Source organism: Shewanella sp. 4t3-1-2LB, assembly GCF_017368415.1.
Classification (GTDB): domain Bacteria; phylum Pseudomonadota; class Gammaproteobacteria; order Enterobacterales; family Shewanellaceae; genus Shewanella; species Shewanella fodinae.
The window spans coordinates 1-52,080 of sequence record NZ_JAFNJD010000034.1 but is presented as its reverse complement, the minus strand read 5'-3'; the positions used below and the strand labels follow the sequence as shown (position 1 = coordinate 52,080).

40 protein-coding genes are annotated in these 52,080 nt (G+C 49.4%); 13 read left to right on the top strand and 27 right to left on the bottom strand.

Going from position 1 to position 52,080, the window contains the following annotated elements; all coding sequences use genetic code 11:
- Window positions 1-105: 105 nt before the first annotated feature.
- The 8 genes from J3L11_RS13035 to J3L11_RS13000 all read right to left on the bottom strand — a co-directional run bounded on the left by J3L11_RS13035 (window position 106) and on the right by J3L11_RS13000 (window position 14,089).
- Window positions 106-5,157 (bottom strand): hypothetical protein, encoded by a 5,052-nt coding sequence (locus J3L11_RS13035; RefSeq protein WP_207571276.1) that lies wholly within the window; start codon window positions 5,155-5,157, stop codon window positions 106-108.
- 1 nt (window position 5,158) lies between these two features.
- Window positions 5,159-5,614 carry a hypothetical protein gene (locus tag J3L11_RS13030; protein ID WP_207571275.1) on the bottom strand — a complete coding sequence of 152 codons (456 nt, stop codon included), beginning with the start codon at window positions 5,612-5,614 and terminating at the stop codon, window positions 5,159-5,161.
- Window positions 5,615-5,627: 13 nt separating this feature from the next.
- A complete protein-coding gene (locus J3L11_RS13025) occupies window positions 5,628-7,637 on the bottom strand; it encodes an integrase (protein ID WP_142577665.1) in 2,010 nt (669 codons plus the stop codon).
- Window positions 7,630-9,213, bottom strand: coding sequence for a tyrosine-type recombinase/integrase (locus tag J3L11_RS13020; protein ID WP_002024923.1), 1,584 nt, complete (start codon window positions 9,211-9,213; stop codon window positions 7,630-7,632). Before J3L11_RS13020 ends, J3L11_RS13025 begins: the two co-directional genes overlap by 8 nt.
- A 5-nt stretch (window positions 9,214-9,218) precedes the next feature.
- Window positions 9,219-10,391, bottom strand: a complete 1,173-nt coding sequence (locus J3L11_RS13015; protein ID WP_207571274.1) for a site-specific integrase — start codon at window positions 10,389-10,391, stop codon at window positions 9,219-9,221.
- 219 nt (window positions 10,392-10,610) lie between these two features.
- Complete coding sequence (ssb, locus tag J3L11_RS13010; protein ID WP_207571273.1) at window positions 10,611-11,282, bottom strand: single-stranded DNA-binding protein; 672 nt, start codon at window positions 11,280-11,282, stop codon at window positions 10,611-10,613.
- A 37-nt stretch (window positions 11,283-11,319) separates the two neighbouring features.
- A complete protein-coding gene (locus J3L11_RS13005; RefSeq protein ID WP_207571272.1) occupies window positions 11,320-12,687 on the bottom strand; it encodes an MFS transporter in 1,368 nt (455 codons plus the stop codon).
- Between the two features lie 286 nt (window positions 12,688-12,973).
- On the bottom strand, window positions 12,974-14,089 hold the full coding sequence (locus J3L11_RS13000) for an NADH:flavin oxidoreductase/NADH oxidase (RefSeq protein ID WP_133040167.1): 1,116 nt from the start codon (window positions 14,087-14,089) through the stop codon (window positions 12,974-12,976).
- Window positions 14,090-14,196: 107 nt separating this feature from the next.
- Between J3L11_RS13000 and J3L11_RS12995 the strand changes: the two genes are divergently transcribed.
- Window positions 14,197-15,087, top strand: coding sequence for a LysR family transcriptional regulator (locus J3L11_RS12995; protein WP_207571271.1), 891 nt, complete (start codon window positions 14,197-14,199; stop codon window positions 15,085-15,087).
- Window positions 15,088-15,236: 149 nt separating this feature from the next.
- On the top strand, window positions 15,237-18,059 hold the full coding sequence (gene uvrA, locus J3L11_RS12990) for an excinuclease ABC subunit UvrA (protein WP_207571279.1): 2,823 nt from the start codon (window positions 15,237-15,239) through the stop codon (window positions 18,057-18,059).
- A gap of 48 nt (window positions 18,060-18,107) precedes the next feature.
- Here the strand turns inward: uvrA and J3L11_RS12985 are convergent, their stop codons facing one another.
- The 9 genes from J3L11_RS12985 to J3L11_RS12945 form a co-directional block, all read right to left on the bottom strand.
- Entirely contained in the window at window positions 18,108-19,388 is a 1,281-nt protein-coding gene (locus J3L11_RS12985; protein WP_207571278.1) for a winged helix-turn-helix domain-containing protein, read from the bottom strand.
- A gap of 147 nt (window positions 19,389-19,535) precedes the next feature.
- Window positions 19,536-20,318 carry an ABC transporter permease gene (locus tag J3L11_RS12980; protein WP_207571270.1) on the bottom strand — a complete coding sequence of 261 codons (783 nt, stop codon included), beginning with the start codon at window positions 20,316-20,318 and terminating at the stop codon, window positions 19,536-19,538.
- Entirely contained in the window at window positions 20,315-21,211 is an 897-nt protein-coding gene (locus J3L11_RS12975) for an ABC transporter ATP-binding protein (RefSeq protein WP_207571269.1), read from the bottom strand. The genes J3L11_RS12980 and J3L11_RS12975 overlap by 4 nt, the downstream gene beginning before the upstream one ends.
- The gene (nosD, locus tag J3L11_RS12970) at window positions 21,195-22,481 is read right to left on the bottom strand and encodes a nitrous oxide reductase family maturation protein NosD (protein ID WP_207571268.1); all 1,287 of its coding nucleotides are present in this window, start codon (window positions 22,479-22,481) and stop codon (window positions 21,195-21,197) included. The genes J3L11_RS12975 and nosD overlap by 17 nt, the downstream gene beginning before the upstream one ends.
- A 13-nt stretch (window positions 22,482-22,494) precedes the next feature.
- Window positions 22,495-22,974 carry a nitrous oxide reductase accessory protein NosL gene (locus tag J3L11_RS12965; RefSeq protein ID WP_189616892.1) on the bottom strand — a complete coding sequence of 160 codons (480 nt, stop codon included), beginning with the start codon at window positions 22,972-22,974 and terminating at the stop codon, window positions 22,495-22,497.
- 13 nt (window positions 22,975-22,987) lie between these two features.
- Complete coding sequence (locus J3L11_RS12960) at window positions 22,988-23,665, bottom strand: hypothetical protein (protein WP_207571267.1); 678 nt, start codon at window positions 23,663-23,665, stop codon at window positions 22,988-22,990.
- Window positions 23,666-23,677: 12 nt separating this feature from the next.
- On the bottom strand, window positions 23,678-24,412 hold the full coding sequence (locus tag J3L11_RS12955) for an FKBP-type peptidyl-prolyl cis-trans isomerase (RefSeq protein ID WP_207571266.1): 735 nt from the start codon (window positions 24,410-24,412) through the stop codon (window positions 23,678-23,680).
- Window positions 24,413-24,460: 48 nt separating this feature from the next.
- Entirely contained in the window at window positions 24,461-24,880 is a 420-nt protein-coding gene (locus tag J3L11_RS12950) for a rhodanese-like domain-containing protein (protein ID WP_133040161.1), read from the bottom strand.
- Window positions 24,881-24,932: 52 nt separating this feature from the next.
- A complete protein-coding gene (locus tag J3L11_RS12945; RefSeq protein WP_189616703.1) occupies window positions 24,933-26,966 on the bottom strand; it encodes a multiheme c-type cytochrome in 2,034 nt (677 codons plus the stop codon).
- A gap of 410 nt (window positions 26,967-27,376) precedes the next feature.
- On the opposite strand from J3L11_RS12945, the gene J3L11_RS12940 reads away from it, so the two are divergent.
- The 4 genes from J3L11_RS12940 (at window position 27,377) to J3L11_RS12925 (ending at window position 32,351) form a co-directional block, all read left to right on the top strand.
- Entirely contained in the window at window positions 27,377-29,275 is a 1,899-nt protein-coding gene (locus J3L11_RS12940) for a cytochrome c-type biogenesis CcmF C-terminal domain-containing protein (protein ID WP_207571265.1), read from the top strand.
- The gene (locus tag J3L11_RS12935) at window positions 29,268-29,651 is read left to right on the top strand and encodes a cytochrome c-type biogenesis protein (protein ID WP_207571264.1); all 384 of its coding nucleotides are present in this window, start codon (window positions 29,268-29,270) and stop codon (window positions 29,649-29,651) included. Before J3L11_RS12940 ends, J3L11_RS12935 begins: the two co-directional genes overlap by 8 nt.
- Window positions 29,648-30,214 (top strand): TlpA disulfide reductase family protein, encoded by a 567-nt coding sequence (locus J3L11_RS12930; RefSeq protein ID WP_207571263.1) that lies wholly within the window; start codon window positions 29,648-29,650, stop codon window positions 30,212-30,214. Before J3L11_RS12935 ends, J3L11_RS12930 begins: the two co-directional genes overlap by 4 nt.
- 286 nt (window positions 30,215-30,500) lie before the next feature.
- Entirely contained in the window at window positions 30,501-32,351 is a 1,851-nt protein-coding gene (locus J3L11_RS12925) for a DEAD/DEAH box helicase (RefSeq protein WP_207571262.1), read from the top strand.
- A gap of 51 nt (window positions 32,352-32,402) precedes the next feature.
- Here J3L11_RS12925 and J3L11_RS12920 read toward each other — a convergent pair whose 3' ends face one another.
- Genes J3L11_RS12920 through slyA form a run of 3 tightly spaced genes read right to left on the bottom strand, consistent with a single transcriptional unit; the run spans window position 32,403 to window position 34,985 of the window.
- Window positions 32,403-33,431 (bottom strand): DUF2955 domain-containing protein, encoded by a 1,029-nt coding sequence (locus J3L11_RS12920; protein WP_207571261.1) that lies wholly within the window; start codon window positions 33,429-33,431, stop codon window positions 32,403-32,405.
- Between the two features lie 8 nt (window positions 33,432-33,439).
- Window positions 33,440-34,498, bottom strand: a complete 1,059-nt coding sequence (locus J3L11_RS12915) for an HlyD family secretion protein (RefSeq protein WP_207571260.1) — start codon at window positions 34,496-34,498, stop codon at window positions 33,440-33,442.
- Between the two features lie 25 nt (window positions 34,499-34,523).
- Window positions 34,524-34,985: a transcriptional regulator SlyA gene (gene slyA / locus J3L11_RS12910; protein WP_133040180.1), complete on the bottom strand. Its 462-nt coding sequence runs from the start codon at window positions 34,983-34,985 to the stop codon at window positions 34,524-34,526.
- A gap of 267 nt (window positions 34,986-35,252) precedes the next feature.
- Between slyA and J3L11_RS12905 the strand changes: the two genes are divergently transcribed.
- Window positions 35,253-37,112, top strand: coding sequence for a methyl-accepting chemotaxis protein (locus tag J3L11_RS12905; RefSeq protein WP_242695237.1), 1,860 nt, complete (start codon window positions 35,253-35,255; stop codon window positions 37,110-37,112).
- Window positions 37,113-37,172: 60 nt separating this feature from the next.
- On the opposite strand, the gene metF is transcribed toward J3L11_RS12905, so the two are convergent.
- Entirely contained in the window at window positions 37,173-38,069 is an 897-nt protein-coding gene (gene metF / locus J3L11_RS12900; protein WP_207571259.1) for a methylenetetrahydrofolate reductase, read from the bottom strand.
- Between the two features lie 314 nt (window positions 38,070-38,383).
- Between metF and J3L11_RS12895 the strand changes: the two genes are divergently transcribed.
- From J3L11_RS12895 to J3L11_RS12880, 4 genes are all read left to right on the top strand, one after another.
- Complete coding sequence (locus J3L11_RS12895) at window positions 38,384-39,112, top strand: DUF2726 domain-containing protein (RefSeq protein ID WP_207571258.1); 729 nt, start codon at window positions 38,384-38,386, stop codon at window positions 39,110-39,112.
- A gap of 149 nt (window positions 39,113-39,261) precedes the next feature.
- On the top strand, window positions 39,262-40,035 hold the full coding sequence (locus J3L11_RS12890; protein WP_207571257.1) for a hypothetical protein: 774 nt from the start codon (window positions 39,262-39,264) through the stop codon (window positions 40,033-40,035).
- A 187-nt stretch (window positions 40,036-40,222) separates the two neighbouring features.
- Window positions 40,223-40,723 (top strand): hypothetical protein, encoded by a 501-nt coding sequence (locus tag J3L11_RS12885; protein ID WP_207571256.1) that lies wholly within the window; start codon window positions 40,223-40,225, stop codon window positions 40,721-40,723.
- A 91-nt stretch (window positions 40,724-40,814) separates the two neighbouring features.
- The gene (locus J3L11_RS12880; protein WP_207571255.1) at window positions 40,815-41,477 is read left to right on the top strand and encodes a hypothetical protein; all 663 of its coding nucleotides are present in this window, start codon (window positions 40,815-40,817) and stop codon (window positions 41,475-41,477) included.
- A 254-nt stretch (window positions 41,478-41,731) separates the two neighbouring features.
- On the opposite strand, the gene J3L11_RS12875 is transcribed toward J3L11_RS12880, so the two are convergent.
- Both J3L11_RS12875 and metB read right to left on the bottom strand, forming a co-directional pair.
- Window positions 41,732-44,125 carry a bifunctional aspartate kinase/homoserine dehydrogenase II gene (locus J3L11_RS12875; RefSeq protein WP_207571254.1) on the bottom strand — a complete coding sequence of 798 codons (2,394 nt, stop codon included), beginning with the start codon at window positions 44,123-44,125 and terminating at the stop codon, window positions 41,732-41,734.
- A gap of 18 nt (window positions 44,126-44,143) precedes the next feature.
- Window positions 44,144-45,304, bottom strand: a complete 1,161-nt coding sequence (metB, locus tag J3L11_RS12870) for a cystathionine gamma-synthase (RefSeq protein ID WP_207571253.1) — start codon at window positions 45,302-45,304, stop codon at window positions 44,144-44,146.
- 215 nt (window positions 45,305-45,519) lie between these two features.
- Here metB and metJ point away from each other — a divergent pair, with 215 nt between their 5' ends.
- Both metJ and J3L11_RS12860 read left to right on the top strand, forming a co-directional pair.
- A complete protein-coding gene (gene metJ / locus J3L11_RS12865) occupies window positions 45,520-45,834 on the top strand; it encodes a met regulon transcriptional regulator MetJ (RefSeq protein WP_133038511.1) in 315 nt (104 codons plus the stop codon).
- 68 nt (window positions 45,835-45,902) lie between these two features.
- Window positions 45,903-46,640 (top strand): sulfite exporter TauE/SafE family protein, encoded by a 738-nt coding sequence (locus J3L11_RS12860; RefSeq protein WP_207571252.1) that lies wholly within the window; start codon window positions 45,903-45,905, stop codon window positions 46,638-46,640.
- 20 nt (window positions 46,641-46,660) lie between these two features.
- Here J3L11_RS12860 and J3L11_RS12855 read toward each other — a convergent pair whose 3' ends face one another.
- The 4 genes from J3L11_RS12855 to phsA form a co-directional block, all read right to left on the bottom strand.
- Window positions 46,661-47,860 (bottom strand): conjugal transfer protein TraF, encoded by a 1,200-nt coding sequence (locus J3L11_RS12855; protein WP_207571251.1) that lies wholly within the window; start codon window positions 47,858-47,860, stop codon window positions 46,661-46,663.
- A gap of 124 nt (window positions 47,861-47,984) precedes the next feature.
- Window positions 47,985-48,923, bottom strand: a complete 939-nt coding sequence (nrfD, locus tag J3L11_RS12850) for an NrfD/PsrC family molybdoenzyme membrane anchor subunit (protein ID WP_207571250.1) — start codon at window positions 48,921-48,923, stop codon at window positions 47,985-47,987.
- The gene (locus J3L11_RS12845) at window positions 48,920-49,492 is read right to left on the bottom strand and encodes a 4Fe-4S dicluster domain-containing protein (RefSeq protein ID WP_207571249.1); all 573 of its coding nucleotides are present in this window, start codon (window positions 49,490-49,492) and stop codon (window positions 48,920-48,922) included. The genes nrfD and J3L11_RS12845 overlap by 4 nt, the downstream gene beginning before the upstream one ends.
- Window positions 49,493-49,505: 13 nt before the next feature.
- The gene (gene phsA / locus J3L11_RS12840) at window positions 49,506-51,785 is read right to left on the bottom strand and encodes a thiosulfate reductase PhsA (protein WP_207571248.1); all 2,280 of its coding nucleotides are present in this window, start codon (window positions 51,783-51,785) and stop codon (window positions 49,506-49,508) included.
- Window positions 51,786-52,080: the final 295 nt, after the last annotated feature.

The window sequence follows — 52,080 nt, the reverse complement described above, 5'->3', positions numbered from 1 at the left end:
ATGAACACCGATTCTGGAAATGATGGTCAAAGTGTTCAGATTGAAATCAGTATGGGTGTTCACGTTCAATCAGTAGAGGTGTTCACGTTCCGTCAGAATGAGTGTTCATGATCGGCCGGAATACGCAAAGAGAAGCTGACATATATCGTACATTCTTCTACTAAGAGTTCCGCGATTTTCTATCTGCAAAAATCTTCCAACCACCATTTCTATATAGAATGCTGTATTCACTTGCTTCCCGATAATATTTCGATTGGCACCGTAATGTTCAGCTAAAATCTGAATGCCTTCTTCGAAGAAAACATTGTAGAAGTTATAAATCAATGAGGACAAGGCTTCAAACACATGGCTATTATGTGCAGATTGCATTGCAAAACCGAGCAAATATTTAGCACCTCGCTTCATATCTTTCTCTTCATTCTCATGTCCTTGCCAAGGGCAATCCGCATACATCATTCCACGCAGTAGCTGATTTAGGTCATGCTGTAAACCGATATAACGGTCATTAACATCATTCAAAGCTATTTTATGTGCTTCTGGTGCTAGCAGGCACCAAAGTGCCCATATAGCATCATAATCACCTTCTTTTTCTACAGCGACATGATAGGCAAGTGTTAACGAATAAATGAAGCTGGGAGCTTTTGAGCACCCTAATACCAATAGATCTTTAAAGGGCATGAAGTTATTGTTTCTTGAAGAAACAACATGTTCAGAGAGACAGTCTTGAATCTGCTTCTTAATTTCATGATTTATTTTTTCATCACCACTCGAACGATGGTTTTGATACTCCGTATCAAATACAAAACCTATTAACCTATTGACCAACTGAATCTGTATCTCGTCCTTAGTACAGTAAGGAACCATTAGCATTGGTAAATGAATAAACCACGAACAGTGGCTTTCCAAAGATATATCGTTAACTGAAAGCTTAAACTTTCCCTCAACCAAGTCGTTACGAAAAGCTGTTAATAGATCATTCCATTTTTCGAGTGCGGCTTGCAATTCAGCACCTTGCAAATGATAAAACCTACGTACCTCACTATCTTCCCTTCGTAATCTGGCATACTCAACTATTCCACCTATACAACGGGATGCTAATTCAGCGTCTCTAGACCAAAGAAACTCTCTTACTCCCTTAGCTGCACAAGCACTAACGTTCAGGTTCTCATGCGTTAATGCTGTAGCTAACGCAAATTTCAAATGTTCTATTTCTTCTGAATCTAGATCTAAATCAAGTAACTTAGGTAAGACAAATGCACATGCTCCAGAGCCATAATAATCAGTCTTATCATGTGCAGCTATCCCATTCATATTGTCTGCGTGCATGAATATTGACTCTAGGATAATTCCTAAGCACCATTTTTTATCTTCATCGCTCAATTCTAAAAGAACATCACGGACACAAACTGCTGCAACAGTTGTTATTGTGCCAACAGCCATATCGGCAAAGTTGTGAATTTCACCTTTTTGGAGGGCGCTGAGCAATCCCTTAGTAGCTATTAACGCATCCTGATATGAAGAGAAGTATTTTTCTTCTAGTAATTTCTCATCAAATAGTTTTCTACCCCATAAGTTTAAACTAGTTACGGTGTTATCCATTGCATGCTTTTCATTAAACTCTTGTTGATCCAGCTTTAAATCTTCCGGAAGCTCTGATGAGCTTTGAAACAATACTCGGTCATTTTCCTTGTCTTCAACTACTTCCCAAGTCCTTGTATCGACTCTGTGCACCATATACCGAAGGCTTTTTTCATTCCTTACAGTAGCTTCATTTTTCAATTCATCAACAATTTTTAAAACATCATCCCTTAGCTCATTTACGAACTGAAGTCTTGTTAATAAGGTTTCTAATGACTCTTTTCTCCATGGTCTAAGTGCTGCTGCTCTTCTCTCTTCTATGTATATTTTCGACAATCCATCCCTATCAAGGCCAAAGAAATGCATCTCATTCCTACCCATTTCTTGTGTCATTCGAATCAAATCTAAATGGTATAATTCTGCAGTTTTAAGTAAAGGTAAGGCGGCTTTACCTACTTTATAAGGGAAACCTGTGGCCACAGAAGATAAAACAGATGTAGGCATTACTGAATTACTAGAGCGAAGAACATAATCAAAAATCCAATCTATTTCATTATTCTCACCACAATTGTCAACGTACTCAACTAACCAGTTCTCCAACGCCATAAGAGCACTCTGTAATAAGTAGGGCAACGTAGACTGTCCTCTATATCCCTTCCAGAGGTGAGGAGATGCATACTGTTTAACTACTGAACCATCGTTCAGGGTTATATCGACTTGTTTAGCAACTGTTTCGAAGGCGTAAATAGTGTCTTCTTCATTGTCTTGAGGTTTGGAAAATTCCGATTCTGAATACTTTTGTGCCGTCACATTGCACAATCTAATAATGAAATCTAAGCCTAGCCTTGGCTTAAATTGAAGAAGATATTTGAAAGGGCCTTTGGCACCGCTTGCAGGAAAAAAATCTCGCTCTGTATCTAGCCCAAATGATTCCTCTACGTCTACTCGATATGAACCGTAGCCATACTCATTCTCTTCGGCTTTTTCCAACAGCCACTCATGCATTGAAAGTTTAACTACGAAGTCAGGATAAAACTTGCACAACATAGGAACATTGAGGCCTATAAGCGCTAAACTACTCAGTTCATCAACATAACTTAATCGCCTAGGCCTTATCTTGGAGATGAAAACGTCCTGTTTCATCAATTCATCAAAATCATCTTTAATGGCTGTTGAAACTTTTAATAAAGCATTTAATATTTTTTTTCTTTCCCCCTCGCCACGATATGAATCTTTGACCTTTTCAAGGAGCCATAAACTTAAAAGACCAACCTTTTCAGACGCTTTTGGCAACTCATCATGTATATTAATAAGGCTAGACCATTCATCTATCAATTCAATAACTTGAGTACGCACAGAGCTACTCAAATTAGCTTTTTCCTCATAAATAAAATGGAATAGTGCTCCCCAACCTTCTCCATATGGTTTTAGGAACAGGGATTTTAGCAACCCCGACTTTTTATCTTTTATCAGTAGTCCGTTGTATAGAGATATTGGTCTTTGGCACGTTATTCTGAGAATAAAACAAAACCGTGTCAAAAGAGCACAATCATCTTTAAGAAGCTGGCGCTTAAGTAAATTAATAAATCTTCCAGGAGAGTCATGCTGCATAATTGCAGAAATTGCCTCGTCCTTCCAATAACTCTCTATCTCGTCCGAAGATAATAAACCTTCTACAAATTCATTAGTCGTATCATCAAATTTTAGTTTCCTATACAGCCATAACCTAAATGCCCTACTTATCGCCGGTTCACTTCCAATTTTTAACAAAAAGCTCGCAATATTATGGTAATTATCAGAATACTCTCTATCTATGAACTCCTCTAAAGCCCAATCTTCTAAAACATCATGCATAGGACTTACAGTAGATGATTTTTGATCCCTGTAGATCAAATGGTCTTCTTCCAACTTTGCGATTACTTCTGGGTCAAAACCGCTTGCTCTGACACCAAAGAGCATTTTTTTAGCTCTCTCTATTGCTATGTTAATAAAGGTTGCTCTTCTTCTATCTGGCATCCCTGATTTTCTATCAGCTTCTTTTGCAATGACAGTCCTCCACACTGTATCCTTAAAGTCTTCCTCAGTATCTCCAGTCCCAAATTGAGCGCCATTTTTTATGGCTCTTACAGCAATCTCAATAAAAAATGGTATTCTTAGTAGTTCTACTAATGAGTTATTAGATACTAAAGATTTTAGCTCTGGAATATGCTCGCAAACTTGCTCGACTTGACTATCTTCAAGCCCTTCAATATTCACGCTACTAAATTTTATAGAGCAAGGCTGTAGGAAATTAAATGAGAGCTGTTGATAAGCATAATCCCGACCAGTAGCAATGATAGTCCAACCTGGCTGTTTTTTAATGTATTGCAATAGCTCAACAAAAGTATTTGGATAATTTAGTTCTAAAACTTTTTCTAGGGACTCTATCACCAGCACCTTTTCTTGAAGCAATGAGAAATGACTTTCAATTTCTCCCAGGGAAGAGGTGATTCCCATAGAGGTAAAAACTTCATTTAAATGATTTTTATCTAAATCTTCGGCTCTTAAGTAAAAAACTGGGACATCTATATTTTTTGTTGCGACAAAGTCTTTAACAACGCCTGATTTTCCAGCCCCTCTCTCGCCGGTAACAAATACAAACTCACTATCCATGTAACAGTTAGATATTTCTAATAATTGTTCCGATCTATCCACATGAAATGAATTTATAGTTGTCGATATACCGTCAAAAATATGCTGACTTCGTTCGTAAAACTTTATTAAGTCATTATCAAACGGTATGCTAATTGATTTATTAAATAAAATCTTGACATCTTCTGGTATATTATTTTTAGTTAAAACACCTGCATTCTGATTGAAACTTTGAACACAGGTGACAAGTCTAGCTAAAACTAGAGAGGGCAACTCGTCTGAGTAACACTGAATCAATGAACATAGTAAGTTTGCTACGATTGAATGTTCTGCGTCTAAGTCGAAAGGCAATATCTGAAAAGATTTTAAAAATGACCATAATTCATCTTCTGAGATAGCCACTCCATTGTTAGCAGAAGTAAGTTGATTCCTAAAGATTTCTAACCTTTCTAGCTTCGCTTTACTGGTAAATCCTTCGGTCCTAGATTTCCTTAAAAAGTCCTCTGAACTCGATGAAAACTTAGCCCATTCAAGTAACGGCAAAGTATTTTTAACATCATTCTTGGCTAAATTTCCTGTTATTAACGCGATAGAATCTCTTTCCGCATCGAAACCTAATCCTTTAAAGTCAGACCAAGCACTATTTATCACTTCTGCAAACATCGAATCTGTTGAGCCACTAATAGTTATTTCATGCTTAATCTGAGCGAAAATCTTACTATCATTACCTGATTTATCAGTAGCAACCAATACGAAATCATCAGTATTTACACCATCATATTTGTTCTGAAACTTTAACTCTTTAGCCCTCATATAGTTACTCAAACAAGGAACACAAGATTTAGTTAATAAGGATAGCGCGAAAGCTGCTTGAACTCTTGTTTCGAAATTAACGCCTCCACCACCAGTAGAAAATGGGTTACTTTGTTTTTTTATTTCTAAACTCATTTTATATTCTCCCTGAAGGTGGAATCTCTTTGTCAAACGGCCGGAGGATTTTCGCAGTTTCAGTATTAGAAGGCAGCTCAGCTCCCTCTAAAGGGGCTTTATCAACGCCGACCATCTGTATACCTTTCTGCCGCACGTGGAAGGCGATTTGTTGCCAGCGGCGTAACCATTGAGCTTCTTTTCTCTTGTAAGCTTCTAGTTCCGCTTTGAGGCGATCCACCTCTACCTGAAGCTCTTCCGCCTCTTTCGTTGCCTGCGCTTTGGTTTTCACGAGGCCACCCGACAATGCTTGTTTGGCATTGTCATAAGCGGCTTTAATTTCAGATTTGGCTTGGAGTGACTGACGACTAAAGCCAAAACGTTCTTCGAGAACAGCCCAGGTGAGTTTTGCTCCAAGCTCGCCGAGTGCCCAGCGATCCAAATCAGCTACGATTGTATTGATGTCACTATCGGACATGCGCCTAAAGCGCTTAACCATGCTCTACCTCGTTCAAATATTGTTCGGGATCAAAGTGTTCTACCCCGTTATCAGCCAGTTGCACAGCTAGCGTTTTGAGTTTTTTATCGTTATGAGCTATCCAATCAGCGCTCTTTTTGGGCTTGTTACTACTTAACTGTTTCTCAGCATTTTTTCGGGCCAATACGGTAAGGGTATATTGGCGCTTCTGCTCGTCCAGCCTACCCTTATCATCCTTGACCCACACGTAGTCTTTACAATCTGCCGAACATTGTAAATGGCGCTCGCAGGGTGTTTGAGAAAAGTTGTGAACGCAGATACCTGTACCGACATCATGCACGGCCTGAATTCGTGCTTTAAGAATAGCATCCTGCACTTCTACCGGAACTACTTTGAGTTGCTCAGCCAATAGACCACCGACCAAGCCTTTTTTGATATCTTCGCGGAGCATCAGTGCACGTTTTTCTCGGGATGTATGCTGATAGGCTTTGGTGTCCCTGGGATTGGTTCGCCCAAACCATTCGGTTTGCATAAGATCACTTAACCCACCTTCATCAAGTAAAGTATTGAGCGTGTGGCGGAAGTGGTGACTGGTAAAATCTACCTCGATACTATTGGAAGCGTATTCAGCAGCAAGGGCAGGGAAATAACGGAGAAATGTGGTGAACATAGACTGGCTACAGCTTGTAGCTAACCAGTGAGCATAGCTTCCAGTAGAAAGTCCCAATGAGCGAATAAATAAAAGATCTTTCAGATAGTATTCTTTACCAAATTGATCAATATGGAATGCTCGTAGTAGTTTTTCAGAAAAGTCTCTAAAACAATACGCTTTGACAGCGTCCTTATTTGTGTAGCAAATAGGGTTATTTGGCTTTTTCCCTTGCTTGGTCACTCGCTCATGGTCCTGCCAAACAAGACCAATCTTTCGAATCCATCCAGTAGAACAAATGGTATTGCTGCTTATCCCCATTTTTAACAGGTCATCAATGTATAACTTTCTTTTCTCTGGAATTTTATTCAAAAAACGAATATCGGGGCCGCGAGAACGATGCATTTCCTCTGCGGTAATTCTCACCGAATCTGTTGCCGCGCGTACCTCATCAAGTACATCTTTAACTATTGTTACGACCTCTGACGGCAAGTAGAGTTTTCTTTTAGGTGTAAATAGATCACCGAGACTAGCCTTTCGAGGGAAATATTCTATGAAGGCTTTTTGGTCTTGGTCTAACGTAACTTCTTGAAGCGGAAGTAATGAAATCTCACTAAAGCGGCGGCCAGTACAAGCAAGCAGAGTCAATATCAGGACATACAATCTGTATTTATGTTCTTTTGGAACCGTCAAATAGAGCTCACCGATAACCCGAAACACGGCAGGAGCAACAAGCTTCTCGGATTTGGTCTCCAGAACTTCAGGATCATCCAGCCTTTTATGATTCAGACCTCCTGTATTCACTGGGCGTACCATCTTCGAATATTTATACTGCAACAGCACCCTGCACAAACCATTAGCATCACAGTGTGCAGCGAACTCTGCAACATGCTTGTGAAGGTTGTAGGCAGTGGTGTCACTGTAGTGTTTTGAAATTAATCCACACGCATCGTCTAGCGCTTCTGGCGTGAGTTTGGTCAGTTCCTGCCCCAGTTGGTTAGCTGCAAATGAGATATACCCAACAGCGGTAATGAAGTTACGCTGATTGGGTGTTGATTGATGTTTTCTGTGGAATCGAAGAATCAGTAATGCCTTGGCAACCTCCTCCCAGTCATGACGTAGAGGTTCTGAGCCAAGTTTAGGGGGAAGCGTAAAAGCAAACGACGCAGTTTTGGCGTTTTTACCCGTAAGCTTGACTAGGCGGCCAGCATTCACTTGCCACACAGGATTACCCCAAAAAACCGACTCAAACCCTTCCAGCTTCATTAGCTTAGCTTTATCGACCAAAGCCTGGGTATTTGCCTTTCTATCGCGCTCAAGACGATCAATGAAGGGAATAACCTTGGCCTTACGATTTGAGCGACCATCAGACATTGCTACCTCCTTCTTCACAAAGCTGTGCCACCTGTGCAACCGCAGCTATCACCTCATCAAGCTGTATGCCCAATCGTGCATTCTCGTACTTTTTTAAACGCTCTTCACGATCGACCAGAAGACACTCCAAAACATGCTCATGATCAGCATGACGATAAGGCTGAAATTTAGGGCACAAATAACATGAATAAGGAGGATCAAGGTGGCAGACACTAGACTCTCCACACACACCAATATCAGACTGATCATCTGGATTTTGCTCATCGACAAACGTCAGGTGCTTGTCATCTCGCTCACCATTGATAGCGTCTTCATCATTATCAATAAGCTTACCTTTGAAGAAATTGAGGTACTTCGAGAATCCTTTTGCCATCGACTTGTCGAGATGCTCAACAACTGCTCCCGCAACATCAAAATATACCCCTACATGCTGGGTATCCGTATGGTCTAATATCCTGGCTAGCTCACGCTTGCTGATTCCCTCTGTCGCCAGGCCTGTTGCCAAGGTGTATCGTAACCTCCTTGGTGTGACATACATTAATTCACCAGTAAGAGGGGAAATTATGTTATGACGTTTTGTAAAGGCTGTAATTAAACGAGATATATCCCCGCTCGTCATATTGAAAATATGCTCTAAATCTAGAGAATGCATGGCAACGCGGTTACCGCTTGTTTTTATTAGAAGAGGTCGATTCTCTGGGGTAGAGAAGTCTTTACCTTTAAAGCTAAGAGGCACTAAGTTATTTTTCTCGACAAGATTTTCTAGAATTCTTCCGAAATGGGGATCTAAATATTCATCCATCAGGTCATCGCGAGGATTAACAAATCTCTTCTTAATACGCGGCATCCGAATGATATAACAGGGGTCTTCGTTCGATGGATCAAGCTTAACGAGATCACCTTCCCTTAGGTATGTCAGGTTTGCGGGGTTTCGGCCGAAAGCTAGTGACAAAGCCATAACAGCCTTTTGCTGGAGATGCTCAAACTCTAGGCTCTTGTCCTCTTTTAGCGCAGCAATCAAAAGAGGGAGCTCTAAGGATTTATGTAATGGCCCCATATCGGGGTCGGACATCCTAACTGCCTCTCCTTTAGGACCTCCGGGTATAACCATTGCTTCAAGTTCAGCTGCATAGGCATCTGAAAATGTACTATCTGAAATGTTGTCAGAACACCAGATATACCACCGAATTGGCATATACATTGTCCAAAGCTTGTGCCGAGTGCGCTGAATGTTGATAGAGTTTTCAAATAAATCAATAAGATGATCTTTAGCACTTTCCGGTTGATTATCTTTCCCCCAATCCCTAAGAACGAGCCTCCATACATCACGAAAAACTTTGTATCCAGCGGATGTTGAAGTACGCCTAACTTGGTCAGACACATAGTGCTTCAACGCATTTCTCAGCTGTAAATTTGAGACTTTGCCAAAATCGAGTGTTGAGTGGCCACGAATCACTATGGGGAGCAACCATTGATCGCCTGATATATCAATTGTTTTCCCCTCTCGAGTAACCAAGATCTGCATCTCAGACCAAGACTGATCTACAGATTGTGTTTTCGATAAGTTCGTACTCACTTTGGCTACCTCTCGGACATCATATCTGCCTGATAACGCCTCAATGACTTAACCGCCTGCTCCTCCACTTCTTGGGCAATATAAATATCTTGTGAATCTAAACTACTATCGCCACGCAGAAAGGCCAGCGCTTCTCGTCTGCGCTGCTCATCCATTCCTGAAGCTCTAAGAACCCTCTCAAGCCGGGATGAGAATGTGTGCCTAAGAGACTTGGCCGTTAAGTTTTCGGGAAGACGATCAACATATTGCGTTCGCAATAACTGAAAAAACTGTGTAATTGAGGATTGTGACAGGGGGACTCCCTCATCACTCAAGATTAAATAGTCTGATTCATGGTTACTTTTGCTTTCAAGCACTTCACGCCAAGTAATAATGTACTCATTTAATGTAAAAGCAAACTGCCGACTCTCAATCGGAATAAGTCTACCATTACGCTTTATTTGAGGCCTCGGCCGCCTCACATCCAGTGGGTCTGCTGGTCTACGCTCAATCTTTATCGCCGAAATCGCACCAACTTGAACATCTTCTACCCTAAGGCTAAGCAGTTCACCTGGCCTTAGACCACAAAACAACATTAACCCTACAGACACATAGTTTCTAAACTTTACAGCAGGATCTCGTCCAAATCCTTGCTTAGCATCGGGATGCAACACGGCAAGCAGGAAGTCAACCTCTACCTCATTTAGCCCCTTACGAAGGCTTTTCTTCATTGGTGTGGCAGACATAAAGCTGCCTTCCAACATTTTTAGAAAGAATGACTTTCGCTCTCTCAAACGTTCATAGTCTAGGGAAGACAAAGGCAACTGGCTTATCAATACGTCCATACACCAACTGATAAATTGTCTAATAGTCGTTAACCGTTGATTAAAGGTATTAGGCGCTACTAAATTTATACGTCCATTGGCCTGATCAATTCTTAACGCTTCGACCAAGCCACCTTTTAATTCTGCTTCGTTGAATGAGTTCTGAGCCAGCAATTTCGCAGATAGGTCATAATTCGATTTATCCAGCCAGCGATAGAGCACTGATAGCTCTCTCAAATTCCGAACCAATGTATTTGTACTGAGGGAGCGTCTGGCAAGAATAAACTCATTAGGTAAGACAACTGGCATACCAGAATCATCCAGCATCATTGGTATCTGTTCGCCCGTTTCGTGTGTGACTAGCTCTATTTTCATTGCACCACCCTTATTGACAAAATAAGAGTAGCTACAAAATTTTATCTTTACAACTTTTAAAGTTATACGATTTTATAAAAACACAAAGTCACATAAAACGAAAAAGCCCTTCAAATGTTTACACACTTAAAGGGCTTAATTTTTCATTTTTATTCTTTAAAACCAATTAGTTAATTAGACTAATTTAAGAAATATTTAACAGTAATTACTTTATGTCATTCAGAACGGGATATCGTCATCCCAGCCATCATCCAGATCTGGTGTGTAGTTCTGCTGTGGCTGCTGTTGTGGATTTTGTTGTGGCTGCGGTGCCGGGCGCTGCTGTGACTGTGGTTTAGGTGCATAACCACTGCTTTGCTGCGGTTGATAAGCAGGAGCAGATTGCTGTGGCGCATTATATTGCGATGCTGGCTGCGCGGCGGGTTGAGACTCAGAATACTGTGGCTGAGATTGTTGTGGCGCCGCATACTGGCTGCCACCTTGTGGGGCACCATAACCACCGCCCATATTGCCACCCTGAGCTGGCGCACCACCCTGATTCTGCGGACGGCCCCCCAGCATCTGCATGCTGCCCTGCATATCAACAACGATCTCGGTGGTGTAGCGATCCTGACCGCTCTGATCTTTCCATTTACGAGTTTGCAGACGGCCTTCGAGATATACTTGCGAACCTTTACGTAGATATTCCCCGGCGACTTCTGCCAGTTTGCCGAAAATTACCACACGATGCCACTCGGTCCGTTCCTGCTGCTGTCCCTGCTGATCCTTCCAAGTATCACTGGTCGCTACGGTGATATTTGCCACAGCATTGCCGTTTGGCATATAGCGCACCTCTGGGTCCTGTCCCAGATTGCCCACCAGAATTACCTTGTTAACACCACGACTGGCCATGAAAATCTCCTGCGATTCTTAATCTTTTATGTTGAGCTTAATTGGCAGAGCCTAGCACAGCTCGCGCCGCCGTTAAATCGAATTGATCGTTGACCTTGAGGTAAGCAACCTTTTCTTCAAGCACGACAATAGCTTCGGCTACACCATCCAATTGCGACAATTTGGCGGCCATCTGCTTTGCTTGCTCGCGGCCTTGAACGGCCGCTTCCAAGGTATAGCTTTTGAGTAGTGTGGGGTTACGCATACCAAAGGTTAACCCAATCCAGATCAGCATCAGCACCACGGCAACCACAAACACACCGACTGAACCCAACAGCTGGTAGGCACCACCGCCAAACAAACCGCCACAGAATGCGCCGAGAAACTGACTGGTGGAGTAAACGCCCATTGCGGAGCCTTTAGCACCTACCGGACAGAACTTGGAGATTAAGCTCGGCAGAGAGGCTTCCAGATAGTTAAAGCCGGTAAAAAAGGCGATAACGGCGATACTTAGCGCCACCAAGCTGTGGGGCAAGGAGGCCATCAGGCTGAGTGCCAGCACCATAATTACCAGTGCAATCTGGAACATCTGTTTGGTATTTTGCCGTTTCACGCCAATGATGATCATCGGCACCATCAACATAAAGGAGCCGACAAACGCCGGGAAATACAGCATCCAGTGTTTTTCTTTAACAAGCCCAGCATCCACCAGATCCAGCGGTAACGCGACAAACACGGCCGTCAACACCAGATGCAACAGGAAGATCCCGGCGTCTAGGCGGAACAGTTGCGGATCTTTCAGCATTTGCAGCAGCTTGCCGGTCTGCGCCAGCGTATCGCCAGCGGGCGCATGATGCACCGGATTGGGCACTAACAGCTGCATGATAATCATGCCAACAATGGCCAGCACACCGGTGAGACCAAATAAACCGCTGAGGCCAAGATGTTGCGCCACTACCGGCCCCACCAACAACGCCACGGCAAACGAGCCACCAATGCACATGCCAATAATAGCCATCACTTTGGTACGCTGTTCATCACGCGTTAGGTCCGCCGCTAAGGCCAGCACTGCTGCAGCAATAGCCCCCATGCCCTGTATGGCGCGGCCTGCCACAACGCCGTAGATACTGGTGGACATGGCGGCCACAACGCTACCGATAGCAAATAAGACGAGACCGCCGAGGATCACTGGTTTGCGGCCGATTTTATCTGACAAAATTCCCATGGGAATTTGTAATAGCGCCTGCGTCAGACCATAGGCGCCGATAGCAATTCCCACCCACAACGGTGAGAATCCCTGCAGATGTTGTCCATACAGTGCGAACACCGGCATGATCATAAACAAGCCCAGCATGCGTAATCCAAACACGCCGGCTAAGGAGAAGGCGACTCTTTTCTCTGTTCCGGAAAGTCCAGCATTGGCCATGTTGTTTTTGCCCTGAGTTCAGTTTTATTTAAGGAAAGGAGATGCAGTTTAACACGAAGCTTTTTTCCCGCCCAAAGGGAAATCCCACCGTTGCGATCACGATTTGGTAGTAAAAGATAAATTAGCGAGTTATCAAAAAGATAGTCTGATTAAATTACGTTAATGTTATGATCCTCACGAAGCAATGTGCGAAACGACAGCGAAAGCAACAATCACCAGAAACGGTGGTTTGGCGAAGACAACAAAACACCCGCATTACGCGGGTGTTTGCAGCAGAGTTACGCAATTACAGGGATGAACCTGTCCCCGAACCATGATAGCGGGATAACCAGTAGGCATACTGTTCTGGCAGCACCGAGGCCGGTTTTTCAACGCCGAGAGCTTGGGCTATCTGCATCGGATAATGAGGGTTAACAAGATGAGCGCGGCCAATCATCACCAACTCAATCTGCTTGTCTGCTACTGCCTTTTCTGCCATTAACGGATTATCAAGACACCAACCAGTGGCTACAGCCAGTTCGGCTTCGCGTCCGACTTTGGCCGCAATTGGTACCATAAAACCAGGCCCCCACGGAACATTAGCATTCTGGGTGGAGAAGCCCATGCTGACATTGAGCATATCCAAACCAGCATGTTTAAACTGCCGAGCTAATTCAATGGACTCCGCCAAAGTTTCTTCATCGTGACCATCGAATTCAATCACCCCAAAACGGGCAGTCAGTGGCAGATGCTCTGGCCAGACTTCACGCACGGCTTGCAACGTTTCTAGTAAGAAACGGCTACGCCCGACAAAATCACCACCATAAGCATCCGTACGTTGATTAGCCACACGTGAAAAAAAGTTCTGCGCCAGATAACCGTGGGCAAAATGCAGCTCCAGCCATTCAAAACCTGCGGTAAGCGCCCGCTGGGCAGCCGCCACAAAGTCCGCTTTGACCCGCTGGATATCATCAAGGGTCATCGCCTGTGGCACCTTGGATAATCCGCCGCCAAACGCGATAGCAGATGGCGCGATGGTGTCCCAGCCATTAGGTTGATCAGAAGGGATATGATCGTCCCCTTCCCAAGGACGGTTAGCACTGGCTTTACGCCCAGCATGACCGATTTGAATTCCGGGAACCGCCCCACTGGCTTTTATCGCTTTGGCAACCCGTGCCATCCCCTGAATCTGACCATCTTCCCAAAGTCCAGTACAGGCGGGTGTGATCCGGCCTTCGGGAGAAACCCCGGTAGCTTCAACAATCACCAGCCCCGCACCGCCGCGAGCAATAGCGGCATAATGCGCTTCATGCCAGTCAGTAGTGTAACCATTGACAGCGCTGTACTGACACATAGGTGGCACGGCAATACGGTTACGCAGTGTCACACCTTTTAGTGTGTAGGGAGAAAAAATTGCAGTCATAACTACCTCATCAACGGATGCAATATCAAAATTTATTGGTATCAGTTTAGAGAGTCACAACTATAATATGAACAAGCATTAAATTATGGTTTTGATAAATTATACTTATGATTAATCCAGTATGGTTACGAACATTTGTGGCACTGAGTGAGATGAAAAATTTTACTCGCACAGCCGAACGCTTGGGAATTACGCAAGCAGCTGTCAGCCAGCAAATGCGGCAACTGGAACGGCAGTTTGGCAAATTGTTGATCCGTCGTGGCCGCGAGATGCAGCTAACGCCCGCGGGTGTTGCACTGCTCCAATATCAGCAAGAGATGGAAACTGCCGAAAACCGTTTACAGATGCGCTTAACTGAGGCAGAAGCTACTTGCGGTGATATTGGCATAGTTTCCACGGGTAGTATCGGTCTGCGCTTGTATCCACTGTTGCTGGATCTACAACAGCAGCACGTTGGGTTGATCATTCGTCACCGTTTTGCCCCCGATACCGAAGTGCTGGAAGCCGTGTTAAGTAATCACTATGAGCTTGGCTTAACCAGTAGCAAGCCGGACGATCCCCGTCTCCTTGCCAGCTGTTTTACCAAAGAGCCGTTAGAGTTAGTCGTTCCAGCCAACAAAACAATTGATAGCTGGCAGGACTTAATACAACTGGGATTTATCGATCATCCTGATGGTCGCTCCATGGCTACCCGCCTGTTAAGCCGCTGTTTTCCAGGTAATCCAGGCATTAGCAGTTTACCTGTCACTGGATTTAGCAATCAGGTACGCCTGTTATTGGAGCCGATCGCCAGAGGCTTAGGATTTACGGTATTACCTCATTTTGCTCGGATATCTTTCGCCAACCAACAGGCCATCAAGGTCATGGAAACCTCGGTATCTGTGGTCGATACACTATGGCTGATCCATCGTAAGGAATGGCCCTTATCCAGTCGTGCTGAAAACGTGGTGAGTTACCTGCGTCAGGCGCTACATTGCACCGTAGACGTCCCTATATAGCGGTTAAAAGCCTTTAATTCAAAAGGGCTTTACCGCTATACCATTGCACTGTGCCCACAGTTAAAATAGCGGGCAATTACTAGGAGATGGCGGCAATTTATGCGATACTGATCGTCTTTTTCTTCGGTCAGCAGTCAGCTATTTCAGCGATGGATAAGATAGAAATTCGTGGTGCCCGCACCCACAACCTGAAAAATATCAATCTCACGATTCCTCGAGATAAATTGATTGTTATCACGGGGTTATCTGGTTCCGGTAAATCCTCACTGGCGTTTGACACACTCTATGCCGAAGGGCAGCGCCGCTATGTGGAGTCTTTGTCGGCCTATGCCCGTCAGTTCCTGAGCCTGATGGAGAAGCCCGATGTGGATCATATCGAGGGGCTGAGTCCAGCGATCTCCATCGAACAGAAATCCACGTCGCATAACCCGCGCTCCACCGTCGGCACCATTACCGAGGTGTACGATTACCTGCGTTTACTGTATGCCCGCGTTGGCGAGCCGCGCTGCCCAATCCACGGCGAAGCATTGGCCGCGCAAACCGTGAGCCAGATGGTGGATCAGGTGCTGGCATTGCCGGAAGGTGAACGCCTGATGCTGCTGGCCCCAGTGGTACAGGGCCGCAAAGGCGAGCACGTGAAACTGCTGCAAAATCTGGCGGCGCAAGGCTATATCCGCGCCCGTATTGATGGTGAAGTCTGTGACCTTTCCGATCCGCCGGAACTGGAACTGCAAGTCAAGCACACCATCGAAGTGGTGGTAGACCGCTTCAAAGTGCGCGCCGATCTGCAACAGCGGCTGGCGGAATCGTTTGAAACCGCACTGGAACTCTCGGGCGGCATTGCCACAGTGGTCAGCATGGATAACACCGAGGCGGCACCACTGCTGTTTTCGGCTAACTTTGCCTGCAGCCAGTGTGGCTACTCTATGGCGGAACTGGAGCCACGGTTGTTCTCCTTTAACAATCCGGCCGGCGCTTGTCCGACTTGCGATGGTCTGGGTGTGCAGCAGTTTTTTGATCCAGAACGGGTAGTCACCAACGATGAATTGTCGCTGGCGGGCGGTGCCATTCGCGGTTGGGATCGCCGGAATTTTTATTACTTCCAGATGCTGACGTCACTGGCCGAGCACTACCATTTCAAGGTGGAAACCCCGTTTTGTGATTTGCCACAGAAAGTTCGTGATATTGTGCTGCATGGTTCGGGGGATGAAAAAATCGCCTTCCGTTATATCAATGACCGTGGCGACGTGGTGATACGCAATCATCCGTTTGAAGGCATCCTGAATAATATGGATCGCCGCTACCGCGAAACCGAATCCAACTCGGTGCGTGAAGAACTGGCCAAATACATTAGCAACTGCCCTTGTAAAACCTGTGGCGGCTCACGCTTGCGTGAAGAAGCGCGCAATGTGTTTATTGGCGATGTCAGCCTGCCACAATTAACCGACTGGTCCATCGGCCATACCAGTCGCTACTTTGCCGAGCTGCAATTTAGCGGACAAAAAGCACAGATTGCCGAGAAGATCCTCAAAGAGATCCAAGATCGGTTGGGTTTTCTGGTGAATGTGGGGCTGAACTACCTGTCGTTGTCACGCTCTGCCGACACGCTTTCAGGCGGGGAAGCCCAGCGTATCCGCCTAGCCAGTCAGATTGGTGCTGGTCTAGTGGGGGTGATGTATGTGCTGGATGAACCGTCCATTGGCCTGCATCAGCGCGATAATGAACGGCTGTTAAGCACCCTGACCCATCTGCGCGATCTCGGTAATACCGTGATTGTGGTGGAACATGATGAAGATGCCATTCGCAGCGCCGATTACATTGTCGATATCGGTCCCGGAGCGGGAGTCCACGGCGGCGAGGTGATCTGCGCAGGAGATCTCAACACTATCATAGAATGTGAGCAGTCACTTACCGGACAATACCTATCAGGCAAGCAGAAGATCACCGTGCCCGGGCCGCGTACCGTGTGTGACCCTAACAAGATGATCAAGTTGTATGGCGCCAAAGGTAATAACCTCAAGAATGTGGATTTGGAGATCCCGGTTGGACTGCTGACCTGCATCACCGGAGTCTCCGGCTCTGGTAAATCAACGCTGATCAACGACACCTTCTTCCGTATCGCCCATAAGATGTTGAACGGTGCGACCGTCAACGAACCCGCGCCTTATGACCGCATTGAAGGCATGGAACTGTGCGATAAAGTGGTGGATATCGACCAGAGCCCGATTGGCCGCACCCCGCGTTCCAATCCGGCCACCTATACCGGCATTTTTACGCCGATCCGCGAACTGTTTTCCGGTACCCAGGAAGCACGTACTCGCGGCTATCAGCCGGGGCGTTTCTCCTTTAACGTCAAAGGCGGCCGCTGCGAAGCCTGTCAGGGGGACGGTTTGATTAAAGTGGAGATGCACTTTCTGCCGGATGTGTATGTACCCTGTGATGTGTGTAATGGCAAGCGTTATAACCGTGAGACCCTGGAAGTAAGATATAAGGGTAAAAGCATTCATGAAGTGCTGAACATGACGGTGGAAGAAGCCCGCAGCTTCTTCGATGCGGTACCGGCGATTGCCCGCAAGCTGCAAACCCTGATGGATGTTGGGTTGTCCTATGTGCAACTGGGACAGAGCGCTACCACACTGTCGGGCGGTGAAGCGCAGCGGGTGAAGTTAGCCAAGGAGCTGTCAAAACGCGATACTGGTCAGACTTTGTACATTCTGGACGAACCCACAACTGGCCTGCACTTTGCCGATATTCAGCTACTGCTGGATGTACTGCACAAGCTTAAAGCCCAAGGCAACACCATTGTGGTGATTGAACATAATCTGGACGTGATTAAAACCGCTGACTGGATTGTGGACTTAGGACCAGAAGGCGGTTCTGGCGGCGGCACCATTCTGGTAGCTGGCACACCAGAACAGGTAGCCGAGCATGAGGAATCACATACCGCGCGCTTCCTCAAACCACTGTTGTAATACACGCTGTTGACCATGCACAAAGGCCCATAACGGGCCTTTGTGTTATCAGAGGCTCACCTGATTGTAAGTCGTCCAAGCAACAATATTGCCCATCAACGGCACCAGCCACACTGCGGTTTTGTTGTCACTATAGATACGGTAGAAATACAGCTCTTCATCGCGGATATCGTGCTTGCGGATCTCGCGGTAAAAATCCATCGCCGAATGGCTAACGTTATCCGGCTTAATCAGCTCTTTCTGCGTTACCGTCACCTGGAACACATCCGCTGGCTGGCCGGAGATTTCACTGTGATACTGGCGGAAACGACCACGTAACTGGTATTTGATAGGGGTAGTGATGCAGTTCTGATCGGTCAAACAAGCAGAAAAATAGAACTGGCCGCTATCGCTATCCTCATACACCAGCGACATGCTCAGATCGGTACGCACCAGCAGTTCGCCCGCCACCGGGAAATAGATATCAGCATGGTAATTGTGTTCGGTAACTTCGGCATTACTTTCCGCTGGCGGCAGAATAATCCGGTTATAGCGAATACGCTGCTCCATCTGTTTACTGAGCGGAATAAACTGCTGCATATTCAGCCCGGCAGGTTCGGCTTTGATGGCGGTGATATTGACAATACCGTCACCGCTGCATTCCCCAGTGTCGGCTCCAGGACAGATGGTGAAGGAGTAGTTATGTCCATCGGTGGCCGCGAAGGCACCGAAATGCGTCATTCCCTCAATATGATTACCTTCCGGTGCCAGATGTTTCTGCCACATTGACGGATGTAACGATGCCACACTGTCGAGATGATATAGCCGTGCCATACCGTGAAAACCACCGACATTCAGCAGAATTTGCCGATCTGCCTGCCAGTGGTGTAAGTGTTTGAGCATCACATGAGCATCACTGAAGTACCACCATAGACACAGCACTAGCGTCAGCAACGTGATACCAAACACTTTCACCGACCAGGAAACCCCCACCAATGCTTTGCGGATGGCACGGCCGTCATTAATCGCTAGCATATGCACATGGGAACTCTCGGAAATGGTCAGTTCATAACCGCGGCGGGCGACGGTTTTTAACTGGATCTCCGGATAGGGTTCCAATTTTTTCCGCAAGGTGCTGACGCATTGTGTCAGCGAGGTGAGCGCCACGACCCGGTCGGGCCAGCCGACAGCGAGCAACTCCTCTTTGCTGATAATCGCCTCCGGCCGTTGCAATAGGCAATGCAGGATCTGCGCTTCCGAATAAGACAACGGGATCACCGAGTTATCCCGCTGATCCAGTAACTGCTGAGCCTTGTTATCGAGCGCCAAATAGGGAGTGAGCGGTTGCATCATAACTCCTTGATAATTTTAGCAGACTCGGCTCCTTGAGCCAGATATACAACGGCGCATAATAACGAGAGATACCGATGGATAATGTGATGATTTGCGCAAATAACCCCTTGTCTAACATGGATAAACACCGCAGCGTTAACCCGGTCACAACTGCCGCTGGCGAAACGCCCGCAGCACCAGCCACCACAGGCCCATAAGCCACAACCCGGGTTGCAGATACAGCAACAATGATGGCAATTGGCGGGCGTGTTGATTGAGTAACCGAAAACCACTGGCGGGATTCAACAGTTGCAGCCATAACAGTACGTTGGGCGCCATATGGCTGTCGGTCGCTACCGCGAGGATCAACAATGCGAGATCGTACAGCAACACCAGTAGCAGCCATAACAACAGTACCCATACCAGCGCCTGATTGCGGCTGTGCACATGCAGGCTGACCCAGTAGCCAGCCAACAGACAGATGAGCGTCAGTAACCAACCACTCACCAGCAAGGTTAGCAATGGCCGCCACAGCTGCTGCCAATGAATGGACGACGACCATAATGGCAACAACCACAGCAGTCCGTACCCTGCCAAACAAGCCAACAGTAAGGCTACGCCCTGCCCAAACAGTTTACCGGCCAGCCACTGCGCTTTGCTGATGGGATACGTCAGCATCAGCAGCATGGTGCCCGCTTCTGCTTCGGCAACAAAAGCATCGGCTGCCAACAGCAAGGCCAACAGCGGCAACAGAAAACAGCTCAGTGCTACCAGAGAATTCATCAGTTGTGGCAGTGGCGGTAACCGCAATTGTCCGGTCACGGCACTGCTACCAAAGGTGACGGCCAATGTCAGTAATGCAAAGATACTGGCCGCCAGCCACAGCCAGCGACTGCGGCGAGCGTCCTGAAATTCCCGCCGTGCAATAATACCAACGACACTCATCATACAGCCTCCGCCAACGTTAGCTCGGATGTGGTATCTGCCAGAAAATGGCGAAAAAGCTGCCCAAGATCCGGTGACTGCAACCGATAATCGATGCAGTGCCAGTGCTGAGTCAGTCGCTGGCTTATCTGTGGCAACAAGGATACTGGAAATAGCAACTGCTGCTCACACAGCCAAGGAGCCAACAGCGGATCGGTATGCCAAGCACGGCCAGCGGGCAGTTGTATCCGCCACGGCAGTTGCGCCTGCTGTTGCAACGCGGGTAATGTACCGCAGGCGGCCACGCGGCCATGATCCAATATCAGCAGTTGATCGAGCACAGGTTCCACCAGCGCCAGCTCATGGGTGCATACAACTATGCTGCAACCTTGGGAGCGCAGTGTTTGCAACGTCTGATACATGAATGCTGACGCTAACGGATCGAGCCCAACCGTGGGTTCATCCAGCAGCAATAGTGCTGGTTGGCTTAACAACGCCTGCGCCAGCCCCAGCCGTTGCCGCTCGCCTTTAGAGCACACGCTTAACGCTTGCCGAGCGCAATGCTCCAGACCAAAATCCACCAGTAGCTGCTTGACTCGACGGCGATTAATCCCTTTTAGATCAGCAAAATACTGCAACAGTTCGCCCAGTTGCATCTGTGGATAAAAGCTGACATTTTCCGGCAGATACCCCACCTGCAACGACTGTCTGCCGGGTTTATCACCCAAAACGGTGAGCGAACCACTATCCGGCTGATACAGGCCTAATAACAGCTTGATCAACGTGGATTTACCGGCTCCGTTGTGCCCAAGCAATGCCAACAGCTCGCCACTGTGTAACTGCAAGCTCAGCTGTTGCAGCCGCGGCTGACCGCCGAGACAGAGACTCAACCCGCTAGCATTAATGGTCTGCATCATTTATCTCCTGCCGTTGTGGCGGTTGCATCAAGGGATAGGAATCACGGATGCCAACACTGGGTTGCAGTGCCAGCGCACTGCTGAGCCAGCGCAACAGTTGCACTATCGGGCTATTCAGCAGTTGCTGGGCTGAGGGATACAGCCACAACAATCTATCGAGGGCATCGTTAGGCTGATAGGACTGCTCGCCCACACCATCGGCATTAAGATCCCAGCCCTGATAGCTACTCCAGTAATTGCCGCGCTGTTCATGGCTCCATTCCAGCGCTTGTATGCCGATATAGCGCACCTGGATCTGGTTGTTGCTAATACTGTTGCCGTAGAAGTGGTTACCCTCGGCACCAAGGGCCACGCTGATGCCGATGTCGCTGTTCGCAAAATCATTACCGCGGATCACATTGTCGTGTGCATCATAGATAAACAATGCCTTCCCCAGGTTGCCATCTTCTGCTTTACCTCTGGGATTACGTGCCAGTGAGGCTTGATTCCCCAGCAGTTGGCTATCGCGAGTAACGTTCAACAGAATGCCAAAGTCCACCGCCTCGCTGACTTGGTTGTCCTTTAAGGTAATGGCTCGGGAACTCATCAAGGCATAACCGCCGCTGACCGCTTCGGCACGGTTCTGCCAGGCTAAATCATCGTGGGTATACATGTAGTGCAGGCCATATTGCAGCCCTTGGAACAGGTTGTGACTGACTCGGCTGTGACTGACATCTTCCAGATAGATGCCATCGCGCACATCCTGCATATGATTGTGGTGTAGCTGCGGAGACTCGACGTAACGCATGGCGATGCCATCGCCGCGATCCAGCACATACAAACGGTGTTCACCCAGAATATGACAATCTTCAATCACTGGCGCGGTAAGCTTTTCAGCGTAAATACCATACCCCGGCCCTTGCAACGTTAACCGGCTCAAGCGCACCCGATCGGCCCCTGGTAGCAGTTGCACGCCAGCATCTAAGCTGAAAACGTCGCTGCCCCAATCTCGGATGGTCAAGCCGCTAACCTGAGTATCTGCGGCGCTGATCAGCAAAGCACTGCCAGTGCCATCGGCAAACAGCGTGGCACCTGGCGCCGCATGTATGATGAGCGTGTGGGAAATCGTCAGCGGCCCCTGATAACGCCCCACGGGTAACACTATGGTGTCGCCCGCAGCAGCATTATCCAGCAACGGTTGCAGTGCTTGCCCCGGCTGGGCCTGCCAGTTGGCCGCCAAACACCAGTTGCTGCAACACCATAACCATCCGATGATCGCCCAACGCATCATCTGCCTGAGCGCATTAATGCGCTCCCTCCAACAAACTGAGATTAACTTCTTGATAGCTCAGTACCTTTCCCCCCCAAGAGGCCGCAAACGCCTCCGCGCCCTCACGACTGGAGAATGGTGCTAATGATGGCCCCATAGCACCTTTACGGCGCGAGCCATAGACGTACCAGGCTTTAGAAGCATCGATAAAGGCACTGTCGTCTGGATGTTCCCAATCGGTACGCCCGGCATCGTGTACATACATCGCCTTGATGCGCCGTTGGTTTTCCGGCTGCAACGCAAAGCTGAACATATCGCGGGTCGAGCAGAACTTGGGCACCAAGCCATCACTCATCAATAGTTCGCCTTTGGGGCCTGGGTGTTGCTGGATCACCATGCCACACAGGTGGCAACGATCATGAGCCTGAATAGCTTCGGGCATATAGGAATGTTGCGGTTCTGCTGGGCTGCAGCCACATAGCAGCACAGTCGCCAAAAAAAATAACCATTTCATCATGCTATTATCCTTATCCTTGAGAAAGATTGTCGGCCACTAGTGTGTGGCTTGGCGATGATTGCAAGCGGGCGCGGGCATTCTCGATCGCCGTCTGCAGCGGCTGTTGGTAATCGGCATACTGTGGCTGCGCTAACAGCCACTGCCACTGCGCAATTGCTGGCAAATATTGCTGACGTTGAAACAGCGCGTTCGCCAGCAACATACGGGCTTGCAGCTGTGCCGGTTGTTGACGGAAAACTTGCCCCAGTAGCTCACAGGTACTGTCGCTGAGTTGCCGCTGGTCGCGGTAATATTGCAGCTCAGCCAGTTGCGCCAACAGCTCAGGTTGGGGGCCTTGAAGTTCGATCAGTTGCTGTTGCAGCTGTACCGCTTCTGGGTAGAGCCCGCCTTGGTTGTACAACGCCACCAGCTCCAGCATCAGTTGCGGCTGCTGCGGTGCTTTTGCCAACTGTCGCCGAGCCTCGGTGATGCGCCCGGCCAGTTGCAAGTCGATATGCTGATCGACAAAGGCCTGTTGCCACTGGCCAAACGCCCCCAGTTGACCATAAGCTAAAGCGCTACAGATGCTGATGCTGAGCACCAGCAACAAGCCACCGAAACTGGGTTCTTTAGTGCCACCATGACGCCGCGCCAACCACCACAGCAGCAGTGGTAACAGCAGTATTAATAGCAGCAGAGCAGTTTCCATCGCTGCCTCCCGTTACATGCCAGGCATCATGCCGCCATGACTCTTGGCGGGTTTTTCCACTTTGACCAGTTCCACATCGAAGATCAGTGCCGCTTGCGGTGGCACTGCGCCAACGCCCTCGGCCCCGTATGCCAGCGCAGCCGGAATAAAGAAGCGTGCTTTGCCACCAGGGTGTAATTGGCGGATACCCTCTTCTAATCCTGGGATCATGGTCATCAGTGCAAAACGAACCGGTTGCTCGCCGCTGTTTTCAAATTCAGTACCATCCAACAGCGTGCCACGGTATTTGGCGGTCACCACATCTTCTGGCTTAGGTGCGTCGCCAGTGCCTTGCTGTTGCATTTGATACTGCAAGCCACTTTTGAGAGTGGTGACACCGGCAACCTTGGCATTTTTTTCAAAGAAGGCTGCGGCGGCGGTGCGATTGTTTTCCGCCACTTGTTTACGCTGGGCAGCGCGTGCCTGATTTAAGGTTTCTGCGCGTTGGTTCAACAGGTTAACCGTTTCATCATCGGTGAGTTTTCCTTGGTTTTTCAGCGCATCGACAAAACCTTCAATCACCAGCGCCACATCAGTCTTAGCCCCTAGTTGTTGCTGTTGATAAAGCTCGTTGGATAGATAATTCCCCAAAGACAGCCCCATGCTGTAAGACTCTTTGTCCTGTTGGGTTTTCAGTTCACCGGCATAGCTGGTGGCACTGACACATAACGCCAGGCCACCCAACCATAAAATAGATTTACGCCACATAATAATGACTCCTGCTTGTTGCCATGTTATTGCTCGTTAAAAACGGGATCAGGGTTTGGCTACCGGTCGCCCGGAGATGCGCCAGCCGTAGATCCCATCCGGCATTTGTCTTACATCGGTATACCCCAGTTTCATCACTGCTCTGGCCGCCAGCACGCTGGAGGTACACAGACGGTTGACGCAGTAAAACACCAAGGTGGCATCCTTGTTTTCCGGCAGCAGTTTTTTCCAGTCACGCACATTAAAAAACACCGCACCGGGGATATAACCATCGGCCCAGATTTCCAGAGTATTCACATCGTAAAAATGCACCCCGGGTTGCCCCATCAACGACTCAGCTTCTCGCATCGAAATCTGGTTTAATTCTTGGTCATAGCGCACTGCTGGACGCGGTTCACCACCGCCCCCCGCCCACACATTCATGGCGGTCAGCCCCAGCAGTAACACCCAACCACAGCACTTGCTCATGATTCAGTCCTCCTCAGGCTTCCGGCATCACACCGGAAGCCTGCTTTAACATTTACAGCTTGCTACTGCCCTTGATAATGGCCTGCGCCTGTGTGACGTAGGTCAATGCGGCATCCAGACGCTGACGGGTGTAACGCGGTGCGTGAACCCCCCAGGAACCGTCTTTTCTGACCAGCTCCAGTGCATCGCTGGCTTTTTCAGTCAGCAACAACACCTGAGTCTTGTCAGCCACTGACAGATTGGCTTTCTGCAACTGGCGATTGACCTGTTTGACCGCACTTTCCACTTTGGCAAAGGTGTCTTTTACCGGGGTCTGCCAAGCCATCACTTTGCCGTAGATCTGCTGTTGATCTTTGAACTGCAGTGAAGCGCCCATGTTGGACTGGAACTGGCTATGACAACCTTTGTTGTCTACCACGTCGTGGTCAGAAACCGAGGTACGGGCACAGCTCCACATCAGGTCGATATAACCGTGACCGTTTTCATCCTTGGCAATGGTCCAGCCTTTGGTGGTGCTCTTACGTGGCTGGCCCTCTGGCGGATTCAAACTCTTGCGATCTGGACTGATGTCAATTTTCCACAGGTGAGACTTACGCACTGCATCGAAACCGGCATGGTCTGGATACTGAATCGCAGTGAAGTTTTCACAGCTGCCCATATTGGGCATATGGCAAGCAGTACAGCTAGATTTGCTGTGAGTTGTGGTATTGCGTGCCATTTCAGCCTGCGCTTCGTGGCAATCCACACACTGTTTTTTCAGCCCTGGTACGGTGAAACCAGATTTCCAGTCGTTAGCGGTCACTTCGTGTGGGTCATGACAGGTAGAGCAGCGCATGCCTTTGTCATAGTGTTCAGACATGAACATCTGCGCCCCTTCAGTACCACAAGAAGGACAAGCGGACTTGAACTTGGCGTTAAAGGCATATTCCAGTTTGTCTTTGCCCTGTGGAGTATCAGCCTGCGCATCTATGTAGTTGAAGCGCTGGTGACAACGTTCGCAGTTGGAAGGCATTCCGCCGCCAATACCGCCGGCCAGATGACCACCGGCGCCATGACACTCTTCACAAGCGATACCACGGCTGATGGTGTGTTCTTGCAGTTTCTTGGCATCGCCAAGTGCGGCAAAAAATTCATCTTTGGTTTTGAAGTCAAACTTGAAGGTGTGGCACACCTCGCAGTAAGAACTGGCAGGCTGGAACAGGAAGTTCTTGCCATAGCTCGCACCGTAGGAGGTCATCCCCCACTGGTGTGAGCCACTGCCGCCGAACTCTTTCATTTCGGTTGGGAAATCAGGGATCACTTTTTTGATCTTTTTGGCCATTTCCGGGGTCAGCCACTCGGCCCAGCCACGGGAGAACTGGTTGCCACCCGCCACCAAAGTGCCAGTACCGTCTTTCAGCAAACCGCCTTCAATATGGTAGGAACCGCGCACCAGCCAGTTATCGATATAACCGTACTTGGTACGTGGGGTACCAATGGTGGCATAGATGGTGTCAGGGGTGATGCCGTCTGCCAGAATTGACGCCTGCGATCCGTAAAGTTTTTTCTTCAGATCGTTATCCACTTCAGGATGTTCACCCGGGAAACGAATTGATTGGGCGTGACGTGAACGTTTCCACTTTTCATACTGTACTTGGTGGCACTCGCCGCATTTTTCCGGCCCAACAAACTTGTTGGGATAATCCAGAATCGACTTAGCGCCTAAACGGTACTGCACCGCAGCGGGATGTCCAGCACGTTTGGCGTACTTGGCGCTGCCGCCCGCTTCCAGATACTCTTCGCCGCGGTCTGATACCTGATATTCCCCTTTTATCCGGCCTTCGGCGGCATATTTAAAGATAGGATGGTGTTCAAACAGAAAATCGAACAGTTCCTTTTCTTGCACCACATAATCGTCCAGCGTTTTCACGCCGCGGGTGGGTTCTGTCAGATCCGGGTGAGCAATCACTTCAAGCGCGGCTTCACTCATGCTCTTGTTGTTATGTCCCGGTTTACCGTCAGAGGTCGCCATCACCGGGCTGACTGCTATGGCAGTGCCCAGACAAAACAGTGCGCCAGCAACTGTTTTGGTATTCCATGGTTTCATCACTCTCTCCTCAATTTTTTAAAATGGTGATGCTCAGTTCCGAACAGCAAATGGCCAGCAACTACCCTGCAAAGCAGCCACTTCAGGAACCGGCACCGGCTAATAATGGGTAGACACATGCCTGAAAAATCTGCGCTGGCGCACACTGAAAAATCTGTCACATCTCAGAAATTATGAAACGATAAAAATTGTTTAATTTCATGTAGTTAATTATTTACCATTACTAATAATTCAGTTCTCAAACGGCTCTTTTTAACTCTCAAAAAATCTCAAAAAACGGTTGTATTTGTGAAAAGTTCACAAGCGGAATAGCAACCTCAGCGGGATCACAGTTTGCTGATGAATACACGCTAAATTCAGCTGAGCTGACGGGACGTTCCACAATAGTAGTGGCAGACAAGGAGACAGATATGGCAGCAGAAATGGGGCATTTACTGCTGATCCTGGCAACGGCAATGATGTGGGGCACCGCATTCTGTGTGATGTGGTTGCCACATACCCCAACCCACTTTAGGCTGAGCCAGTTGCTGGCTGATAGTGCCACGCTGGCAGTGTTCGCCAGTTATCTATTGCTGAGTTACTGCTTTATTACTGATGATTTTTCGGTGCGTTATGTTGCCGACAACAGCAACAGCCAGCTACCGCTACTGTATAAGGTGGCCGCCGTTTGGGGCAGTCACGAAGGTTCATTGCTACTGTGGTTATTGATACTTGGCGGATTGCTGCAGTATTTCCGTCGCAGCTCGTTAGTGCTACTGCAACGGCAAGGGCTTGGGATATTAGCGGCGTTTGCTGGCGCCTTTGCGTTAGTGATGTTGTTAAGTGCCAATCCATTTGTGCGGCTATTACCGGCCGTGCCGCCGGAAGGACGCGATCTTAACCCGATTCTGCAGGATATTGGCCTGATCCTGCATCCGCCGCTGTTGTTTGCCGGATATGCATTACTTGGGGCGCTGTTTGCCATCTGCGTGGCTATTTTGCTGGATGGCAGATTTCATCAGGCATGGCGTGCGCTCAGACAATTGAGTTTGCTGAGTTGGCTGTTTTTGAGTGCAGGTAACGTGTTGGGTGCCTGGTGGGCGTACAGCGAACTGGGCTGGGGCGGTTGGTGGTTCTGGGATCCGGTAGAAAATGCCGCCTTTATTCCTTGGTTGCTCACTACCGCACTGCTGCACTGTTTACTGCCCAAACAGCCTTCACCACAACTGGCACGGCTCAGTCTGCTGCTCGGGATTATCGCTTTTGGCAGTTGTCTATTGGGCACTTTTCTGGTGCGTTCGGGGATTGTGCAATCGGTGCACGCGTTTACCAGCAATGCCGAGCGCGGCTCGCTGTTGTTATTGTTGATGGCACTGATGCTGCTGCCAGCATTGTGGCTTTATGGCAAGCGCAGCACCCAGCTTAAATGTTATGGAGAGCCCGCCGCAATCGCGCTATTGCTGGGCATTGCATTATTGCTGGCGGCAGCGTTCTCAATACTACTTGGCACCCTTTATCCCTTGCTTTGTGAATTAGCCGGATTGGGAACGCTGTCGGTAGGCGCGCCCTATTTCAATATGATTTTCGTTCCCTTATTGCTGCTGATGGCAGTGCTGATGAGCTGGAGCTTTGTGCGGCGGCACGGTAACGGTTGGCTGTTGTGGCCGTGGCTGTTACTCAGCGGGTTGTGGGTTTTGCTGTTTCCCGGCCACAGCCCGGTGTTCACGTTTCTCGGCATTGCCGCTGCCAGCGGCATACTGCTGGCTGAGACTCAACTCTGGTTTTACCCCCAAGCGCGTCACCCCACAATTGCGGCGCGCATCGCCCATGTTGCGGTGGCAATTGCGATTCTGGGCGGCACCTGTAGCAGTCAGTACGAAACCGAAGCGCTGCTGCGCATGAGTGCCGATCAGGGACGCACACTGCACGGTAGCTTTGGCAGCTACAGTTTTGTCTATCGCAATACCCAGACGCTGGAGCAAAGGGCCTATCACGCTATTGCCGCAGACATTGAGCTGTATCGTGGGCAAACGCAACTTATCACCACGCTACAGCCACAGCGACAGACCTTTCGCAGCAACGGCATGGAAGTCACTGAAGCGGCGGTGTACCACGGCTGGTTACAGGATTTCTATGTATCGCTTGGGCAAGAGCTGGAGCCCGGCGTTTATCTGGTGCGGATCAGCATTAAACCACTGATTAGCTGGCTGTGGCTCGGGGGATTGTTACTGCTGCCAGCCGCCTTGTGCGCCTGTTGCCCTCGCATTTATCGGCGGTTGCCGATTGTCATCCCCCATAAAACCATTAACCAAGGAGTGGCCTATGAATAGCAGACACTGGCTACAGCCATTGCTGGCGATAGCGCTACTGCTGAGCCTGCCACTCGCGGGGGCTGAGCAAAACCTCATCCAGCTCAGCAATGACATTGCTAGGGAGTTACGTTGCCCTGCCGCCATCAACCAGAGTCTGTATGAATCGGAAGCGCCAATTGCAGCGGAGCTGAAAGCGCAGATTTACCAGAAATTGCAGCAAGGCGAAGACCGCGAGCAGATCATTAATTTCATGGTGCAACGCTACGGTGAACGTATTCGCTATCAACCGCCACTGACCCCGGCCACAATGTTGTTATGGACCGCACCAGCGTTATTGGTACTAGGGTGTGGCGGCTTACTGCTGCTGGGGCGGCGCCAAGGAGACAACAGATGAAACATTACATGACTTGGCTATTATTGCTGTGGTCACTACTGTCTACAAGCGCTGCGCAGGCAAGCAACCAAGTGTTGCCGAAACCTATGGTGCTCAGACAACTGGTAATGCTGCAACATCCGCAACCACTGCCGCTGATAGCATTGAGTGATTTACAGGGGAACGCCCATAACTTTGCTGATAATCATGGCCGAATCACAGTGCTCAGCCTGTGGGCGACCTGGTGCACCTTATGTGTGCGTGACTTGCAACACCTGCAGCAGTTGCTGCCACAGCTTGATCCGCAACGTATCAGCGTGGTGCCACTATCGATTGATGAAGATCTGACGTTGGTGCCACCCTTTTTGCAACAACATCAGTTGCAGTTTCAGCAAATGTGGCTCGACCCACAACAACAGGTAGCAGACATTCTGCCCACCGATGTCGTCCCGGCCACATTTTTACTGAATGGTAATGGGGAACTCGTTGGCTTTGTGCGTGGCTATGTGGACTGGGCGGATGCCAGCGTTGCGCCCTACTTGCGGCAGTTGGCCGATCAGTATGTCAATCAGCCACAATCGTAACTGAACACTCTATGGTCTGTAGACCAACTTGGGCTCACGGCCACTGCTGTTTCTGGCACTACCGTGTTTTTCGCCGACTTCCTCGTCCGATACGCCAAGGGCGAGGAAGTGTTCTTTTACTACAGATTATTGATGATTTTGTATTATACTTGAGCGACAGCGCTGGATATTTGTTGCGCATAGCGTTATAATCCGCCGCTTTTGAAACGGAAAGTCGACGCGGGGTTGATTTTCCTGCTGTAAAATTCTTTTTGCGTTCTCAACGCACCCACAAGGCTACAATCTAATGTCATCCAGTGAACTGACTTTCCGTGAACTCGGACTTTCCGAGGAGTTGCTGCGCGCCCTGAACGAATTGGGCTACGAGCATCCAACCCCCATCCAAGCCGCCAGTATCGTGCCGCTGATGGAGGGCAAAGATATTCTGGGCCAGGCTCAGACTGGTACCGGTAAAACCGGTGCTTTTGCATTACCGTTACTCAACGCCATTGACCACAAACTAAACGCCCCGCAAATTCTGGTATTGGCGCCAACCCGGGAATTGGCCGTACAGGTCGCAGAAGCCTTTACCAGTTACGCCAAATATCTCAAAGGCTTTCATGTGCTGCCTATTTATGGTGGTCAGAGCATGCATCAACAGCTGCAGGCGCTGCGCCGTGGCCCACAGGTCATCGTTGGCACACCAGGCCGCGTCATGGACCATATGCGCCGTGGCACGTTGAAGCTAGATACCATCAAGGCGTTGGTACTGGATGAAGCCGACGAAATGTTGAAAATGGGCTTCATCGACGATATTGAATGGATCCTCGATCAAACGCCAGATGACCGCCAACTGGCGCTGTTTTCCGCGACCATGCCGGAACAGATCAAACGCGTTGCCAACAAACATCTGGAAAGTCCAATCAACATCAGCATTGCCTCCAGCCATGCGACTGTTGACGCCATTGAGCAGCGCTTTATTCAAGTATCACAGCACAACAAGCTGGAAGCACTGGTGCGTATTCTGGAAGTGGAAAACACCGAAGGGATTATTATCTTCGTGCGTACCCGTAACGCTTGTGTCGAATTGGCTGAGAAGCTCGATGCCCGAGGTTATGCATGTTCACCATTACATGGTGATATGAACCAGCAAGCCCGTGAACGCGCGGTTGACCAGTTGAAAAATGGCAAACTGGATATTCTTATCGCGACTGACGTAGCGGCTCGTGGTCTGGACGTAGAACGTATCGGCCATGTCATTAATTATGATATTCCCTACGATACCGAAGCCTATGTGCACCGTATTGGTCGTACTGGACGTGCGGGCCGCAGCGGCATGGCAATCCTGTTTGTGACCAACCGCGAAATGCGCATGTTGCGCATGATCGAAAAAGCCACCAACAGCCGTATTTCGCCGATGAAAGTCCCGAGCCCGGAAACCGTGGCGGAACGTCGGTTGTCGCGTCTTGGCGATCAGGTGGCTGAAGTCATCAATACCCAACAGTTAGACTTTATGAAAGGCGCAGTGGCACAGTTGTGTCAGCAACTGGAAGTCGATACCGATATTCTGGCCGCCGCCTTGCTGTATCAGGTTCAACAAGAACGGCCACTGCAACTGCCACCAATGCAGGAGCGGCAGCGTGACGTGCAGGACAGCAAATTCCAGAGCGGCGAAGACCGTGGCAGTCGCCGTCGTAGCAGCAGTAGTCGTGCGACCCCAACCGATTTGGGCAGCGCTGATGTGCTGAAAGACAATCCAGACATCAAGATGTGCCGTTATATGCTGGAAGTCGGCCGCGATCATGGTGTAGGCGTGGGTAATATTGTTGGTGCCATCGCTAACGAGGCCAACATTGATAGCCGTTACATCGGCCAGATCCAACTGTTCGATCAAATCACCACTGTCGACCTGCCAGCCGGGATGCCAAAAGATATTCTGGTGCATCTGCGCAAAGTACGCGTCTGTGGTCGGCCAATCAACATCAAAGAAGTCGGCACACAAATGGATACTGGCAGCAGCAAGCCCCGTCGCAGCCAGAAACAAGATGAAGGCGGACGCAGCCGTTCCGACACTGAACGCAGCCCCCGTAGCGAGCGCAGCAAACCCCGTGCTGAAGGGGAACGACGCCCCAAACGCCGTGAACGCAAAGAGTCATAATTAAGAAGAAAGGAGCCAGCAGGCTCCTTTTTTATGGCGGGCATAGTTAGCTTATTGGCCGAAGCGCGTGGCCTCAAAGCTATTCAGTAGACGATGGATCAAATAGCAAATACATAAGGTGCCAACAATAGCGCCCATGATGCTGGAAATACGGTATAACGCGCTGAAAAACAGGTCATTGCCGGGCGCTAAATACTGACCAAATAAGATGCCTAAGGTGGTCATGGCACCAAACCCCACACCGGAACCGGCGGCTTCTTTCACGTGGGCCTGCGCAAACAGCATAGTGCCCAACCATAGTAGTGGTGCCACCAACAGCAGTAAGCCTGACCAGTCATAAAGTAACAACTGCACCAACAAACCGTAGATCACTCCAAGAATGGTGCCCATGGCGCGTTTCCTGGCATAGCCTAACGCGCCGTTCCAGTGCATCGGAAATAACAGCAACAAGGTAGTGGCCTGCGCAGACAACGAGTCTTTCAGATCGCACAGTTGAAACACCATAAAGGAAATTGTCGCCATGCTGGCACCGAGCAGCGCTTCATGGCGCGTCCGGTGTGGCTGCTTGGGTTCCGCTTGGTGGGAAACCCGTGCTTCCACATCGGGAAATAACACCGTCATCAAATAAGCGATAAAAACAGACAAGGCACAGGCCAGCAGATTACTGCTGATCAGATCGTTAAGATCCGTCGCCGGATAGCTGGCAAAATGCAGCATAATACTGAGGTTGATGACCCCATTAGCGCCAAACAAAAACAGGCTGCCCTTAGACATACAGGCAAAACGATACAAAAACAGCAGGAACACCAGCGGCGTCATCAACCCTGGATGCCCGCCAAACAAGCCGCCAATAATACCTACCTCAATGCCACAGACCGCGCCAGCGGCGAGCAACTGCCGCGCCGCATGTGCATTCATAGTTGGGACCAACCCCAACAACAGCATCGGGGTGACTACATAGAACACGCCGTAATTCCAGTTCATCAGCTTACAGATGACAAAGCCCAACGTCGCACCCGTTGCCACCCGCAAGCACTGTCGCAAATCGTTTGCCGTCAGCGGCTGATTACGCAATAACATCGGCCGCCTCAGTAGATATAGTGCAGCAAGCTGATGAATTTGATTTGCAGATGCGCTAAGAACCGCAGCATCCCATGTTGTGGCAGCAACTGCACCGTGGCCCGCGCACCTGCCGCCAAGCGCAGCTGTTCGTGACTACGCAAATCCAGATGCAACCGCAAACGCTGAGCATCACGCACCCAACGGTCAGATTCGGTGGGGGTCGCCAACGAGCCATCAGCAGCAAACTGCCCCGCACTGACACCCGCATCGATACTGCTGACGGTGGCTGCATATAACCGACCCGGTTCACCATCAAATGCCACCCAGGCTTCACTGCCAGGGCCGATATCCTTCAGTGTCTTCTCACGGAAATCAGCAATGATATCGGTATGTTGAGACACAAGCGCCAACACTGGCGTCGCCACATTAACCACACTGCCTTGCTGTAGCTGCAAGTTAGTCACCACCCCGTCTTCAGCCGCGGTTACTCTGGTGTACGCCAGGTTCAACTGTGCTGTCGCCAGTTGATTCTGCGCCTGGCGCAGCTTCAGGTTGTGCGCGCCGTCCTGACCACGAGAAACCTTGAGTTTTGCCAACTGGGCATTGGCCGATGCCAGCGCGGCCATTTCGGTACGCACCGTGGTTTGCGCTTGTTCTAGGCTCTGGCGCGACACGCTGTGGTCATCAAACAGGGACGCCAGCCGTTTGGCCTCTCGCTGTGCCTGTGCTAAAGCCGCTTCACTGGCAGTGACACTGGCTTTAGCTGCCGCAATCGAGGCATCCAGCTCAGCGTTATCCTGCTGTGCCTGCTCCAGTGCTAATTGGGCCTGCTGCAACGCTAGTTCATAGGGTTGAGGATCAATGACAAATAGCAGCTCTCCCTGGTGTACCTGCTGGTTGTTGCGCACCGCCACCTGCACTACTTTACCGCTAACCTGCGGCGCCACCTTGGTGACCAGATGAGTAGCCATGGCCTGCGGTGTCAGCGGAATCTTCAGATCCGCCAGCATGAAATAAGCAAAAGTGATGGTAAACCCGAACATGGATAATTTGATCATGCGGGCAAACTGTTGATCTGGCGTCATAAAACGGGAAACTCTCCTAAATCTGTTACTTTTTAGCAGCTAATTGGCGTTGGGCATTGTTGGTGATACGTTGCAATATCTGCTCAAATTGGGTCAGTTCTGCTTCACTGATGCCGTCCAGCAGATCTAAACGTACTTGCACAATCAAGGTCTCCATCTGATCCAGCAGTTGCCGTCCAGCATCGGTTAACCAGACAATGCGGGCGCGTTTGTCTTGATCACAACAATGGCGGAGGATCAGCTGTTGCTGCTCCAACTGCGCCAGGGTACGCATCAGCGATGGCAGTTCGATCTCTAGGGCATCGGCTAAGGCTTTTTGACCGACACCATCGCCCATGCGCCGTAACTTCCACAGCGCCGTCCAGCGAGGATGGGTCAAACCCAGCGGTACCAGCTTTGCATCAGCCACCATGCGCCACAACCGGTGGCTGCGCCCTAGGTGCTCAGCCAGTGACAGTTCTCGCAGGTGATCGAGCAATTTGTCCATCATGGATCCCTAAATATTTAGCAGGCTAAGTATTATATTTATTTAGCCTGCTAAGTAAATCCCCGCGGTGAAAATCAGAAAGGTGATCTGCGGCGAATATTGCGTATCTGCCCCGTCAGAAATATTAAAAAGCAGTTGTTTCACACACTTGAGATAGACTTGACTATCTATACTTGGCGTTTGTTTATCGTCGTTTTCATGTCCGGAGGGTTTACAGTGTTTTCCAGACTAAAAGTGGGAACCCGCATCATTCTGGGGGTATGTGTCATGCTGGTGGTGGTCATGACATTCATCATGCCGCTGGTATTATCTCAATTCACTACTCAGATTGCAGAATCGGAACAGCGCGAATTGCAAAAGCTGTATCAGACTGCCACCGCTGAAATTCAGAGTTCCGGCAAGCTGGCAGAAGCGCTGGCGACTGTGGTCGCCAATACCCCGGAGATGCAGGCCGAATTTGCTAATGGACAGCGACAACAACTCAATGCCCGCAGCCAACTCATCTTCAAGCCTCTGAAACAGGATTTTGCCGTGGAGCAATTCCAGTTTCATACGCCTGCCGCACTCTCGTTCCTAAGGGTGCACAAGCCGGAAAAATTTGGTGATGATCTGTCATCCTTCCGTGAAACGGTAGTGCAGACCAATAGCAGCCACCAATCGATCATGGGATTGGAAAAAGGCGTTGCAGGGTTGGGGATCCGTGGTTTGGCTCCGGTCAGCTATGAGGGGAAACACATAGGATCGGTCGAATTTGGTATGTCATTCGGCCAGCCATTCTTTGATGAGTTCAAGCAAAATTACCAAGCAGAAATTGCGTTACTCATTCCCAAAGGCAGTGACTTTACACGCTTTGGCGGCACCTTTGAGCTGCCGCAGTTTAAAGACAATCCACTGCTGAATAAGGTCATGCAGGGGCAAACCGAACATTTTCGTAGTGACGTGAACCACACAAGTCATGCGATTTACCTGCATCAGATCCAGGATTTCTCTGGTAAAGCGATTGGGGTGCTGGCGATTGCAATGGACCGCAGTTATGCCGAACAGGCGCTGTGGCATATCAATCTCAAGCTAGCCGCAATCGGTTTGCTAGCGCTGGTGATCGGTGCCGTAATCGCGGTGTTTATTGCTCGCAGTATCACCGGGCCGATTGGCGAAGCCACGCGGGCGATGAACAATATCGCCGAAGGTGAAGGTGATTTAACCCAGCGTATCAAGGTACACAGCAAGGACGAGATCGCCGAACTAGCACAGGCGTTCAACCGCTTTGCCAGCAAAATTCACAGTACCATGCAAAGCGTGGCGCAGGTGACCGAATCATTGGCCGCCTCTGCAGAAGAGATGTCGGGGATCACCGGCGACAGTCGCCGTAGCGCCGACAAACAGCAGCAGGAAACCGAGCAGGTCGCCACCGCTATGAATGAAATGGCAGCAACGGTACAGGAGGTGGCCCATAATGCCACCGATGCTGCCACCGCGGCGGAACAGGCCAGTCAGGCCAGTGATGACGGCAAACAGGTGGTGCAGCAAGTGGTGGCACAGATTGATGGTCTAGCGCGGGAAATCGGCCATGCCGCTGACACCATCAATAAGCTGGCGCAGGACAGCCAAGCGATTGATACCGTGCTGGAAGTGATCCGCACTATTGCCGAACAGACCAATCTGTTAGCGTTGAATGCCGCCATTGAAGCGGCGCGCGCGGGTGAGCAAGGCCGTGGTTTTGCGGTAGTGGCCGACGAAGTTCGCTCACTGGCCAGCCGCACCCAGACCTCAACGGCGGAGATCCAGCAGATCATCGAGAATCTGCAGCAAGGCGCCCGTTCAGCCGTGACCGTGATGCAACAGAGCAACCAAACCACCGGCCAGTGTGTGCAACAGGCGGGTAATGCTGGTGAAGCGTTGGAGCAGATCCGCGCTGCAGTATCAACCATCACGCAGATGAATATTCAGATTGCCAGCGCCGCCAACCAGCAGGTCGCCGTGTCCGCCGAAATCAACCAAAACGTCAGTAACATCAACGATGCCGTGGCCCATAGCAGCGATAGCGCCGCTCAGATTGCCGAAGCCAGTAGCGAATTGGCAACGCTGTCTGCGCGGCTGCAACAGTTGCTCGGACAGTTCCGCCTGTAACCCCATCGCGCACACCAAAAAGCCTGCAATTTGCAGGCTTTTTCTATCGCAACAACACGCTTATGGTGCCGCTTTAGGACGCACCCCAAGGATATGACAGATAGCGTAAGTCAGCTCCGCCCGGTTCAGGGTATAGAAATGGAAGTCTTTCACCCCTTCGCGGGAAAGCACTTTTACCATATCAATCGCCACGCTAGCCCCCACCAATGAGCGGGTGGAAGGATCTTCATCCAACCCTTCAAACTGCTGATGTAACCACCCCGGCAGATTAACATTGGTCATGCCCGCAAAACGTTTGAGCTGCTTGAAGTTAGTGACCGGCAGGATGCCAGGGACGATTTCCACATCGATACCCGCAGCAACACAGCGGTCACGAAAACGCAGATAGGCTTCAATATCAAAGAAAAACTGGGTGATAGCGCGGCTGGCACCAGCATCAATTTTCCGTTTGAGGTTAACCAAATCTGCCTGGGCATTGGCGGCTTCTGGATGGACTTCTGGATAAGCCGCTACCGAGATATCAAAGTCGGCCACGCTGCGCAGTAAACGCACTAAATCGGCAGCAAAACGGGTAGGCTTGGCACTGCCTTCCGGCAGGTCGCCACGTAACGCCACGATATTGCGGATGCCACTGTTCCAATAATTTTTAGCCAACTGCAACAGTTCTTCATCACTCGCATCCACCAGCGTCAGATGGGGCGCCGCTACCAGACTGGTTTCTTTCTGGATGCGTTCTATCACCCCATGGGTGCGGTCACGCACACCGGAATTAGCACCATAAGTCACCGAGACAAATTTCGGTTGCAGTGGTTGTAAACGTTGGATGGAGTTCCACAACAAAGTTTCCATTTCTGCCGTAGCGGGCGGAAAAAACTCAAAGGAAACATTGATATCGCCGTTAAGCTCGGCAAGGCTCTGATTCAGCGAGCTGGCATATTGGGCGTGGTGAAAGGCCATCGAAATCTTCCTCAACTTTATCTATCTGGACGTTTGGACGTCTATATGGCTGTATACTAGAGAAACTCACGTCGAAGTCAAGCCTAAAGATCGCCACCATCGCAGAAAGCTGCGACTCATAGTGAGTCTTAAAGTATCGTACGGAACATGGTCACATTCCGACTTGATGTTGCCGTCTTTAGCATGAAAGCCCCATTGTGATTCAGCCGTGTGATTTTGGGGTAAATCTGACATACAAAGATTGACCAAATTTTAGTGATGCTACAGAGTATTTACAATTAGCCGCTTACAACATGGATTGGACAGATTTAAATATGGATATTGCACTGCTATTTATGCTGGTTTTCATCGTACTGTTCATCGTTCTACAGCTTTTAGGTAGTAAACCGCATCAAGCCGCATACTCATATCAATCGACGCAATACTTACTAACAAAAGCTGAACGTTCTTTTTTTGGCGCATTAGTTCAAGCAGTAGGAAATGATGCTTTGGTATTTGCTAAAGTGCGGATTGCAGATGTGCTGGTACCTATATCAGGAATGAATCGAAGAAACTGGCAACGGGCATTTAATAAAGTGTCGTCAAAGCACTTTGATTTTGTTCTATGCAATAAAGACGATTGCTCGCTAATACTCGGCGTTGAACTTGATGATGTGAGTCATAACACCAAAAAAGCTCAGCAACGTGATGAGTTCGTAAATAGTGCATGTGCATCAGCTGGATTTTCTTTACTCAGGATTAAAGCCGCAAGAGCTTATGTCATTGCCGATCTTAGGCAGCTGATTAAAGATGCAATAAGCACTTCAGACCGTATCGCAAATGGCGAGGTTATCATTGCGCCAGAGGCCTATAGTGATGGAAATGAGAGCAACACTGCGCAACTAACATCACATGTTATGGATGAAGCAGAAGTTCAGACACAAAAAATATGCCCTAAATGTGGCAAACCAATGGTACTTAGAACAGTGAAATCAGGCAGCAATGCAGGACACGAATTTTGGGGATGTAGTTCATTTCCCAAATGCCGCTGCATCTTAGATTAAGAATGCCCCAAAGTGAGTTTCGAACCTAGCTTAGCATCATCCGACCTTTGTCCATTTGACCAAACTTTAGTAATGCTACAGATTGACTAGTGTCATTGTGACGATTTTAAGGGAAAGCCATCATGAACATAGAATAAAGGGTATTTATCATGGCAAATACCAACATATTCAGCGTCAAACAAGTACTCTGGATCGTGTGCTTTCTTTCAAGCAATGCTTTTGCAGAAACACTCACTTGTGGGCTTAAAACAGTAACGGTTGCGGGGAAATCTGTGACCAAGATTATGCATGAGGATGGTACAGTAAGCTCTGGTAGTGGAGTTTCTAATAATTGGTTCTATGACGGTAAGTCAATTCGTCACCGTCTACTTGATGAAATTATTCCATGTGGAAACAAACCCAAAAGTCGAAACGAAGTGATTGAAGAATTGTCTGGGCAATTTGTCAAAAAGCCTGATATCTATGGCATGAACAAGCGTGAAGCGGAGTTAATAAAGAAATATACTGCAAATTTAATGAATACTAACGCGCAATGCTACTTACTGATCGACGCGGCGAAATCGACCTCACGTAAAAACTCTTTCTACATCGATTGTCATGACAAGTCTTCACACAAAAGTCGAATTTGGGTGTCGATGAATGAGCTAGAGCAGGGTATTACAAAGCAACCAGCCAGCCCATTGGCAAATCGAGCCGCTATCGATGTATGTAGTAACGCACTCAAAGGTAAAGTGACCAACTCCTCTACTTACAATCCTTCGTTACTGCTAGGTAGCAAGAACATTACCTACAACGCAACTGGTCGAAATGTAGTGGATATCGAATTTGAGGCGTCCAATAAGTTAGGTGTTGCGGGTAAATATAATGGGCATTGTGTGCTCGAGGGCGGTAAACCTATCGAGGTCACAATCAAAGAAAGATAAAGTTTACGGTACTATGCTGAGGAGCATTCTTCAGGCCACAAAGTCATTACTTTAACGGTAGCGATTCAATAAAGTATATTTGGGTTGTATTCATTAAGTAGCAATCAAGTTAATGAGTGGGAGCTCTCTGCTCACGGCGGTGTCGCTCATGATTGAGGTGTAATGCCCTATAAGGACTGTTTGATTTATGGTTATTGAGACTATTCCAGTTAAAAGCATATGGAGTTGGGTATGCAAAGTCTTCCCATGGATTGTACGTTGGCGATATTCGCGGGAAAAACTTGCAAAACTTGTATACGTAGATATTCGTCCTCGCTATGAATCTGTAGCAGTTGATTTAGGACAAGTTGCGTCTTTCAGAATGTATCTTCAATTAATCAATTTGACCCCGTTTCACATTGAGTTAGATCGAGGAAGTTTTAAATTCCATTGTGCTGGGGTGAACATAAATACTTCAATTTTGAAAAAGCAAAAAATTGCTCCAGGAGAAGTTGTTACACTCTACCTTAACGACCCAATTCCCGATGGGCATGCAGACCAAATTGCAAGGTACGCAGGGCAAAGCGACACATCACTCGAAGGAAATATTGAGTTCAACTGTAAAGTACATTCATTTGCCAAGACGATAGAGCCTCTTAGTGGTATCAAGCCAAGGTATTTGAATATTAGTTTTCGTAAAGTTGCATAGCAACAAGATCAAACAGGGGGATACTTTTTCAGGTTCAGTACACTTCAATTTTTCCCGTGCTGCGGGCGTTAGCTCTCTCGGAGGCTTCATATTGAAATTATTTGTCAAAAATGCAGTGTGGCTTCTGCTTGCTATGTCAGCCTTTCTTTTGGTGAAATCTTCAGATGAGACGGTTTGGTCAGCCTTGGGAGATGGTTGGCTTCACGATGTTTTTCTTCAGTTTGATAATGGTAATTCAATTATATTCAATCTCTCTGTTGGTTATATTGTGAGTACAATTTTTTACGTCTTGGTTGTTTTACTACCTGAGATCAAGACTAAAAATGAACTCAAGAAAAAGTTAGGCCAGCCAATATCGTTTGTATTAGAAGTTTATGATAAGGGCTTAATAGATGGTCTGTTCCACTGGAGCAAGCACGTCATACATTGCAAGCCTATTTCTGAGCATTTAAACGACCTTGATAGGTTTGAGAAGGAATCAACATATAAAAAACTAGGTGAAGCTAAGTGCATAATTATCGTTCAAGCCGCCGACGAAATTTTGCCAACTTTTGAGCAGCTAGTTCCTGTGGCATTTCAAATATCACATCAACATGCAATGATTTGGTTAAGCCTAACAAACTCTATTAGACAGCTCGCTCGTTTGTGGCCACAGGAAAAAGAGGAGCGGGATTGGGGTATTATTGACCTGAACTTAAAAGAGTTTATACATTATGTGGCTCTTTTCTACGGCCAAGAGCTAACAAAGCAATAATGATGGGACGCAAAAAGCTTGGCTGCGTCACTTCGTTCCTAATTTTAGCCAAGCTTTTTCGCACCCCTGTGTGCGGCGTTAACCCATAGAAATTTTTATCCGAAAATGTCGAGTTAGAGTTAATGCTTTAACTCGAAAATGTCCCAAAGACAGCTAGGTTATTCCTCAGCTACACAACCGCATACGCCACTAAATAATAAGGCTCCCGCAGGAGCCTTATTATTTAGAGCAGAATTGGCATATCGGTGCCGCATTTAATCTTCTAATAGATCGCGGCAGATCTGCACAAGATCTGACTGCACTGCCGCGGCGGTGACTTCACGGCCAGCGCCTGGGCCGCGAATGATCAGCGGGTTGCCCTGATAAAAGGCACTGCGGATAACAAACACGTTATCACCGGGCGTCAAGTTAGCGTAGGGATGACTCGGTTCCACCCATTGCAGCGCCACTTCAGCATTCACACCTTGCTCGGTGCGCTCCAATGCCGCCACATAACGCAGCACTTTGCCCTGCTCATTAGCCGCTGCATACTGTTGTGCCAGTTCACCATCCAGCTCCGGCAAGCGTTGCAGGAACTCATCGATTGAAATCTCTGCCAGATGTGCGGGCACCAGTGAGCTGAGGCGAATATCATCCAGCTCCAGTTCCAAGCCGATTTCCCGAGCCAAAATTAACAGCTTACGCTGCATATCGCGGCCGGAAAGATCATCGCGTGGGTCCGGTTCGGTAATACCCAGCGCTTTGGCTTCCAGCACCAGTTCCGAGAATGGCCGAATGCCGTCATAGTTTTCAAACAGCCAGCACAGTGTGCCGGAAAAAATCCCCCCCACGGCCTGCACCTGATCGCCACTATTATGCAGATCATTGAGCGCATGCTGCACCGGCAAGCCAGCGCCGCAACTGGCATTGTAGCGCCAGAACAAACGGCGGTTTCCCAACATCTGTTTCAATTCACGATAAAACGCCAACGGCCCAGAACCGGCCAGTTTGTTGGCACTGACCATATGGATACCATGGGCAAAAAACTCGGGATATTGCAAGGTCAGGCTGGCACTGGCGCTGATGTCGAGCGCGATCAGTTCATCACACGCCAGCGCATCCGCTTGTTCAAACAGATGCTCGTATTGCCACGGCGTGGCTTCGGCCTCGAAGCGTGTCTGCCAGTCAGTCACCGCAATACCTGCATTGCAAAACAGCGCCTTGCTGGAACTCGCCAACCCCACCAACACTACCTCAGCTTCCAACTGGCGATTAAGCTGCTGCGCGGATTTGCCATACAGCGTGACCCAGGCTTCACCGATATTGCCAACCCCCAGCAAAATAATACCGATACGTTTACGCGGGCCAGCACAGCGACGATGAACTTTCTGCGTCAGCAAGGCCACCTGCTGCTGCGGCACCAAGGTTACCAGACTCAGCGCATCCTGATACAAAAGCCGGGCTTCACGGCTCAACAGCCGAGCAAAACTGCGCCGATACTGTGCGGCGGCGGCACTCACCAAAGCCACCAAGCCAAAACCGCGATGGCTTTCGACGTCGCTGATCCCTAATGCCTCGGTTAACTGCTGCAGTAGCGCCAGCAACTGTTTACCTGACTCCAGCGTATAGGCCAATTCATGCTTTTGTTTACCCACTGACCAATGCGCTAAAGGTTGTAACCCGGCATGTTCCAGCGCTTCTAGCAAGTTTTCCCACGGCGATTGCAATTGCAAGGTGACCGTTAACACTTCATCAAGACTGGTCACCACTGGCGCGCTGGCAACATCGTTTTGCGGTGCCACCAGCGTAAAATCGGTTTGCGGCGCATAACTGGAGCGCACCGCCAGACTCACCTGCGTGTTATACAGCGGTTGCAGCGTACGGGAATGCAGTACCGGGGAACCGAGCCGTGCCAAGCGGTCTGCCTCTGCCAATGACATGTTTTGCAGTAATCTGGCGTCCTGAATTTTGTTGGGGTCGGCGTTAAACACCCCTTCTACGTCAGTCCAGATAGTGACCCGGTCAATATCGGCCAGACTGGCAATCAAGGTGGCACTGAAGTCAGAACCGTTACGCCCCAGCAACAACATTTCACCTGCCGGATTGGCGCAGATAAAACCGGTGATCACCAAACGTTCATCGGGATGCTGCTTGAGCATCTGTTGCACTTTGGCACGGGATTCTTCTACCCGAATTTTGGGTACTGCCGCCTCATCAGCGATAAGCAGACCGCGCGCATCAACGTTACAGGCGGCCACCCCAGATTCACGCAGCAACGCTGCCATCAGCCGGGCAGACCAACGTTCACCAAAGCCCACTACCTGATTGCATTGGTAGTCGCTACGCCCATCCAGCGCCAGCAAGCTCATCAGTGTCGCCCGGTCGTTGGCTAAGCGTTCCCGCAACTGCCGCGCCTGAGAATTACTCAATAGCTGCTCAATCAGGTTTTGCTGATAGTTCATCAGCACCTGCAACTCTTCCTGCCACAGTTGGCCTTGCTCACGCAGCGCTAACAACTTGTACAGGAAGTTGGTGGTTTTGCCTGCGGCAGAGACCACTATCAGATCATCAGGCCGCCCGTGGGTCAGCAGGATGTGGGCCACACGCCGGTAACAGTCAGGATCGGCAAGACTACTACCACCAAATTTATGTAAGTGACTACGTGCCATCAATTAATGCTCCCCAACTCAACAGGCGGCAACGGCTGCCAAACCGGCAGCGATATCGTCCAACAGATCTTGTGGATCTTCGATACCAACGGACAAACGAATCAGGGTATCTTTAATGCCCGCTTCAGCACGGGCGGCCGGCTCCATCGCGCGGTGAGTCATTGTAGCAGGGACTGCCACCAAACTTTCTACACCACCGAGACTTTCTGCGACCGAAAAATAACGTAACGCACCGAGAAATGCCGTTACCTGCGCTTCACCGCCCGTCAGCTCAAAACTGACCATAGCACCGAAGCCCTGCTGCTGTCTGGCAGCGATTTCGTGACCGGGATGTGTTGCTAATCCGGGATAATATACCTGCTGTACCTGGGCACTGTGTTGCAACAACTCGACGATTTTAGCGGCATTACTCTGATGCTGCTCAATGCGTAATGCCAATGTTCTTAAACCGCGCAATGTCAGATAGCTGTCAAACGCGCCGCCGGTCAATCCCAGCGTGTTCGACCACCAATGCAGTTGTTCCGCCAATGCAGGCTCTTTAGCGATCACCGCGCCACCGACCACGTCACTATGACCGTTGAGGTATTTAGTGGTGGAGTGCACCACGATATCGGCACCGAGCAGCAAAGGTTGCTGCAACGCGGGCGACAAAAAGGTGTTATCTGCCACCAGTAGCGCCCCAACGGCTTGGCAAGCAGCGGCGATGGCGGCAATATCAATGACTCGCAACAAAGGATTCGAGGGCGTTTCAATCCATACCATCTTCGGCTTACGGGCAATGGCCTGTTGCAGCGCTGCGGTATCGGTTTGATCCACTATTGCCAGTTGAAATTGACCCTTTTTCGCCAGATTGGTAAACAGTCGATAACATCCACCATAGCAGTCGTGTGGCACCACCAGCAGATCCTCGGGGCTAAGCAGGCTGACCACCAGCGTCACCGCCGCCATACCACTGGTGGTGATCACTGCCGGACAACCCTGTTCCAGTTCACCAATCGCATTACCAAGAATACTGCGAGTGGGATTACCGGAACGGCTGTAATCAAACTGCCTTGGCGTTGTGTGACCATCAAAAGCGTAGTTGGTTGAAAGATAGATGGGCGGAACCACAGCACCATGCTGGCTATCGGACTCAATCCCCTGACGGACGGCAATCGTCGCCATTTTCCGTGCTGTCATTTTTGGCTCCTCAAATGCTTTACAAGAAACACCATAAAGATGTCTGGATGGCTAAATTCTACCAACTCCCCCCTTGGCGTCAATAGGCATAAAGACGTTTAGACGTCCAAATGTATAGAATTCCATTTTTGTGATACAGTATTACGACCCGAGATTTGACTGTAGGGTGTAAGGGTTTAAAATCGGCAGCGAATTAGTGACATAGCAGGTGCAACATGACTGAATGGAATGGCGAATACATCAGCCCCTACGCTGAGCACGGGAAGAAAAACGAACAAGTAAAAAAAATCACTGTGTCTATTCCGCTGAAAGTACTGAAAGTGCTGACGGATGAACGCACTCGTCGCCAGGTCAACAACCTGCGTCATGCCACTAACAGTGAGCTGCTGTGTGAAGCATTTCTGCATGCCTACACCGGCCAGCCGTTACCCAACGATGAAGACTTGTCCAAAGATCAGCCCGACAGTATCCCGGCGGAAGCCAAGCAGATGATGGAAGATATGGGCATCGAATGGGAAGAAATGGAGTAAATGTGCCGTTTCCCAAGCCTTTCTCATTTTACTGACAGCCGGGAGTTTCCCGGCGTTACTTCGCTGTTATGTGGTCGTTGATCGATCCTGTTACCTTATTGCTGGCATCGCTGATTATTGTTATCGGTGCCGTGACGCAAAGTCTGTTAGGCTTCGGTCTAGCGGTCGTTTCTACCCCGCTACTTTATATTGTTGACCCGGAACTGGTGCCAGTACCGGTGATTATTCTGAGCTTTTCCATTGCGTTGCTAACACTGCTGCGCGAGCGCGGCAATCTGGAACTGGGCGGATTGCAATACGCATTGGCCGGACGGATTCCCGGCAGCTTGTTGGGGGTTACGTTGCTATTGGCGCCGCGCGCGGTGCTGGGCTTGATTATTGCGGCCATTGTTGGCGCGGCAGTAGTGATGAGCTTGAAGAAATTCAGCGTCGCCGTCACCCGTCGCAACCTGTTTATTGCAGGTGCCTTTTCGGGCATATTCGGGACGGTAGCAGGTATCGGTGGCCCGCCGATGGCATTGCTGCTCACGGGGCGCGAAGCCGGTAAATTCCGTGCGGCGTTGTCGGCATTTTTTATGGTGAGCACCTGTATCAGTCTGCTGATTTTGGCGCTGTCCGGTATGGTCAGTTGGCGCGATTTGTTGTTATCTGTGCTGTTATTACCGGCGGTAGTGCTGGGATTTCTCGCCTCAGGCATCTTGTTACCCCGAGTAGATAAACGCCGCACCCGCTTGCTGACATTAGCGCTGTGTGGCGCCAGCGCATTATTGCTAGCACTCAAATCCTTGTGGGCGTTGCTATCCTGACAACGCCCTTGTTGTTTCACCTAGAAGTGATACGAGGTCTGTAACGCGCCGCCGATAGCGTTATCGCTGCCAAACATCCCAGTCAAATCTAATCTAAAGAACTTGCCAATAGCGATACCCGTTCCCACTGAATAGATATCGGTGGTGACATCGTTGAGATCCTGGCGATAACCAAGTCGCAACGCTAGCCAGTCAGTGGCTTTCACTTCACCACCGACACGCCAATATTTCGGCCCTTCCAGCTCGGCAAACTTGTTGTTTTCCGTCAAGTCGATATCGCTGGTTAACATCACTGTCCGCCATTCATAAGCGATACCAGCAGTTACCATGGGTTTGATTTGGTAGGTTAATTGCTGGCCTTCGGAAACCATGGTCTGCATGTCTTGCTTCACCAAGTTGCGGCCACTGAGCCCCACGGTCAGCCCCGGCATGGGTTGCAGTGCGACCCCAACATCCAGGTTAAAACCTGTGTCATCGTTACGATAATCGTCACTGTCAAAATCATTAACATCAAAATTGTTGGCTGACACCGCATAATTGAACGTATCCAGCCGCTGCAATTTCGGCGTAATCCCGACGGTGAGCGGCATATTCGCCACAGTGAAGCCACTGCTCAGCGCCACACCGACATCAGAAACCGCCCCGGCAATCACGCGCCCTTGAGATGACAAATCATCCAGGGCTGGCGGATTTAGCGGATCCAGCGTACTCAATAACAACAGATCGGATGCACGGATATCGGCTAGCGCGAAACCATCCAGATAAGTCTTAGCGATAACGGCAACTGACATTCGCTTACTAGAGGGCAACACCACGGCAAATCCCAAGCCAGCACTGGCGTAAGCGCTATTGCCGACTAATGACTGTAGATTCCCCAATAGCTGATCGCGATAATGCAGCATTCCCTCAACATCGCGGTTATCTATCGCCAGTTCCAGAGCATCATAGTTGTCCTGCACATCATCAAATTTATCGACCATTTTGTCTTTATCGGCACCATCAGCACCTAAGGTTGGCAACAGCAGGCTCACGTCTTCGCTCTGGCGCTCCGTTAGGCTCAATAATGCCGGATTGATAAAACCCGCCACCATTCTGTCACCTGCCGCCACACCCGCACCGCCCATGGCATCGGTTCTGGCTTCATACACATCTTGCCCGGCCCATAGTGGCCCACAACTTAATGTAGTGGCGCATAGCAACGCCAGCATCTTCAGTTTCATCCCGCTTCTCCCCAGCCGCTGTTTGTTCAATTAAAGATAGTTGTTACCCAATGACTCTCCAGAAAAAGCGGCACAAAAAAGCCCCCGCTGAAGCGAGGGCTTTGATTTCCATCACATAAATGATTTACCCAAGATAACTTTGTCCCGCATACAGGATGAAGTGTCTTAGTGCCAGCACCCCGGTCAGGCTACACAACGCGCCTAGCAGCATGACACCTTTGCCATGACGTTGCTGCGCCGGTAACAGCAGCGATAACAGCGGTACACCAAAACCAACTGCCACCACCAATGTCCAGAACACCGCAGCCCAAGTGCCAGTTGTCAGTGATGCCAGTGCGGCAGCAGCAGCGCCACCCTTGAAGTACAGGCCACAAAACAGCATGAACAGGAACAGCATCTCGATGCCAACGACTGGCAGCTCAATACCGTGCATACGGCCAAGTTCATGATCATGCGCCGGAGTTCTGAACAGCAGTAGTGCTACAACTGCGTTGGCGGCTGCACCAGCAGAAATCCCTGACACCAAGAACAGCGCTGGCAGAATCGCGGTATTGAGCATCGGATAGATGTTCATCGCCGAGATCAGGAAACCGGTGTAAGCACCCACGATCACCGCTAGCGCAAACAACAACGTTTCTATTGGTTTTCTGAGACCATTCAGCACATCGGCCAGTCCTTGCAGGAAGCCCAAACCGATAGTTGCCAGTTGCCCCCGGAATACCACCAGTGCATACAGGAAGGTCAACGGAATAAAGACCAATAACGCCAACACCCCGATAGACATCACTGACGTGAAGTTATAGTTAACGAGGATCAACCAGAAATGGAACGGCCGAGTCAGGTCAACGACCAGACATAACATTCCCAGACAGATAGCCACGGGTGCAATGAGTGCAGCGGCCTTAAGGACGGGACTCTCCTCACGGTCGCCTTTTACCCAACGCATCGCGATGGCGATCAGTAAACTGCCTGCAGAAAGCCCGGCCAGAAACAGGTATACGGCAATCACCCAATGCCAGGTCACAGGATTGTACTGTGACATATCACCCCAGATATTGTTCATGCTTCAATCCCTCCTTTGCGGGCAGGAATACGATAAACCCTTGGTTGCGTACCAAGATGGACTTTTTCGCGATAGGTTGGCGCGCTGTTCAGCAGTTTGCTCACTTCGCTATTGGCGTCATTGGCATCGCCAAACACCAAGGCATTGGTGGGGCACACAGTGACACAGGCAGGTTGTTCGCCACGTGCTAGCCGAGTATCGGCACAGAAATTACATTTTTCAGCGGTGTGACTGACTGGGTTGATAAAGCGCACTTTGTAAGGACAGGCAGCGATACAATACTGACAGCCAACGCACTTATCTTGTTTAATCGACACGATACCGTCGGCAGTGACATACGCCGCTCCGGTGGGACACACCTTAACGCAAGGCGCATCTTCACATTGTTGACAAGACACTCGGTTATATTTGAAGTGCAATAATGGCACTTCACCAAATGGGCCTTCCACGCGAACCTGCAGACGGGTCACACCTTCGGGCACTTGGTTTTCACTGCGGCAGGCAACATTGCACGCCTGACAGCCGATGCATTTGTTTTCATCATGCACCATGACATATCTTTTGCTCATTGTCGGCCTCCCGTTATGCCTTTTCCAGTTTCACGCCAGTAGTGTGTACACACATACCGCATACAGGTGCTGTCGCATGCGGCAACAGATTGCCACAATGCAGCCCTTTGCCACTGGCACGGGTCAGTTCCTTGTTTTTTGAACCAAAGCCCATGTATGCAAATACGGTGTCTGGGCGAATGCCCTTAGTGACCAGCGCATGGCCGATTTCGCTGCCAACGCTAGACGTCAGACGGATGCTGTCACCACTGTTGATGCCATATTTCGCGGCAGTTTGTGGGTGGATCCACACCGCGTTATCTGACATCAGGTTAGCGAGCATCGGAACATTGTGAGTGGCCCCATTGGTATGCACTGCTACCTTGCCTTGAATGAAGTACAACTCATCAGGTTGCTTCAATTTAACATCGTGATAGGCAATAAGGCCGCGCCCAGGCGCCATCGCTTCAACTTCGGCGGAGTAAAGCTCAATCTTGCCGCTTGGGGTCTTGAATTTCACAGCACTGCCATAAGTACCATCTTCATCTGCCACACGAGCGCCAGGATAGGCCGCCACAAAGTCGGCTACCATCTGCGGTTCACGCAGCATCAGGGGCTTACCGTAGCTGACATAGCCCTTAGTTTTGATGAGTTTCAGCAGCGCATCATCTTTGTTGAGCTGAGCCAACTGCAAGGTCTGGATATTGTCCCAAGGATAATAGGCTTGTAAGCCCAGCTTGATCCCTAATTCACGGAAGATCTGCCAAGCGGGTTTGGCCTCGCCAATCACATCGACCACCTGCTGGCGTACATAGTAACCGGGGTTCTTACCTGACTTATCGGCAATCTCTTCATCACGTTCCAGATAAGTGCATTCCGGCAGAATGTAATCGGCAAAAGCGGCGGTTTCACTGACGTACAGATCGCAACACACGACCAGTTCCATCTGCTTCAGTACCCGTTCCACCTTGCTGCGGTCTGTCACGGTCTGCATCGGGTTGGTACGGGTCATTACCCAGCCATGGATAGGATAAGGTTTGCCAGTTTCTACGGTATCAATAATCGATTGGTAGACGCCGCCCATCTTCCAGGTCAGCGCATACTGCTCATCCAGTTGATCGATACGTTTGGCTTCAGGTTTAGGAATTTTCACGCCTGGATTTGCCAAGGATGGCGCGACTTCAGCACCGGCGAATTTATTGTAGCTGCTGGCCTTTTTGCCAGTGTACAAACCCCCTTTGCGCTCAAAATTGCCTATCAACACATTAGCGGCATAAATTGCCCGACGCAGCTCAAACTCTTCTGGCGTAAAGGTACTACGATGACCAAAATCGACCACTGCATGGGGTGCCGCTTTGGCCAGTTCATGAGCAATACGGCGAATGTCCTTGGCGGGCACATCTGAGAGCTGTTGCGCCCATTCTGGCGTGTATCCGGCAACCTGCGCAGCAAATTGCTCAAAACCATCCACATAACGTTCGACAAACGCCTTGTCATAAAGATTATCGGCAATCAACACTTGGCTGATCGCTAGCGCCACGGCAACGTCACTACCAGGGCGTACCGAATACCATTCATCAGCTTTTGAAGCCACGACAGAGAAACGCGGATCAAACACTACCAATTTGGCATGCTTATCCATCTGCGCCGTCATCAAGGCACGCGTTTCGGACATATTGATCCCCTCATAGAGGTTATGACCGAAGTTGATGATGAACTTACTGTTGCTTAAATCGCGTTTGAGCTTAGTGCCATAAATAGCGTGGGCGGCAACTTCATAACCACCGGGGCAAGTTGACAAGTGGGTAAAAGTATTCGGACTGCCAAAAGCGTTCGCCATATTGAAAATATGGGTGTGTTCCGAACCTGACTTGGAAGAAAACACCACAGTTTCTGGGCCATATTTGCTTTTCAGCTCGTTCAGTTTGGTGGCAATCTCGCTGTAGGCTTGTTCCCAACTGATGGTCTGCCACTTGCCTTCGCCACGCTCACCCACGCGTTTCATCGGCTTAACAATACGTTGTGGATCATACAGCAGACTGTGACCCGCACCGCCACGGGCGCAGACTTTACCACCGAACGCCTTGGCTTCGGCGTTACCCTGAATAAATACCGTCTTACCATCCACTACCCGAGCAGAGATAGGGCAACGGGTGGAACACATTTCACAGATACTGGGCACCGCTTCAGCACTGCCGCTCAGTGCTGGCGCACCGACCGCAGCAATGGAGCCGGGGATAACGCCAGTTAAGGCACAGGAAGCACCGGTTGCGCCTGCGCCTTTAAGGAAAGCCCGTCGATCAAGCTTTATCATGGTTAACCTCCATCATCTTCCACGGAAGACGAATAGTTCACTCGGAATCGTTTTTATTCAGACGCATTGCGTGGTTTGTATCGCAACTGCATCTGCGCTGATTTCGAGTAGATTGTTAACCCCTGAATATTCTGTGGGTATTGTGGTAAACCACAATGTGCATCTGGATGTGATCCAAGGCATAAGAAGTCTGGGCTTCTGCCTGCAATATGTGAACGGAATTACATTCTATTTACTAATTAACTGAAGCTGAAAATAACCATTTAATGACACATAAAAATGGCCAATATTAACT

What these genes read in the sequence shown, in the direction of transcription:
- J3L11_RS13035 (WP_207571276.1), bottom strand. Translation starts at nt 5,157, where the DNA reads ATGAGTTTAGAAATAAAAAAACAAAGTAACCCATTTTCTACTGGTGGT.
- J3L11_RS13030 (WP_207571275.1), bottom strand. Translation starts at nt 5,614, where the DNA reads ATGTCCGATAGTGACATCAATACAATCGTAGCTGATTTGGATCGCTGG.
- J3L11_RS13025 (WP_142577665.1), bottom strand. Translation starts at nt 7,637, where the DNA reads ATGTCTGATGGTCGCTCAAATCGTAAGGCCAAGGTTATTCCCTTCATT.
- J3L11_RS13015 (WP_207571274.1), bottom strand. Translation starts at nt 10,391, where the DNA reads ATGAAAATAGAGCTAGTCACACACGAAACGGGCGAACAGATACCAATG.
- ssb (WP_207571273.1), bottom strand. Translation starts at nt 11,282, where the DNA reads ATGGCCAGTCGTGGTGTTAACAAGGTAATTCTGGTGGGCAATCTGGGA.
- J3L11_RS13005 (WP_207571272.1), bottom strand. Translation starts at nt 12,687, where the DNA reads ATGGCCAATGCTGGACTTTCCGGAACAGAGAAAAGAGTCGCCTTCTCC.
- J3L11_RS13000 (WP_133040167.1), bottom strand. Translation starts at nt 14,089, where the DNA reads ATGACTGCAATTTTTTCTCCCTACACACTAAAAGGTGTGACACTGCGT.
- J3L11_RS12995 (WP_207571271.1), top strand. Translation starts at nt 14,197, where the DNA reads ATGATTAATCCAGTATGGTTACGAACATTTGTGGCACTGAGTGAGATG.
- uvrA (WP_207571279.1), top strand. Translation starts at nt 15,237, where the DNA reads ATGGATAAGATAGAAATTCGTGGTGCCCGCACCCACAACCTGAAAAAT.
- J3L11_RS12985 (WP_207571278.1), bottom strand. Translation starts at nt 19,388, where the DNA reads ATGCAACCGCTCACTCCCTATTTGGCGCTCGATAACAAGGCTCAGCAG.
- J3L11_RS12980 (WP_207571270.1), bottom strand. Translation starts at nt 20,318, where the DNA reads ATGATGAGTGTCGTTGGTATTATTGCACGGCGGGAATTTCAGGACGCT.
- J3L11_RS12975 (WP_207571269.1), bottom strand. Translation starts at nt 21,211, where the DNA reads ATGATGCAGACCATTAATGCTAGCGGGTTGAGTCTCTGTCTCGGCGGT.
- nosD (WP_207571268.1), bottom strand. Translation starts at nt 22,481, where the DNA reads ATGATGCGTTGGGCGATCATCGGATGGTTATGGTGTTGCAGCAACTGG.
- J3L11_RS12965 (WP_189616892.1), bottom strand. Translation starts at nt 22,974, where the DNA reads ATGAAATGGTTATTTTTTTTGGCGACTGTGCTGCTATGTGGCTGCAGC.
- J3L11_RS12960 (WP_207571267.1), bottom strand. Translation starts at nt 23,665, where the DNA reads ATGGAAACTGCTCTGCTGCTATTAATACTGCTGTTACCACTGCTGCTG.
- J3L11_RS12955 (WP_207571266.1), bottom strand. Translation starts at nt 24,412, where the DNA reads ATGTGGCGTAAATCTATTTTATGGTTGGGTGGCCTGGCGTTATGTGTC.
- J3L11_RS12950 (WP_133040161.1), bottom strand. Translation starts at nt 24,880, where the DNA reads ATGAGCAAGTGCTGTGGTTGGGTGTTACTGCTGGGGCTGACCGCCATG.
- J3L11_RS12945 (WP_189616703.1), bottom strand. Translation starts at nt 26,966, where the DNA reads ATGAAACCATGGAATACCAAAACAGTTGCTGGCGCACTGTTTTGTCTG.
- J3L11_RS12940 (WP_207571265.1), top strand. Translation starts at nt 27,377, where the DNA reads ATGGCAGCAGAAATGGGGCATTTACTGCTGATCCTGGCAACGGCAATG.
- J3L11_RS12935 (WP_207571264.1), top strand. Translation starts at nt 29,268, where the DNA reads ATGAATAGCAGACACTGGCTACAGCCATTGCTGGCGATAGCGCTACTG.
- J3L11_RS12930 (WP_207571263.1), top strand. Translation starts at nt 29,648, where the DNA reads ATGAAACATTACATGACTTGGCTATTATTGCTGTGGTCACTACTGTCT.
- J3L11_RS12925 (WP_207571262.1), top strand. Translation starts at nt 30,501, where the DNA reads ATGTCATCCAGTGAACTGACTTTCCGTGAACTCGGACTTTCCGAGGAG.
- J3L11_RS12920 (WP_207571261.1), bottom strand. Translation starts at nt 33,431, where the DNA reads ATGTTATTGCGTAATCAGCCGCTGACGGCAAACGATTTGCGACAGTGC.
- J3L11_RS12915 (WP_207571260.1), bottom strand. Translation starts at nt 34,498, where the DNA reads ATGACGCCAGATCAACAGTTTGCCCGCATGATCAAATTATCCATGTTC.
- slyA (WP_133040180.1), bottom strand. Translation starts at nt 34,985, where the DNA reads ATGGACAAATTGCTCGATCACCTGCGAGAACTGTCACTGGCTGAGCAC.
- J3L11_RS12905 (WP_242695237.1), top strand. Translation starts at nt 35,253, where the DNA reads ATGCTGGTGGTGGTCATGACATTCATCATGCCGCTGGTATTATCTCAA.
- metF (WP_207571259.1), bottom strand. Translation starts at nt 38,069, where the DNA reads ATGGCCTTTCACCACGCCCAATATGCCAGCTCGCTGAATCAGAGCCTT.
- J3L11_RS12895 (WP_207571258.1), top strand. Translation starts at nt 38,384, where the DNA reads ATGGATATTGCACTGCTATTTATGCTGGTTTTCATCGTACTGTTCATC.
- J3L11_RS12890 (WP_207571257.1), top strand. Translation starts at nt 39,262, where the DNA reads ATGGCAAATACCAACATATTCAGCGTCAAACAAGTACTCTGGATCGTG.
- J3L11_RS12885 (WP_207571256.1), top strand. Translation starts at nt 40,223, where the DNA reads ATGGTTATTGAGACTATTCCAGTTAAAAGCATATGGAGTTGGGTATGC.
- J3L11_RS12875 (WP_207571254.1), bottom strand. Translation starts at nt 44,125, where the DNA reads ATGGCACGTAGTCACTTACATAAATTTGGTGGTAGTAGTCTTGCCGAT.
- metB (WP_207571253.1), bottom strand. Translation starts at nt 45,304, where the DNA reads ATGACAGCACGGAAAATGGCGACGATTGCCGTCCGTCAGGGGATTGAG.
- metJ (WP_133038511.1), top strand. Translation starts at nt 45,520, where the DNA reads ATGACTGAATGGAATGGCGAATACATCAGCCCCTACGCTGAGCACGGG.
- J3L11_RS12860 (WP_207571252.1), top strand. Translation starts at nt 45,903, where the DNA reads ATGTGGTCGTTGATCGATCCTGTTACCTTATTGCTGGCATCGCTGATT.
- J3L11_RS12855 (WP_207571251.1), bottom strand. Translation starts at nt 47,860, where the DNA reads ATGAAACTGAAGATGCTGGCGTTGCTATGCGCCACTACATTAAGTTGT.
- nrfD (WP_207571250.1), bottom strand. Translation starts at nt 48,923, where the DNA reads ATGAACAATATCTGGGGTGATATGTCACAGTACAATCCTGTGACCTGG.
- J3L11_RS12845 (WP_207571249.1), bottom strand. Translation starts at nt 49,492, where the DNA reads ATGAGCAAAAGATATGTCATGGTGCATGATGAAAACAAATGCATCGGC.
- phsA (WP_207571248.1), bottom strand. Translation starts at nt 51,785, where the DNA reads ATGATAAAGCTTGATCGACGGGCTTTCCTTAAAGGCGCAGGCGCAACC.